This window comes from Streptomyces sp. NPDC037273, assembly GCF_055603625.1.
Genome location: NZ_JBVJVO010000002.1, coordinates 1 through 55,477, shown reverse-complemented (window position 1 = coordinate 55,477; position 55,477 = coordinate 1). Strand labels below are relative to the sequence as shown.

54 protein-coding genes are annotated in these 55,477 nt (G+C 72.2%); 27 read left to right on the top strand and 27 right to left on the bottom strand.

What is annotated here, in order from left to right; all coding sequences use genetic code 11:
* Nucleotides 1–819 (top strand): MerR family transcriptional regulator, encoded by an 819-nt coding sequence (locus ACZ7G1_RS05445; protein ID WP_470877733.1) that lies wholly within the window; start codon nt 1–3, stop codon nt 817–819.
* Between the two features lie 19 nt (nt 820–838).
* Here the strand turns inward: ACZ7G1_RS05445 and ACZ7G1_RS05440 are convergent, their stop codons facing one another.
* Entirely contained in the window at nt 839–2,155 is a 1,317-nt protein-coding gene (locus ACZ7G1_RS05440) for a polysialyltransferase family glycosyltransferase (protein WP_470877734.1), read from the bottom strand.
* Nucleotides 2,152–3,198: a glycosyltransferase family 2 protein gene (locus ACZ7G1_RS05435; RefSeq protein ID WP_470877735.1), complete on the bottom strand. Its 1,047-nt coding sequence runs from the start codon at nt 3,196–3,198 to the stop codon at nt 2,152–2,154. The genes ACZ7G1_RS05440 and ACZ7G1_RS05435 overlap by 4 nt, the downstream gene beginning before the upstream one ends.
* Before the next feature lie 219 nt (nt 3,199–3,417).
* Between ACZ7G1_RS05435 and ACZ7G1_RS05430 the strand changes: the two genes are divergently transcribed.
* The 11 genes from ACZ7G1_RS05430 (at nt 3,418) to ACZ7G1_RS05380 (ending at nt 16,600) form a co-directional block, all read left to right on the top strand.
* The gene (locus ACZ7G1_RS05430) at nt 3,418–4,707 is read left to right on the top strand and encodes a DUF6716 putative glycosyltransferase (RefSeq protein WP_470877736.1); all 1,290 of its coding nucleotides are present in this window, start codon (nt 3,418–3,420) and stop codon (nt 4,705–4,707) included.
* Complete coding sequence (locus tag ACZ7G1_RS05425; protein WP_470877737.1) at nt 4,707–5,927, top strand: cytidylyltransferase domain-containing protein; 1,221 nt, start codon at nt 4,707–4,709, stop codon at nt 5,925–5,927. The genes ACZ7G1_RS05430 and ACZ7G1_RS05425 overlap by 1 nt, the downstream gene beginning before the upstream one ends.
* Nucleotides 5,928–5,938: 11 nt before the next feature.
* The gene (locus ACZ7G1_RS05420; RefSeq protein WP_470877738.1) at nt 5,939–6,832 is read left to right on the top strand and encodes an N-acetylneuraminate synthase family protein; all 894 of its coding nucleotides are present in this window, start codon (nt 5,939–5,941) and stop codon (nt 6,830–6,832) included.
* Nucleotides 6,829–7,908, top strand: coding sequence for a hypothetical protein (locus ACZ7G1_RS05415; RefSeq protein WP_470877739.1), 1,080 nt, complete (start codon nt 6,829–6,831; stop codon nt 7,906–7,908). The genes ACZ7G1_RS05420 and ACZ7G1_RS05415 overlap by 4 nt, the downstream gene beginning before the upstream one ends.
* A gap of 116 nt (nt 7,909–8,024) precedes the next feature.
* Nucleotides 8,025–9,239 (top strand): amidohydrolase, encoded by a 1,215-nt coding sequence (locus ACZ7G1_RS05410; RefSeq protein ID WP_470877740.1) that lies wholly within the window; start codon nt 8,025–8,027, stop codon nt 9,237–9,239.
* Between the two features lie 345 nt (nt 9,240–9,584).
* Entirely contained in the window at nt 9,585–10,637 is a 1,053-nt protein-coding gene (locus ACZ7G1_RS05405; protein ID WP_470877741.1) for a BMP family lipoprotein, read from the top strand.
* A gap of 117 nt (nt 10,638–10,754) precedes the next feature.
* Nucleotides 10,755–12,464, top strand: coding sequence for an ABC transporter ATP-binding protein (locus tag ACZ7G1_RS05400; protein ID WP_470877742.1), 1,710 nt, complete (start codon nt 10,755–10,757; stop codon nt 12,462–12,464).
* Complete coding sequence (locus ACZ7G1_RS05395; RefSeq protein WP_376442820.1) at nt 12,461–13,585, top strand: ABC transporter permease; 1,125 nt, start codon at nt 12,461–12,463, stop codon at nt 13,583–13,585. The genes ACZ7G1_RS05400 and ACZ7G1_RS05395 overlap by 4 nt, the downstream gene beginning before the upstream one ends.
* The gene (locus ACZ7G1_RS05390; protein ID WP_470877743.1) at nt 13,582–14,844 is read left to right on the top strand and encodes an ABC transporter permease; all 1,263 of its coding nucleotides are present in this window, start codon (nt 13,582–13,584) and stop codon (nt 14,842–14,844) included. Before ACZ7G1_RS05395 ends, ACZ7G1_RS05390 begins: the two co-directional genes overlap by 4 nt.
* Nucleotides 14,841–15,236, top strand: coding sequence for a cytidine deaminase (locus ACZ7G1_RS05385; protein ID WP_470877744.1), 396 nt, complete (start codon nt 14,841–14,843; stop codon nt 15,234–15,236). Before ACZ7G1_RS05390 ends, ACZ7G1_RS05385 begins: the two co-directional genes overlap by 4 nt.
* Nucleotides 15,237–15,322: 86 nt before the next feature.
* Nucleotides 15,323–16,600: a thymidine phosphorylase gene (locus ACZ7G1_RS05380; RefSeq protein WP_470877745.1), complete on the top strand. Its 1,278-nt coding sequence runs from the start codon at nt 15,323–15,325 to the stop codon at nt 16,598–16,600.
* Between the two features lie 44 nt (nt 16,601–16,644).
* Here the strand turns inward: ACZ7G1_RS05380 and ACZ7G1_RS05375 are convergent, their stop codons facing one another.
* Complete coding sequence (locus ACZ7G1_RS05375) at nt 16,645–17,301, bottom strand: HAD family hydrolase (RefSeq protein WP_470877746.1); 657 nt, start codon at nt 17,299–17,301, stop codon at nt 16,645–16,647.
* Nucleotides 17,302–17,351: 50 nt separating this feature from the next.
* Between ACZ7G1_RS05375 and ACZ7G1_RS05370 the strand changes: the two genes are divergently transcribed.
* The gene (locus ACZ7G1_RS05370; RefSeq protein WP_470877747.1) at nt 17,352–17,627 is read left to right on the top strand and encodes an STAS domain-containing protein; all 276 of its coding nucleotides are present in this window, start codon (nt 17,352–17,354) and stop codon (nt 17,625–17,627) included.
* 27 nt (nt 17,628–17,654) lie between these two features.
* Here ACZ7G1_RS05370 and ACZ7G1_RS05365 read toward each other — a convergent pair whose 3' ends face one another.
* The 3 genes from ACZ7G1_RS05365 to ACZ7G1_RS05355 form a co-directional block, all read right to left on the bottom strand.
* On the bottom strand, nt 17,655–18,626 hold the full coding sequence (locus ACZ7G1_RS05365) for a sigma-70 family RNA polymerase sigma factor (RefSeq protein WP_470877748.1): 972 nt from the start codon (nt 18,624–18,626) through the stop codon (nt 17,655–17,657).
* A gap of 36 nt (nt 18,627–18,662) precedes the next feature.
* Nucleotides 18,663–19,370: a L,D-transpeptidase family protein gene (locus tag ACZ7G1_RS05360; protein WP_470877749.1), complete on the bottom strand. Its 708-nt coding sequence runs from the start codon at nt 19,368–19,370 to the stop codon at nt 18,663–18,665.
* Between the two features lie 103 nt (nt 19,371–19,473).
* Entirely contained in the window at nt 19,474–20,733 is a 1,260-nt protein-coding gene (locus ACZ7G1_RS05355; protein WP_470877750.1) for an MFS transporter, read from the bottom strand.
* Between the two features lie 62 nt (nt 20,734–20,795).
* On the opposite strand from ACZ7G1_RS05355, the gene ACZ7G1_RS05350 reads away from it, so the two are divergent.
* The gene (locus tag ACZ7G1_RS05350; RefSeq protein ID WP_470877751.1) at nt 20,796–21,767 is read left to right on the top strand and encodes a LysR family transcriptional regulator; all 972 of its coding nucleotides are present in this window, start codon (nt 20,796–20,798) and stop codon (nt 21,765–21,767) included.
* 3 nt (nt 21,768–21,770) lie between these two features.
* On the opposite strand, the gene ACZ7G1_RS05345 is transcribed toward ACZ7G1_RS05350, so the two are convergent.
* Nucleotides 21,771–22,547, bottom strand: coding sequence for an alpha/beta hydrolase (locus ACZ7G1_RS05345; RefSeq protein WP_470877752.1), 777 nt, complete (start codon nt 22,545–22,547; stop codon nt 21,771–21,773).
* Nucleotides 22,548–22,760: 213 nt separating this feature from the next.
* On the opposite strand from ACZ7G1_RS05345, the gene ACZ7G1_RS05340 reads away from it, so the two are divergent.
* Nucleotides 22,761–23,915: an adenosine deaminase gene (locus ACZ7G1_RS05340; protein WP_470877753.1), complete on the top strand. Its 1,155-nt coding sequence runs from the start codon at nt 22,761–22,763 to the stop codon at nt 23,913–23,915.
* A gap of 172 nt (nt 23,916–24,087) precedes the next feature.
* Nucleotides 24,088–24,453, top strand: coding sequence for a hypothetical protein (locus ACZ7G1_RS05335; protein WP_470877754.1), 366 nt, complete (start codon nt 24,088–24,090; stop codon nt 24,451–24,453).
* Between the two features lie 78 nt (nt 24,454–24,531).
* On the opposite strand, the gene ACZ7G1_RS05330 is transcribed toward ACZ7G1_RS05335, so the two are convergent.
* The 5 genes from ACZ7G1_RS05330 to afsQ1 form a co-directional block, all read right to left on the bottom strand.
* Nucleotides 24,532–24,732: a PspC domain-containing protein gene (locus ACZ7G1_RS05330; RefSeq protein ID WP_470877755.1), complete on the bottom strand. Its 201-nt coding sequence runs from the start codon at nt 24,730–24,732 to the stop codon at nt 24,532–24,534.
* Between the two features lie 90 nt (nt 24,733–24,822).
* Nucleotides 24,823–25,404: a VanZ family protein gene (locus ACZ7G1_RS05325; RefSeq protein ID WP_470877756.1), complete on the bottom strand. Its 582-nt coding sequence runs from the start codon at nt 25,402–25,404 to the stop codon at nt 24,823–24,825.
* 69 nt (nt 25,405–25,473) lie between these two features.
* Complete coding sequence (locus ACZ7G1_RS05320; RefSeq protein WP_470877757.1) at nt 25,474–26,091, bottom strand: hypothetical protein; 618 nt, start codon at nt 26,089–26,091, stop codon at nt 25,474–25,476.
* Nucleotides 26,088–27,620 carry an ATP-binding protein gene (locus ACZ7G1_RS05315; protein WP_470877758.1) on the bottom strand — a complete coding sequence of 511 codons (1,533 nt, stop codon included), beginning with the start codon at nt 27,618–27,620 and terminating at the stop codon, nt 26,088–26,090. Before ACZ7G1_RS05315 ends, ACZ7G1_RS05320 begins: the two co-directional genes overlap by 4 nt.
* Nucleotides 27,617–28,294: a two-component system response regulator AfsQ1 gene (gene afsQ1, locus ACZ7G1_RS05310; protein WP_017239746.1), complete on the bottom strand. Its 678-nt coding sequence runs from the start codon at nt 28,292–28,294 to the stop codon at nt 27,617–27,619. Before afsQ1 ends, ACZ7G1_RS05315 begins: the two co-directional genes overlap by 4 nt.
* Before the next feature lie 169 nt (nt 28,295–28,463).
* On the opposite strand from afsQ1, the gene ACZ7G1_RS05305 reads away from it, so the two are divergent.
* Nucleotides 28,464–29,225 carry a SigE family RNA polymerase sigma factor gene (locus tag ACZ7G1_RS05305; protein WP_470877759.1) on the top strand — a complete coding sequence of 254 codons (762 nt, stop codon included), beginning with the start codon at nt 28,464–28,466 and terminating at the stop codon, nt 29,223–29,225.
* Between the two features lie 178 nt (nt 29,226–29,403).
* On the opposite strand, the gene ACZ7G1_RS05300 is transcribed toward ACZ7G1_RS05305, so the two are convergent.
* A complete protein-coding gene (locus tag ACZ7G1_RS05300) occupies nt 29,404–30,099 on the bottom strand; it encodes a uridine kinase family protein (RefSeq protein ID WP_470877760.1) in 696 nt (231 codons plus the stop codon).
* A gap of 52 nt (nt 30,100–30,151) precedes the next feature.
* Here ACZ7G1_RS05300 and ACZ7G1_RS05295 point away from each other — a divergent pair, with 52 nt between their 5' ends.
* The gene (locus tag ACZ7G1_RS05295) at nt 30,152–30,550 is read left to right on the top strand and encodes a hypothetical protein (RefSeq protein ID WP_470877761.1); all 399 of its coding nucleotides are present in this window, start codon (nt 30,152–30,154) and stop codon (nt 30,548–30,550) included.
* Between the two features lie 6 nt (nt 30,551–30,556).
* Here the strand turns inward: ACZ7G1_RS05295 and ACZ7G1_RS05290 are convergent, their stop codons facing one another.
* The 4 genes from ACZ7G1_RS05290 to deoC all read right to left on the bottom strand — a co-directional run bounded on the left by ACZ7G1_RS05290 (nt 30,557) and on the right by deoC (nt 35,247).
* Nucleotides 30,557–31,876 carry a TerD family protein gene (locus tag ACZ7G1_RS05290; RefSeq protein ID WP_470877762.1) on the bottom strand — a complete coding sequence of 440 codons (1,320 nt, stop codon included), beginning with the start codon at nt 31,874–31,876 and terminating at the stop codon, nt 30,557–30,559.
* 77 nt (nt 31,877–31,953) lie between these two features.
* Nucleotides 31,954–32,853: an aldehyde dehydrogenase family protein gene (locus ACZ7G1_RS05285; RefSeq protein ID WP_470877763.1), complete on the bottom strand. Its 900-nt coding sequence runs from the start codon at nt 32,851–32,853 to the stop codon at nt 31,954–31,956.
* Entirely contained in the window at nt 32,846–34,282 is a 1,437-nt protein-coding gene (locus ACZ7G1_RS05280; protein ID WP_470877764.1) for an aldehyde dehydrogenase family protein, read from the bottom strand. Before ACZ7G1_RS05280 ends, ACZ7G1_RS05285 begins: the two co-directional genes overlap by 8 nt.
* Before the next feature lie 5 nt (nt 34,283–34,287).
* Entirely contained in the window at nt 34,288–35,247 is a 960-nt protein-coding gene (deoC, locus tag ACZ7G1_RS05275; protein WP_470877890.1) for a deoxyribose-phosphate aldolase, read from the bottom strand.
* Nucleotides 35,248–35,500: 253 nt separating this feature from the next.
* Between deoC and ACZ7G1_RS05270 the strand changes: the two genes are divergently transcribed.
* The 3 genes from ACZ7G1_RS05270 (at nt 35,501) to ACZ7G1_RS05260 (ending at nt 38,597) form a co-directional block, all read left to right on the top strand.
* The gene (locus ACZ7G1_RS05270; RefSeq protein WP_470877765.1) at nt 35,501–37,060 is read left to right on the top strand and encodes a hypothetical protein; all 1,560 of its coding nucleotides are present in this window, start codon (nt 35,501–35,503) and stop codon (nt 37,058–37,060) included.
* A 190-nt stretch (nt 37,061–37,250) separates the two neighbouring features.
* Complete coding sequence (locus tag ACZ7G1_RS05265; protein WP_470877766.1) at nt 37,251–37,892, top strand: class F sortase; 642 nt, start codon at nt 37,251–37,253, stop codon at nt 37,890–37,892.
* A 33-nt stretch (nt 37,893–37,925) separates the two neighbouring features.
* Complete coding sequence (locus ACZ7G1_RS05260; RefSeq protein WP_470877767.1) at nt 37,926–38,597, top strand: PH domain-containing protein; 672 nt, start codon at nt 37,926–37,928, stop codon at nt 38,595–38,597.
* A 98-nt stretch (nt 38,598–38,695) separates the two neighbouring features.
* On the opposite strand, the gene ACZ7G1_RS05255 is transcribed toward ACZ7G1_RS05260, so the two are convergent.
* The 3 genes from ACZ7G1_RS05255 to ACZ7G1_RS05245 all read right to left on the bottom strand — a co-directional run bounded on the left by ACZ7G1_RS05255 (nt 38,696) and on the right by ACZ7G1_RS05245 (nt 42,082).
* Nucleotides 38,696–40,348 (bottom strand): phospho-sugar mutase, encoded by a 1,653-nt coding sequence (locus tag ACZ7G1_RS05255; protein WP_470877768.1) that lies wholly within the window; start codon nt 40,346–40,348, stop codon nt 38,696–38,698.
* A gap of 289 nt (nt 40,349–40,637) precedes the next feature.
* Complete coding sequence (locus tag ACZ7G1_RS05250; RefSeq protein WP_360808701.1) at nt 40,638–41,441, bottom strand: purine-nucleoside phosphorylase; 804 nt, start codon at nt 41,439–41,441, stop codon at nt 40,638–40,640.
* Between the two features lie 203 nt (nt 41,442–41,644).
* Entirely contained in the window at nt 41,645–42,082 is a 438-nt protein-coding gene (locus ACZ7G1_RS05245) for a gamma-glutamylcyclotransferase family protein (protein WP_017239758.1), read from the bottom strand.
* A 239-nt stretch (nt 42,083–42,321) separates the two neighbouring features.
* On the opposite strand from ACZ7G1_RS05245, the gene ACZ7G1_RS05240 reads away from it, so the two are divergent.
* On the top strand, nt 42,322–43,761 hold the full coding sequence (locus tag ACZ7G1_RS05240) for an NAD(P)H-quinone dehydrogenase (RefSeq protein WP_470877769.1): 1,440 nt from the start codon (nt 42,322–42,324) through the stop codon (nt 43,759–43,761).
* Nucleotides 43,762–43,986: 225 nt separating this feature from the next.
* Nucleotides 43,987–44,907 (top strand): DeoR/GlpR family DNA-binding transcription regulator, encoded by a 921-nt coding sequence (locus ACZ7G1_RS05235; protein WP_470877891.1) that lies wholly within the window; start codon nt 43,987–43,989, stop codon nt 44,905–44,907.
* Nucleotides 44,908–44,972: 65 nt separating this feature from the next.
* On the opposite strand, the gene ACZ7G1_RS05230 is transcribed toward ACZ7G1_RS05235, so the two are convergent.
* A complete protein-coding gene (locus ACZ7G1_RS05230) occupies nt 44,973–45,518 on the bottom strand; it encodes a TetR/AcrR family transcriptional regulator (RefSeq protein ID WP_470877770.1) in 546 nt (181 codons plus the stop codon).
* Nucleotides 45,519–45,628: 110 nt separating this feature from the next.
* Nucleotides 45,629–47,386, bottom strand: coding sequence for an acetyl/propionyl/methylcrotonyl-CoA carboxylase subunit alpha (locus ACZ7G1_RS05225; protein WP_470877771.1), 1,758 nt, complete (start codon nt 47,384–47,386; stop codon nt 45,629–45,631).
* 372 nt (nt 47,387–47,758) lie between these two features.
* Between ACZ7G1_RS05225 and ACZ7G1_RS05220 the strand changes: the two genes are divergently transcribed.
* Entirely contained in the window at nt 47,759–48,208 is a 450-nt protein-coding gene (locus ACZ7G1_RS05220) for a hypothetical protein (RefSeq protein ID WP_470877772.1), read from the top strand.
* A gap of 3 nt (nt 48,209–48,211) precedes the next feature.
* Here the strand turns inward: ACZ7G1_RS05220 and ACZ7G1_RS05215 are convergent, their stop codons facing one another.
* The 3 genes from ACZ7G1_RS05215 to ACZ7G1_RS05205 form a co-directional block, all read right to left on the bottom strand.
* The gene (locus ACZ7G1_RS05215) at nt 48,212–48,817 is read right to left on the bottom strand and encodes a nucleoside triphosphate pyrophosphatase (protein WP_470877773.1); all 606 of its coding nucleotides are present in this window, start codon (nt 48,815–48,817) and stop codon (nt 48,212–48,214) included.
* 46 nt (nt 48,818–48,863) lie between these two features.
* On the bottom strand, nt 48,864–48,992 hold the full coding sequence (gene mmpB / locus ACZ7G1_RS05210) for a morphogenic membrane protein MmpB (protein WP_470877774.1): 129 nt from the start codon (nt 48,990–48,992) through the stop codon (nt 48,864–48,866).
* Between the two features lie 69 nt (nt 48,993–49,061).
* Nucleotides 49,062–49,697 (bottom strand): TetR/AcrR family transcriptional regulator, encoded by a 636-nt coding sequence (locus tag ACZ7G1_RS05205; protein ID WP_470877775.1) that lies wholly within the window; start codon nt 49,695–49,697, stop codon nt 49,062–49,064.
* Between the two features lie 70 nt (nt 49,698–49,767).
* On the opposite strand from ACZ7G1_RS05205, the gene ACZ7G1_RS05200 reads away from it, so the two are divergent.
* Complete coding sequence (locus tag ACZ7G1_RS05200) at nt 49,768–51,174, top strand: MFS transporter (RefSeq protein ID WP_470877776.1); 1,407 nt, start codon at nt 49,768–49,770, stop codon at nt 51,172–51,174.
* Between the two features lie 68 nt (nt 51,175–51,242).
* On the opposite strand, the gene ACZ7G1_RS05195 is transcribed toward ACZ7G1_RS05200, so the two are convergent.
* The gene (locus tag ACZ7G1_RS05195; protein ID WP_470877777.1) at nt 51,243–51,455 is read right to left on the bottom strand and encodes an acyl-CoA carboxylase epsilon subunit; all 213 of its coding nucleotides are present in this window, start codon (nt 51,453–51,455) and stop codon (nt 51,243–51,245) included.
* Nucleotides 51,456–51,494: 39 nt separating this feature from the next.
* Nucleotides 51,495–53,099, bottom strand: coding sequence for an acyl-CoA carboxylase subunit beta (locus tag ACZ7G1_RS05190; RefSeq protein ID WP_470877778.1), 1,605 nt, complete (start codon nt 53,097–53,099; stop codon nt 51,495–51,497).
* Between the two features lie 134 nt (nt 53,100–53,233).
* On the opposite strand from ACZ7G1_RS05190, the gene ACZ7G1_RS05185 reads away from it, so the two are divergent.
* Together ACZ7G1_RS05185 and ACZ7G1_RS05180 are read left to right on the top strand one after the other, a co-directional pair.
* On the top strand, nt 53,234–54,079 hold the full coding sequence (locus ACZ7G1_RS05185; RefSeq protein ID WP_470877779.1) for a biotin--[acetyl-CoA-carboxylase] ligase: 846 nt from the start codon (nt 53,234–53,236) through the stop codon (nt 54,077–54,079).
* Between the two features lie 159 nt (nt 54,080–54,238).
* Nucleotides 54,239–55,378 carry an adenylate/guanylate cyclase domain-containing protein gene (locus ACZ7G1_RS05180; protein WP_470877780.1) on the top strand — a complete coding sequence of 380 codons (1,140 nt, stop codon included), beginning with the start codon at nt 54,239–54,241 and terminating at the stop codon, nt 55,376–55,378.
* Nucleotides 55,379–55,477: the final 99 nt, after the last annotated feature.

The window sequence follows — 55,477 nt, the reverse complement described above, 5'->3', positions numbered from 1 at the left end:
ATGTTCACCATCGGAGACTTCGCCCGGCACGGGCGGGTGTCGGTCCGCATGCTGCGCCACTACGACGCCATCGGACTGCTGCGCCCGGCCCGGGTCGACCCGCACACGGGCTACCGCTTCTACACGGCGGACCAGCTCGCCCGGCTCAACCGCGTCATCGCCCTCAAGGACCTCGGCTTCACCCTCGAACAGGTGGGCGCCATCCTCGACGAGCGGCTCGACGCGGACGAGCTGCGGGGCATGCTGCGCCTGCGCCGGACCGAGCTCGAATCGGCCATGGCGGAGGCGCGGGCCCGGCTCGCCCAGGTCGGCGCGCGGCTCCGAGCCATCGAGAGCGAGGGACGCATGTCCACTCAGGACGTCGTCGTCAAGAAGATCCCCGCGGTCCGCGTCGCCGAGCTGAGCGCGGTCGCCGCGAGCTTCGGCCCCGACGACATCACCCCGGTCATCGGACCGCTGTACGACGAGTTGTGCCGCCGCCTGGAGGCCGCGGGCGTCAGCTTCGGCCCCGGCATCGCGTACTACGAGGACGCCGGCGAGGGCGACGGCTCGGTCGTCGTGCACGCCGGCATGACCGTCCCCGAGGGCACCGCCGCGGAGGGCGTCGACGTGCTCGTCCTGCCGGGCATCGAGGAGGCGGCCACCATCGTCCACCGCGGCTCCATGGACGAGATCCTGCCGACCTCGCAGGCCCTCGCCGCCTGGATCGACACCAACGGCTACGCCTCCACCGGGTACTCCCGCGAGCTGTACCTGGAGTGCCCCGAGGACCGGACCCGCTGGGTGACCGAACTCCAGGAGCCGATCGCGCGCGCCTGACCCCCCAAGGCGTTTCCCCCTAGCGCTTCAGCGCCTTGCGCAGCCGCAGGGCGCGCCGGGCGAGCCGGCGGACCTTCGGGTGGCGGGGGAGCGGGAGGCCGCCGGGGAGGTTGAGGACGGTGAGGCGGCGGCGGGTGAAGTGGTGCCGGGTGGCGGCGGCCAGCGGGCCCGACAGGTGCCGTACCGCCGCCTCCCGCAGCTCGGGCCTGATCTTCGGCTGCATGGCGAAGCCGACCGCCGCCACCAGGTCGTTCAGCTGCTCCGTACCGATCCCGGGCTCCTCGTCCGAGGCCTCAAGGGGCGGGACGACCGCGTCCACGACGGTCAGCGGGACGCGGTTGCTGTTCTGGTACGGGGTGAGGCGTTCGAGCAGGGCGCGGGTGCCGACCCGGGCGACCGGCAGGCCGTAGAAGGTGCGCGCCGTCAGGAGCGCGGTGGAGAAGCAGCCGACGACGAGGGCGGGCCGCAGTTCGCGGTAGAGCACCTCGGCGAGCACGGGCCGGTCCTCGACGGTCAGTTCGGCGCCCAGCGCCTCCGCCGCGCGCACCAGCGTCCGCGACCAGGCGTCCGGGGCCATCGGGTGCGGTTTGAAGACGAGCCGCCGGTGGCCGCGGGCGACCGCGCCCCTGACCATCCGCAGATGCAGCTCCTCCTCCTCGGCGGCGGTCAGCAGGTCGAGCGCGGCGAGGTACTGGCCGAGGAGCAGCGCAGGACCCTCGGCCTCCGCGGCCCCCGGTCCGCCGTCCGCCAGCTCCTCGACGCACCGGGTGAACGCCTCCGCCGGTACGTCCTCCGCCGTCGCCCCGAACTCGGCGAGCAGCAGCGGGGTGAGCCCCGGCACGAGGTCCAGGTGGAGCAGCCGGCGCACGCGTCCGCCGATCAGCGGGTCGATCTTGTTGCGGGTCGGCCCGTAGCTCATGAGGCCGTCCGCGTAGACGGTGATCGGTGCGTCGGGCAGCAGCTGGGCGATGGCGAGCGCGGGCGTCACCTGGAGGGATTCCAGGGCGAGTTCGATGCGGTCGTCGCCGAGCCCCCAGATCCGGCGCAGATGGCGCTGGAGGAGCGGGAGGTCGCTCGCGCGGGGCGTCCAGCCGCTCGGGTGCAGCGGGGAGATCGTCTCGTTCCAGGACAGTACGGCGTCGAAGCGGCCGCGCAGCCGGGCGAAGCCCTCCGCCTCGTCCAGGGCGGGGGTGGTCTCGGGGACGGGCGCGTTGTGGGTGACCAGGAGGATCCGCCGGTCGGCGGGCCCGAAGCGTCCGCTGTCGAGGGCGGCGGCCAGCGTCACCGCCCCGTAGAGGGTGGAGGCGCAGAAGATCTGGGTGGTCCGCCCGCTCATGCCGCCACCTCCGCGCGGGCCGCGTCGGCACCGGAGGTCGTACCGGCACCGGAGGTCGGCCCCGGTGTCGGGCCCGGCGGCGGGGCGGGGCGGCGCCTGCGGATCCGGCGCAGGGTGGCGGCGCGGTCCGGGCCCATCGCGGGCAGGACCTCGTCGAGGACGTCCTGCGGCATCCTGCGCAGCGCGCCCGCGCTCATCGCCTTGAGCTGCCGTGCGACCTCGGGCTCGAATCGTCCGATCGACCCGATGTGATGGGAAATCACCGCGCAATAGGTGCGGACGGCTTTCGGGAGAAGAAGATCGGCATCGCGGTCCCGTGCCGTTTCTTCGATCACCTGGTCGAATGCGCGGATGAAATCCAATTGTCTTACATCGCCGATCTGGGTGAGCGAGGTCGAAACGCCCCGCCGGTAGAAAACGCCGAGTCCGCTGATCGCCGCGAACGATTCCGCCTCGCGGTGCAGCCGCCAGATCCACGGCCGGTCCTCGGCCGTCCGCAGGCCGTGCGTGAAGTGCAGGAGCCCCCGGTCGAGGAGCCGCCGGTGGTAGATCCCCGCCCAGGCGTACGGGTAGTCGACGGAGGTCGTGCGGTGCGCCGGCAGGATCGCGTCCCGGGGGGCCAGGACCTCGCCGCGGCGCGGGACCGGCGCCTGCCGCACCGCGCGGTCCCGCCCGGTGACCGAGACGTGGTCGGTGCGGACGAAGTCGCAGCCCAGTTCCTCGGCGGCGGCCACCAGGCGCCCGTAATGGCCGGGGGCCAGCCAGTCGTCGCCGTCGAGGAAGGCGACGTACTCGCCGCGGGCCGCGTCGAGGCCGGTGTTGCGCGCCGTGGCGAGGCCCTCGTTCCGCTCGTGCCTGATCAGGACGGCACCCGGCAGCTCGCGCGCGGCGCGTTCGAGGAGCTCCGGGGTCCCGTCCGAAGAGCAGTCGTCGACCAGCAGGAACTCGAAGTCCTCCCGCGCGTTGGCCCGCAGGCTCGTGAGGGTGTCGGGGGCATATGTCTGCACGTTGAAGAACGGCACGACGACGGAGAGCTTGACCACCCGGCCGACGTTAGGGGCCGACCCGGCATTCCCACCGACCGGCGGGGGGATGTTCGGTGAACGCCGAGAGGCGGGCGGATTAACCACCTTTACCGGCAGGGAAATCAGGCCTCAAGACGTCCGGAAATCGGGCCGCTTCAGAAGTCGGAGAGGCTCTGTTCACCCTTTGTTGCGGCCCAGTTGGGACGGAAAGCGGAATGCCCTTCTAGCGTCCTCGGCGTGCAAGGAAGCAACAGCGAAGCGGTACGGACCGCCGTACTCGCCGACTCCGACACCCGGTGGAAATGGGGCGCCCTCACCGCGCGCCGCATCACCACGGCGACCGCCGAACCCGCCGGATTCGTCCTGCGCGGACGGGCCACGCCCACCACCCGCCAGCTCGCCGAGACCGGCGTGTCCGAGACCGCCCCGCGCGAGGTCACGGGCGCGGAGTTCCTGCGCGCGGTACGGGACGCGGAAGCGCGCGGCGAGGGATACGACGTCCTCGTCCTCGCCCTCGTCGGCGGCACCGTACGGGCCGTCCTCCAGGGCCTGGCCGACCTCGGCCTGAAGCGGCGCCCGGTCATCGTCACCGGCTACGTCGGCGTCGTCTACGAGAAGCTGACCGACGGCCTCCTGCTGCGCCACGGCGCCGACGTCGTCCTCGCCAACTCCCGGCACGACGCCGAACGCTTCCGCGCCGTTTACGCGGGCGTCGGCGCCGGCACCGAGTCGGTCGTCGAGGCCGCCCTGCCCTTCCTCGGCGGAGCCCCGTACACCCCCCGGAGCGGCCGCGACACCCTGGTCTTCGCCGCCCAGCCGTCCGTCCCCGCCACCCGCGCCGAACGCGCCTACGTACTAAGGCGGTTGATCGAGCACGCCCGGCTCCACCCCGGCCGCGAGGTACTGCTCAAGCTCCGCTCCAAGCCCGGCGAACACACCACGCACCTGGAGGAGTTCCCCTTCCAGAAGCTGGTCCGCGAACTCGAACCGCCCGCCAACTTCCGTCTCGTGTACGGACACATGGGCGAAGTCCTCGACCGCACCGACCTCCTGGTCACCGTCTCCTCCACCGCCGCGCTCGAAGCCCTGCACCGCCGCATCCCCACCGCGATCCTCACCGACCTCGGGGTCCGCGAGGCGCTCGGCAACCACCACTTCGTCGGCTCCGGCCTGCTGACCTCCTTCGACCGGCTCGACAAGGGGCCCGCCCCGGCACCCGACGACACCTGGCTCGCCCGGCAGGGCGTCGCCTCCGACAGCCCGTACGAAACGGCCTTCGACGCCGCCCGCGCACGGGTCGCCGCACTCCTCGCGCTCCCCGCCCTGCCCCCCGTCACCCCCTACTACACGGCGGAGACGGCCCCCGGCTACCTGCCCGGCATCCTCGCCCGCCACCGCCTCGACATCACCGCGCCGGAGCCCCGCGAGAGCGGCCTGCGCCGGATCGTCCGGGAGGCCGCGCGGGGCGCGTACCGCCACGGCGTCCAGCGCGTCGCCCCCGTCATCCGCCGCCTGGGAGAACTCTGATGACACCGCACGCCACCCCGCCCACCGTGCTCGCCGTCATCCCCGCCCGGGGCGGCTCCAAGGGCGTCCCCGCCAAGAACCTCGCCCCGGTGGCCGGCGTCCCGCTCGTCGCCCGCGCCGTCCACGCCTGCCTCGGCGCCCGCCCGGTCACCCACGTCCTGGTCTCCACCGACGACCCCGCCATCGCCGCGGCCGCCCGCACCGCCGGCGCCGAGGCCGTGCACCGGCCCGCCGCGATCGCCGGCGACACCGCCACCAGCGAGGCGGCCGTCCTGCACGCCATGGACGCCTTCGAGGCCACCCACGGCCGCCCGGCCGACGTCGTCCTCCTCGTCCAGTGCACCAGCCCCTTCCTGACCTCCGCCGAAGTCGCCGAGACCGCCGAGCGGATCACCACGGGCGCCGCCGACACCGCCTTCACCGCCGCCCCCTCGCACGGCTTCCTCTGGCGCGACCCCGAGGACAGCCCGACCGGAGCCACCGGCGTCAACCACGACAAGGCGCACCGCCCCCGCCGCCAGGACCGCGCACCCGAGTACCTGGAGACCGGCGCCGTCTACGCCATGGACGCGACCGGCTTCCGTACCCACGGACACCGCTTCTTCGGCCGCACCGCGCTCGTCGTCACCGACCCCGCCCGGGTCCTGGAGATCGACGACCCGCACGACCTCGCCCGCGCCAAGGCCCTCGCCCCGCTCCTCGACGAACCCGCCACCCCCGGCTTCGCCGACATCGACGCGGTCGTCCTCGACTTCGACGGCACCCAGACCGACGACCGGGTCCACCTTGACGCCGAGGGCCGCGAGTTCGTCTCCGCACACCGCGGCGACGGCCTCGGCATCGCTGCCCTGCGCCGCGCCGGCCTCCCCGTCCTCATCCTCTCCACCGAACAGAACGCCGTCGTCGCCGCCCGCGCCCGCAAGCTCAGGATCCCCGTCCTGCACGGCATCGACCGCAAGGACCGGGCCCTCAAGGAGTGGTGCGACGCCGAGGGCATCGACCCCCAGCGCGTCCTCTACGCCGGCAACGACGTCAACGACCTGCCCTGCTTCCACCTCGTCGGCTGGCCCGTCGCCGTGAGCAGCGCCCACGACTCCGTACGGGCCGCCGCCCGCGCGGTCACCGTCACCCCCGGCGGCGCAGGAGCGATCCGCGAGATCGCCGCCTGGCTCCTCGGACCCGAGCTCGACACCCCCGCACGCACCACCACCGACTCGTAAGGAACGGCACCATGAACACCCGTCTGCGCACCTTCGGCGAGAAGACCGCCGGCCCCGGCCGCCCCGTCTACATCACCGGCGAGATCGGCATCAACCACAACGGCGAGCTCGACAACGCCCTCGCGCTCATCGACGTCGCCGCCGAGGCCGGCTGCGACGCCGTCAAGTTCCAGAAGCGCACCCCGGAGATCTGCACCCCGCGCGACCAGTGGGACATCGAACGCGACACCCCCTGGGGCCGCATGACGTACATCGACTACCGCCACCGCGTGGAGTTCGGCGAGGACGAGTACCGCGCCATCGACGAGCACTGCAGGAAGCGCGGCATCGACTGGTTCGCCTCCCCGTGGGACACCGAGGCCGTCGCCTTCCTGGAGAAGTTCGACGTCCCCGCCCACAAGGTCGCCTCCGCCTCCCTCACCGACGACGAGCTGCTCCGCGAGCTGCGCGCCACCGGCCGCACGGTCATCCTCTCCACCGGCATGTCCACCCCGAAGCAGATCCGGCACGCCGTTGAGGTCCTCGGCTCGGACAACATCCTGCTCTGTCACGCCACCTCGACCTACCCGGCCAAGGCCGAGGAGCTCAACCTCCGCGTCATCCAGACGCTCCAGGAGGAGTACCCGAACGTCCCGATCGGCTACTCCGGCCACGAGACCGGCCTCCAGACCACCCTCGCCGCCGTCGCCCTCGGCGCCGCCTTCGTCGAGCGCCACATCACCCTCGACCGCGCCATGTGGGGCTCCGACCAGGCCGCCTCCGTCGAGCCGCAGGGCCTCCAGCGCCTCGTCCGCGACATCCGCACCATCGAGACCGCGCTCGGCGACGGCATCAAGAAGGTCTACGAGTCCGAGCTCGGCCCCATGAAGAAGCTCCGCCGGGTCCAGGGGCTCGTCGCCGCATGACCGGGCAGCTGGCGTTCGTCGAGAGCCCCGTCCAGCTCCTCAACGTCCTGGAATGGGCGCACGCCCAGACGCCCGCCGGCGACCCCGCCGCCCAGGCGCCCCTCACGGTCGTCGTCCTCTCGCCGACCGACCCCATGTCCCGCGGCCAGCTGCGCCGGATGGCACAGCTGGCCCGCGACGAGGGCCTCACCGTCCGGTGGCAGGAGGCCCGCGGCGGCCGGGGGGCGCTGGTGCGCACCCTGCGCGGGCTCTCCGGCCCGCTGCGGTCGGCGGAGCGGGTGATCATCGGAGACCCCTTCTCGCGGTACGTCCAGCTGCTCCTGTCCCTCTTCGCCCCCCGCCATCTGACGGTGGTCGACGACGGCACCGCCACCATGGAGTTCGCCGCCCAGCTCGGCCGCGGCGAGCGCCTGGTGCGCTGGCACCGCAAGGGGAACCTGGGCCCGCGCGAGCTGGTGCTCTTCCCGGTGACCTCGCTGGCCCGTCGCAGGCTCGCCCCGGCCCGCGGCCGCAGCGTCGAGGTCTTCACCTCGCTGCCCGTCGACGCCCCGGCGGGCCTGACGGTCACCGAGAACTCCTTCGCCTGGACCCGGAGCCGCTTCGGCCCGCCGCGGCTCACCAAGGGCGCCGACCTGGTCGGCACCTCGCTGGTCGAGACGGGCGTGGTCGACGCCGACCACTACGCCCGGGTGGTGGGCGAGCTGGCCGGTACCCACGGCGCCACCCGCTACTTCGCGCACCGCAGGGAGAGCGCCGAGAAGCTGCACCGGATCGCCGTCGACACCGGCCTCCAGGTGGTCAGGCCCGACCTGCCGCTGGAGCTGATCGCCCGGCGCGGCCCGATCGGGCGCACCGTGGTCAGCTTCCCCTCCACGGTCGTGCACACCCTGCCGCTGGCCCTCGCCGGTACGGGCGTGAAGGTGGCCGTCTGCGAGATCGCGCCCGAGTGGCTGCGGGAGAGCGCCTCACCCCGCGCCCAGGGCTTCCTGTCCGTCGTGACGGGCACGGCCGCCCACGAGGTCGACCGGCTGACCACCCGCGCGGCCTCGCCCGCCGACCGGCTCGAATTCGGCTGAGCGTACCCACATGGAAGGGCCTTCATGCCGGGCAAACCGAGATTCTTTCCCCTAACGGGCTGAACTTTTCGTGATCAACGGGCAGTTGACCTCTCCACGGGCCTACCCTTCAAAGGGTGAACCAGTTGAAGTCCCGTGAGCCAGGCTCCGTCACCCTGCCCGGAACGCTGTCCGCAACCCTGCGCGCCGAACTGATCGCCTTCCGCAGGGACTTGCACATGCACCCCGAGCTCGGGAACCAGGAGTTCCGTACGACCGCCGCGCTCAAGGCCCGTCTGGAGGCGGCCGGTCTCGCGCCGAAGGTCCTCCCGACCGGCACCGGGCTCATCTGTGACATCGGCAGCCGCCGCCGCGACCACCCCATGCTCGCGATCCGCGCCGACCTCGACGCGCTGCCCATCCCCGACGTGAAGACCGTCGCCTACCGCTCCACCGTGGCCAACCGCGCCCACGCCTGCGGACACGACGTCCACACCACCACGGTCCTCGGCGCCGGCCTCGTCCTCGCCGAGCTCGACCGGCAGGGCGCGCTGCCCAACGCCGTGCGGCTGATCTTCCAGCCCGCCGAGGAAGTCCTGCCCGGCGGCGCGGCCGACGCGGTCGAGGCCGGGGTCCTGGACGGCGTGGGCCGGATCATCGCCGTGCACTGCGACCCCCGGGTGGACGCCGGGAAGATCGGGCTCCGGGTCGGCCCGATCACCTCCGCCTGCGACCGCCTCGAAGTCACCCTCGACGGCCCCGGCGGCCACACCGCCCGCCCGCACCTCACCACCGACCTCGTGACCGCCGCCGCCCGGGTCGCCACCGACGTCCCCGCCGTCCTGGCCCGCCGCGTCGACGCCCGCTCCGGGCTCTCGGTCACCTGGGGCCGCATCGAATCCGGCCACGCCCCCAACGTCATCCCGCAGCACGCGGAGCTCTCCGGCACCGTCCGCTGCCTCGACCTGCCCACCTGGCGCGAGGCGCCCGACCTGGTCCACGCCGCCATCGACGAGATCGCGACCCTGCACCGGGCCAAGTCCACCGTCACCTACGTGCGGGGCGTCCCCCCGGTCGTCAACGACGCGGGCGTCACCGAACTGCTGCACGACGCCATGGCCGCCCGCCGGGGCCCCCACTCCGTCGAGGACACCGAGCAGAGCCTCGGCGGCGAGGACTTCTCCTGGTACCTGGAGCACGTCCCCGGCGCCATGGCCCGCCTCGGCGTCCGCACCCCCGGCGACACCCGCGTCCGCGACCTCCACGCCGGCGACTTCGACGTCGACGAGCGCTGCATCGACGCCGGCGTCGAACTCTTCACCGCCGCCGCCCTCCTCCACCCCACCCACTGACCCGCCCGGCCCCCGGCGTCACCCCGCCGGGGGCCGGTGATCAATGCCACGCCCGCGCGGTGATCAACGCCACGCCGGAGGCGTTGAAATCCGGCCGGACGCCGCACTCAGCCGTCCGGCCCAGAGTGCGGCGTGTCTCGGTTCCGGGGTCTCCCCAACGCGCCTACCGGGCTGTATAACCGGCGGTACCGGGCCGAACGCCCCCGGTCGCCTCGACTGGCCGGTTCGCGACGATCCGATAACGACTCATGAACGGGTCTTTAACTGACATCTACGCGCGTTACGATCGCCGCGAAACCAGCGCCGGAAGAGGCGCTTTCGGTCAGTCTTGAAGGGACCCTCCTCTTGCGCCGGATCACCAGGATCACGACCGTGGGCATCGCCTCCGCGGCGCTCGCGCTTTCCGCCACCGCCTGTGGCAAGTCGTCCAACGACTCGGGCTCCGGCTCGGACTCGAAGGCGACGAAGGCCGCCATCGCGTACGACATCGGCGGCCGCGGCGACCAGTCCTTCAACGACGCCGCCTACGCGGGTCTGAAGAAGGCCGAGGACGAGCTGGGCGTCAAGGGCGCCGAGGCCGAGCCGTCGGCCGGCGAGGGTGACGCCGACAAGGTGCAGCGCCTCACCGCGCTCGCCCGCGCCGGCAACAACCCGGTCATCGGTGTCGGCTTCGCCTACGCCCCGGCGATCGAGAAGGTCGCGAAGGCGTACCCGAAGACCACCTTCGGCATCATCGACGACACCTCGAAGACCGGCCCGAACATCGCCAACCTGGTCTTCAACGAGGAGCAGGGCTCCTACCTGGCCGGCGTCGCCGCCGCCAAGGCCTCCAAGACCGGCACCGTCGGCTTCATCGGTGGCGTCGAGGTCCCGCTGATCAAGAAGTTCGAGGCGGGCTTCGCGCAGGGCGTCAAGGACACCAACCCCAAGGCGAAGGTGCTCGTCCAGTACCTGACCCAGCCGCCGAACTTCGACGGTTTCGCCAAGCCCGACCTGGGCAAGGCCGCCGCGCAGGGCCAGCTCGACAAGGGCGCCGACGTGATCTACGCCGCCGCCGGTCTCGCCGGCTCCGGCGCGATCGAGGCCGCCTCCACCGCGGGCAAGTGGGCCATCGGCGTCGACTCCGACCAGTACAACCAGGCGGGTCTGGCCAAGTACAAGAACCAGATCCTGACCTCGGTCACCAAGGACGTCTCCGACTCCGTCTTCAACCTGATCAAGTCGGTCAAGGACGGCAAGCCGCAGTCCGGTGAGGTCCGCTACGGCCTCGCGACGGACGGCGTCGGCCTGGCCGACTCCAACCCGGCGTACGTCAAGATGACCGACGTCACCGCCGCTGTGGCGAAGGCGAAGAAGGACATCGTCGACGGCAAGATCACGGTCAAGACCGCTCCGTAAGGACCGCAGGTCACGACCTGAACCCGGGCCCGGCGTCCGGTGGCACCGTCCACCGGGCCCGGGCCTGGGTCCCATTCCCGTACGGGTTTTCACTTTTCGGCAGCGCTACGCGTGTAGATGTCTCCCTGGCACGATAACTTCGCCCCGCCCTGCCTCCCCGCTCCCACTCCTTCCGGCCAAGGAGAGTGCGTCATCAACGCGTCCAGCCCCCCTGCCGTAGAACTTCACGGCATCACCAAGCGGTTCCCCGGCGTCGTCGCCAACAAGGACATCGCGATCACGGTCCGCAAGGGCACCGTGCACGCCCTCATCGGCGAGAACGGTGCCGGCAAGTCGACCCTCATGAAGATCCTCTACGGCATGCAGAAGCCGGACGAGGGCACCATCGCCATCGACGGCGAGCAGGTCACCTTCTCCAGCCCCGGTGACGCCATCGCGCGCGGCATCGGCATGGTGCACCAGCACTTCATGCTCGCCGACAACCTCACCGTCCTGGAGAACGTCGTCCTCGGCGGCGAGAAGCTCTACGGCATCGGCGCCAAGGCGCGGAAGAAGATCCTGGAGATCTCCGACCAGTACGGCCTCGGGGTCCGCCCCGACGCCCTCGTCGAGGACCTCGGAGTCGCCGACCGCCAGCGCGTGGAGATCCTCAAGGTCCTCTACCGCGGCGCCCGCATCCTCATCCTCGACGAGCCGACCGCCGTCCTCGTCCCGCAGGAGGTCGACGCGCTCTTCGACAACCTGCGCGAGCTCAAGTCCGAGGGCCTGACCGTCATCTTCATCTCGCACAAGCTGGGCGAGGTCCTGAAGGTCGCCGACGACATCACCGTCATCCGCCGGGGCACCACGGTCGGCACCGCCGACCCGAAGACCGCCACCACCAAGCAGCTCGCCGAGCTGATGGTCGGCAGCGAGCTGCCCTCGCCGGAGACCCGCGAGTCGACCGTCACCGACGTGCCGATGCTCCAGGTCGCGAACCTGACCCTGGTCGAGAGCGGCGCCACCGGCGCCCCGCTGACCACGGCCGCCCCCGCCGACCCGTCGAAGGCCGTCACGGTCCACGAGGAGGTCACGGCCGGCCGCAAGCTCCTCGACGACATCTCGCTCACCATCCACAAGGGCGAGATCCTCGGCATCGCCGGCGTCGAGGGCAACGGCCAGACCGAGCTCATCGAGGCCCTGATGGGCATGTGCACCCCGGACGCGGGTGTCATCAGCCTCGACGGCCAGGACATCTCCAAGGTCTCGGTGCGCAAGCGCCGCGAGGGCGGCATCGGCTACATCCCCGAGGACCGCCACCGCCACGGCCTGCTCCTCGAAGCCCCGCTCTGGGAGAACCGCATCCTCGGTCACGTCACCGAGCAGCCCAACTCCAAGCGCGGCATCCTCGACCCGAAGGCCGCCCGCAAGGACACCGAGCGGATCGTCCGCGAGTACGACGTCCGGACCCCCGGCATCGACGTCACCGCGGCCTCCCTCTCCGGCGGCAACCAGCAGAAGCTGATCGTCGGCCGCGAGATGAGCCACGCCCCGAAGTTCCTGATCGCCGCCCACCCCACCCGCGGTGTGGACGTCGGCGCGCAGGCGCAGATCTGGGACGCGATCCGGGACGCCCGCCGCGAGGGCCTGGCGGTCCTGCTGATCTCCGCCGACCTCGACGAGCTGATCGGCCTCTCCGACACCCTCCGGGTCATGTACCGCGGCAAGCTCGTCGCGGACGCCGACCCCGCCACCATCACGCCCGAGGAGCTGGGATCCGCCATGACCGGCGCGGCCACCGGCCACCTCGAAGGCACCGAGCAGTCCGAAGACGGTGACGCCCGATGATGAAATTCGACAAGGACAAGCTGATCATCGGGGCCGCCGGCCCGGTGCTCGCGCTCGTCTCCTCGTTCGTCCTCACCGTCCTGGTGCTGCTCGCGACGGGTCTCGACCCGATCGAGCCGATCCGGCTGATGATCGAGAACGCCGAGTACACGGACATCCAGGTACTGATCGTCAACCAGACGGGCATCTACTACCTGGCCGCCCTGGCCGTCGCCATCGGCTTCCGGATGAACCTCTTCAACATCGGCGTCGACGGTCAGTACCGTCTCGCGGCGATGGTCTCGGCCCTCGTCGGCGCCTCCGTCGAGCTCCCCGGCCCGCTGCACATCCTGCTCATCGTGCTCGTCGCGATGCTGACGGGTGCCTTCTGGTCCGGCATCGCCGGTCTCCTCAAGACCACCCGGGGCGTCTCCGAGGTCGTCTCGACGATCATGCTGAACGCCATCGCGACCTCCCTGGTCGCCTGGCTGATCCTGCCGAAGAACTTCGGCGTCCAGCCCGAGGGCTCGAACAACCTCACCACCGGTGAGATCTCCGAGTCCGGCTGGTTCCCCGGCATCGACATGGGCGAGGGCAACGGAGTCATCTACGGCTTCACGTTCGTCGCGCTCGCCCTCGGCGTCGTCTACTGGTTCGTCCTCAACCGCACCCGCTTCGGCTTCGACCTGCGCGCCACCGGCGCCAGCGAGTCCGCCGCGCAGGCCAGCGGCGTCGACGCCAAGCGGATGATCCTCACCTCGATGCTGCTCTCGGGCGCGCTGGCCGGCCTCTCCGGCATGCCGACGCTGCTCGGCGAGTCCCACACGTACAGCCTCGACTTCCCGGTCGGTGTCGGCTTCACCGCCATCACGATCGCCCTGCTCGGCCGTAACCACCCGGTCGGCATCCTCTTCGCGGCCCTGCTCTTCGCGTTCCTCGACAAGGCGTCCTCGTCGCTGGACACCGCGGGTTACCCGAAGGAAATCACCCAGATCATGCAGGGCATCATCGTGATCGCGGTCGTCGTCTCGTACGAGCTCGTCCGCCGTTACGGCCTCCGCCGCCAGCAGCAGAAGGTCGGCGAGGAACTCGCCGCCGGCGGCGCCATCAAGACCGAAGCCGACAAGGAGGTCTCGGCATGAGCACCGGCACTGCCACCAAGCCGAGCGCCGCGCCCAAGGGCGGCGGACGCCAGAAGCTCACCCTGCCGTGGATCATGCTGATCGTCGCGGCCGGTCTCGTCCTCTTCTCGCTGGTCCGGGTCGTCTCCGGCGCGAACGACCTCACCTCCGTCGGTCAGGTCTCCGGCGCGCTCCAGCTCGCCGTCCCGATCGGCCTCGCCGGCCTCGGCGGCCTGTGGGCCGAGCGCGCGGGCGTCGTCAACATCGGCCTCGAAGGCATGATGATCCTCGGCACCTGGTTCGGTGCCTGGGCGGGTTACCAGTGGGGCCCCTGGGTGGGCGTCCTCTTCGGTCTCATCGGCGGCGCGCTCGGCGGCCTGCTGCACGCGATCATCACCGTCACGTTCAACGTGAACCACATCGTCTCCGGTGTGGCGGTCAACATCCTCGCGGTCGGCTTCACGCAGTACCTGTCGAACTTCACCTTCGCCGAGGCCGAGGGCGGCTCCTCGAAGCAGTCCCCGCGCATCGACGAGATCACCCAGATCACGATCCCGGGCTTGTCCGACTGGCTCCAGGACCTCCAGCAGAAGCACTGGTTCCTGATCTCGGACATCGCCGGCATCCTCGGCGGCCTGGTCACCAACCTGTCGCTGCTGACCGTCGTCGCCATCCTGCTCATCCCGGCGACCTGGTGGATCCTGTGGCGCACCGCCTTCGGCCTGCGCCTGCGCTCCTGCGGTGAGAACCCGGTCGCGGCCGAGTCCCTCGGCGTGAACGTCTACAAGTACAAGTACATCGCCGTCGCCACCTCCGGCGCCCTCGCCGGCCTCGGCGGCGCGTTCCTCGCGATCGTCTCCACCGGCATCTACCAGGAGGGCCAGACCGGCGGCCGCGGTTACATCGGTCTCGCCGCGATGATCTTCGGCAACTGGATGCCCGGCGGCATGGCGATGGGCGCGGGCCTCTTCGGCTTCACCGACAGCCTCAAGCTGCGCGGCGGCGCCGAGAACGTCCACGCGCTGCTGCTGCTCGTCGCGGTGCTCCTGGTGATCGCGGCCCTCTGGCAGCTGTACAAGAAGAAGTACGTGGTCGCGGTGGTCTCCGCCGCCTTCTCGGCCGCGTTCTTCCTCTGGTACGCGCTGACCGACGAGGTCCCGAGCCAGTTCGTCGACGCGGCCCCGTACATCACCACCCTGCTCGTGCTGGCCCTCTCGGCTCAGCGCCTGCGGATGCCCAAGGCGGACGGCCTGCCGTACCGGAAGGGCCAGGGCAAGTGACGGCGGCGCCCGACTGGGAGCTGCTCAGGGAGACCGCCCGCGCGGCGATGTCCCGTGCGTACGCCCCGTACTCCGGCTTCCCGGTCGGCGCGGCGGCCCTCGTCGAGGACGGGCGGGTGGTCTCCGGCTGCAACGTGGAGAACGCCTCGTTCGGACTCGGCCTGTGTGCCGAGTGCGGGCTGGTCTCCCAGCTCCAGGCGACCGGCGGCGGCCGTCTGACGCACTTCGTGTGCGTGGACGGCCGGGGCGAGTCCCTCGTCCCGTGCGGCCGCTGCCGGCAGCTCCTGTACGAGTTCGGAGGCGCCGAACTCGTCCTGGAGACGCCCGCCGGGTTCCTGACCCTGGGGGAGATGCTCCCGCAGGCGTTCGGCCCCGAGCACCTCGCCAAGTAAGGCCTCGGAGCGGCCCTTCCGGCACGATGGGAAGGGTCGCTCTCCTTTCCCCTCCCCTCTATGCGCGTAGAAAGAGGAACCACCTCATGGACGTCATTTCCGTCATCCGTACGAAGCGGGACAAGGGCGAGCTGAGCCCGGAGCAGATCGACTGGGTCATCGACGCCTACACCCGCGGTGTGGTCGCCGACGAGCAGATGTCCGCCCTGGCCATGGCGATCCTGCTCAACGGCATGAACCGCACGGAGATCGCCCGCTGGACCGCCGCGATGATCGCCTCCGGCGAGCGCATGAACTTCGACGCGCTCTCCCGCCCGACCGCCGACAAGCACTCCACCGGCGGCGTCGGCGACAAGATCACCCTCCCGCTCGCCCCGCTCGTCGCCGCCTGCGGCGCCGCCGTGCCGCAGCTCTCCGGCCGCGGCCTCGGCCACACCGGCGGCACCCTCGACAAGCTGGAGTCCATCCCCGGCTGGCGCGCGCTGCTCTCCAACGAGGAGATGCTGCACGTCCTCGACACCACCGGCGCGGTCATCTGCGCGGCCGGCGACGGCCTGGCCCCCGCGGACAAGAAGCTGTACGCGCTCCGCGACGTCACCGGCACCGTCGAGGCGATCCCGCTGATCGCCTCCTCGATCATGTCCAAGAAGATCGCCGAGGGCACCGGCTCCCTGGTCCTGGACGTCAAGGTCGGCACCGGCGCCTTCATGAAGACCATCGAGGACGCCCGCGAGCTCGCCTCCACCATGGTCCAGCTCGGCACCGACAGCGGCGTGAAGACGGTCGCGCTCCTCACCGACATGTCGACCCCGCTCGGCCTCACCGCGGGCAACGCCCTGGAGGTCCGCGAGTCCGTCGAGGTCCTCGCCGGCGGCGGCCCGAAGGACGTCGTCGACCTCACGATCGCCCTGGCGGCCGAGATGCTCGACGCGGCCGGCATCAAGGACGCCGACCCGGCCAAGGCCCTCAAGGACGGCTCGGCGATGGACGTCTGGCGCCGGATGATCTCCGCGCAGGGCGGCGACCCGGACGCCACCCTCCCCGTCGCCCGCGAGCAGCACGTCGTCACCGCCCCGTCCTCCGGTGTCCTCACCCGCCTCGACGCCTACGACATCGGCATCGCCGCCTGGCGTCTGGGCGCGGGCCGCGCCCGCAAGGAGGACCCGGTGCAGGCCGGCGCGGGCGTCGAGCTGCACGCCAAGCCCGGCAACACGGTCACGGCGGGCCAGCCCCTCATGACCCTCCACACGGACACCCCGGAGAAGTTCGACTACGCCCTCGGCTCCCTCGGGGCCGCCTGGGACATCGCCCCGGAGGGCACGTCCTTCACGGCGAACCCGATCGTCCTGGACCGCATCGCCTGAGACCGGCGCTCGGGCCCGGCGCGCGACGGGAGCCGGTGCGAGGACTACACCGGCTCCCCGAGCAGCGCCGGCAGCTCGCGCATGTGGTCGAAGACCACCGTGCGCGGGCCCATCAGGCGGTCCGCGCGGGTCAGGCCGCCGCAGTAGCCGAAGGCCCGCATCCCGGCCGCACGGGCGGCCTGGACGCCGTACGGGCTGTCCTCGACGACCGCGCAGCGCTCGGGCGGGACGCCCATGGCGGCCGCCGCGTGCAGGAACAGGTCGGGGGCGGGCTTGCCCCTGGCGACGTCACGGGCGCTGAACATCCGGCCCTCGAAGCGGTCGAGCAGCCCGACGCGGCCGAGGTTCTTGCGGATGCCGGCGTGGCTGCCGTTGGACGCGAGGCAGTACGGGACGGCCAGGGCGTCCAGGACGTCGGCGACGCCCTCCACGGCCGTCAGCTCGGCGTCCAGCGCGTCCTCGTACCGCTGCTTGAACGGAGCCTGCCAGCCGGGCCCGAGCGGGCTGCCCCGGCGCTCCTCCACGATCGCGGTGAGCATCTCGTGCGAGGAGCCGACGAAGTGCTCGACCACCTCCGCCTCGGTGAAGTCGGCGCCGAGGGAGGCGAACACCTCCCGGTCCACCCGGCAGTAGATCCGCTCGCTGTCCACCAGAACGCCATCGCAGTCGAAGATCACCAGTTCGACAGGTTCATGAGTCATGATCGAAACCCTAGCGATGAGTTCTCGGCCGCCCCGCGGTCTCAAGGGACGTGGAGACCAGTCGACCGCTCGTCGTGACCCTGTCCGCCCGTCCCGCAGGGGACGAGGTGGCGCGCCTGTGTGCCCAGCTCGGCGCCGCCCCGCCCGGTGACGTCGTCTGCGAGGTCGGCGCGCTCGCCCGCGCCGACCTCGCGGCCGTCGACGCCCTGGCCCGCCTCAAGCTGGCCGCCGCGCGCCGGGGCCACCGCATCCGCTTCCACGGAGCGGGGCCCGAGCTGCGGGCCCTGCTCCGGCTGACGGGACTCGACGGGACGCTGGGTGTCTAGGCGTCCAGCGCCCAGGTGTCCAGGCGTCTACGCGTCCAGGCGGGCGGGCAGGTCGAAGAGCGGGAACCAGCGCTCGGTGTCGAGGAAGAAGTCCATTCCGGCGACCTTGCCGTCGCGCAGCTCCAGGACGATGAGGGCCCAGGGGCTGAACCCGCCGGCCGGGTCCGGGTGGTACTGGGCGAAGGCCGGGGAGCCGTTCGCCACGGTCGGGACGAGCCTGGAGCCCGAGCAGACCTCGCCGACGCCCAGCATCCAGCCGACGATGTCGTCGTGGCCCTGGAGCCACAGGTCGTACGGCGGCATGGACATGGTCGCGTCCTCGTGGAGGAGCGCGGTGAGGGCCTTCATGTCGTAGCCCTCGAAGGCCGCCACGTACCGCTCCAGGAGCGCCTTCTGCTCCTCGTCCAGCGGGTTCGCCGGGTCGGAGGCGGCGGGCGCCTGCTCGGCGAGGGTCGCGCGGGCCCGCTGGAGGGCGCTGTTGACCGAGGCGACGGAGGTGTCGAGGAGCTCGGAGACCTCGCTCGCCTTCCAGGCGAGCACCTCGCGCAGGATCAGCACCGCGCGCTGCTTCGGCGGCAGGTGCTGGAGCGCGGCCACGAACGCGAGCCGTACGGTCTCCCGGTTCACGGCCGCCTCCGCCGGGTCGGCGACCGAGGGCAGTACCCGCCCGTCCGGGACCGGCTCAAGCCAGGTGATCTCCGGCTGCTTGACGAGCTGCGCCTGCGCCACCGGCGTCGGGGAGGTGAGGTCCATCGGCCGCGCCCTCTTGTTGCCCGCGTTCAGCGCGTCCAGGCAGACGTTGGTCGCGATCCGGTACAGCCAGGACCGCAGCGAGGAGCGGCCCTCGAAGGAGCCGATCGCCTTCCAGGCCCTGACCATGGTGTCCTGCACCGCGTCCTCGGCCTCGAAGGAGGATCCGAGCATCCGGTAGCAGTAACCGGTCAGCTCCCTGCGGTAGCTGTCGAGTTCGTCCGTCGTCACCGTCTCGGTCGTGGTCACGAAATCGAAGCTACCGCAGGGGACTGACAGCCGGGGTCAGGTTCCCGGCTTGCGGCCGTAGACGAAGACGTCGTCGCCGTTCCTGAGGAGGTTCCAGTACGCCTTCGCGTCGGCCGGGCGCATGTTGACGCAGCCGCCCGAACCCGGCGGGTTCCACATGGACTTGGTGGTCGAGTGGAAGGCCTGGCCGCCGTCGAAGAACTGCGAGTACGGCATGGAGACGTGGTACAGCGTCGACCAGTGGTTGATGTTCCGCCAGTAGATCTTCTTGGAGCCGGTACGGGTCTCGGCGCCGTCGCGGCCGGTGCGCACCGGCACCGGGCCGTACTTGAGCCGCGCCCCGTCCTGGATCCAGCTGAGCTGGCGCGTCAGGTCGACGCAGGCGATCCGGCCCCGGTTGGTCGGGCAGGCGCCCGAGCGGTTGGGGTTGGTGCCGGCGGCCTTCTGCTGGAGCATGGTGTTCATCGTGCGCCAGGTGAGCGGGCCCGCGTACCCCATGGTCGGGGTGATGCCGTGCTTGCGCTGGAAGGCCTGGATGGCCTGACAGTCGCCGAGCGACTGGCGCCCGTCGACCGTCCGCCCGAGGAACTTCTCCACCTGCTTCTGGTACGGCCCCGTCGTCACGTTGCAGGACGCCGCCTGCGCCGGGGCCGCACCGAGCGCGATCGTCATCGGCACCACGAGCGACGTGATCCCGGCGGCGATGCCCGCCCTTCTGCCTATCTGCCGAGCGACTGTTTTCATGATCGTCAACTCCCCCTTGAGTCCCTGTACTTGAGGACGTAGGGGGAAGTCTGACGGTTGCAGGGCGGTACGGGGAGTCCCGCGCACCCCGCGACAGGACGGGCTAGGCGGCCGAGGGGCGCAGGCGCCGGGACTCGACGCGGGCGCTGTGCGAGCCGTACAGCGTCACCGAGACGACGCCGAGGACGGCGACCAGGCCGATCAGGACCGTGCCCGCCCAGCCGCCCGCGTGGAAGGCGACCGCGCCGAGCGTGCCGCCCGCACTGCTGCCGAGGTAGTAGGCCGACTGGTAGAGCGCCGAGGCCTGCGCGCGGCCCGTCTTCGCCGTACGGCTCACCGAGGAGGAGGCGACCGCGTGGCCGGCGAAGAAACCGGCCGTGATCAGGACCAGGCCCGCGAGGACCGCGGCGAGGGAGTCGGCGAGCGAGAGCAGCAGGCCCGCGGCGGTGGTGGAGACCGCCAGGTAGAGCGCCCCGCGCCGGCCGAGCCGTCCGACCAGCTTGCCGGCGGCGGCCGAGGAGACCGTACCGACCAGGTAGACCAGGAAGATCGAGCCGATGACGCCCTGGGGGAGCGAGAAGGGCGCCTCGACGAGCCGGTAGCCGATCACCGTGTACACCGCGCCGAAGACCGTCATGAACAGCGCGCCGATCACGTACAGGCGCACGAGCAGCGGGTCGGCCAGGTGCCCGCGGACGGTCCGCGCCAGCGCCTTCGGGTTCAGCGTGCCCGGCGTGAAGTGCCGCGCCTTCGGGAGCAGCGCCCGGAAGGCGATCGCGCAGAGCAGCGAGGTCAGGCCGACGGCGGCCAGACCCGCCCGCCAGCCCCACAGCTGGGCGACCCAGCCGGTCACCAGACGGCCGCTCATGCCGCCGATCGAGTTGCCCGCCACGAACAGGCCGATCGCGGCGACCAGCGCCCTGGGCCGCACCTCCTCGGCGAGGTACGCCATCGCGGAGGCCGGGAGCCCGGCGAGCGCCGCGCCCTGGAGGGCGCGGAGCGCGACGAGGGACTCCAGGTTCGGGGCGAGCGGCACCAGGAGCGCGACGGCGACCGCGACCGTCAGGGAGGCGGTCATCATCGTGCGCCGGCCGAAGCGCTCGGAGAGGGCGCTGAGCGGGAGGACACACAGGGCCAGGGCGCCGGTGGCGGCGGAGACCGTCCAGGAGGCGGCGGACGCGGTGGCGCCGAACTCGGCCGAGATGGCCGGGAGGAGGGCCTGCGTGGAGTAGAGGAGGGCGAAGGTGGCCAGTCCGGCGGCGAACAGCGCGAGGCTCAGGCGGCGGTAGCCGGGGGCGCCGGGGGAGAGGCGGGTGTCGGCGGACGCGCTGGTGGCGGCCGCCTTGGTACTGGCAGGAGGCATGTCACGAACGTAGGACGCTCCGGTTCATGCGTCCAATGCACGGAACTGCTGTAATCGTTCCCATGGTGCATGAGTACAGGTCACAGCTTCGCCTGTCACCGAACAGTAACGAAGAAGACATGGGACACCTGCTCGCGCCGCGGCTCGCGTACTTCGCCGCCGTCGCCCGGCACGAGCACGTGACCCGCGCCGCGGCCGAGATGGGCGTGCCGCAGTCGACGCTCTCGCGGGCCATGGTCCGGCTCGAACAGGACCTCGGCGTCTCGCTCTTCGCCCGCCGCGGCCGCACGGTCTCGCTGACCCCGGCGGGCCGCCGCTTCCTGACCGCCGCCGAGCGGGCCCTCGCCGAGGTGGAGCGGGCCGCCGACACCGTACGGGCCGACGCCGACCCCACCGCCGGGCGGGTCGCCTTCGGCTTCCTGCACACGATGGGCTCCGAGACCGTCCCCGGACTCATCCGCGCCTTCCGCGTCGACCACCCGCGGATCCGCTTCACCCTCGTCCAGAACTACGGCGAGGCGATGATCGAGCGGCTCAGGGCCGGCGACCTCGACCTCTGTCTGACCTCCCCGGTGCCGGACGCCCCCGACCTGGTGGCCCGGCGCCTCGACGAACAGCGGCTGCGGCTCGTCGTCCCCGACGACCACCGGCTCGCCGGCCGCCGCCGCGTCCGCCTCGCCGAGGCCGCCGACGAGACCTTCGTGACCCTCGAACCCGGTTACGGGCTCCGCCGCATCACCGACGACCTGTGCGCGGAGGCCGGCTTCAAGCCCCGCGTCGCGTTCGAGGGCGAGGAGGCCGAGACCCTGCGCGGCCTGGTCGCCGCGGGCCTCGGCGTCGCCCTGCTGCCGCCGCCCGCCGTCCCGCGCCCCGGCGTCGTCGAACTCGCCGTCACCGCCCCCCGCGCGGTCCGCGAGATCGGCGTCGCCTGGCTCGACGGCCACCCGGACACCGCCCCGGTGGCCGCCTTCAAGAAGTTCCTCCTCGGCCGCCGCGGCCACCTGCTCCCGAAGGAACCGTCACCACCGGCCTGAGGCTCAGCGCCGCGCCGAGCTCCCGAAGCCCGCGGCCAGCGGCATGCGCAGGCCGAGCGGCGGCGGCGCCGCCATGGCGTCCGTGACCGGGCGGGCGAAGGGGCGGGCGAAGAGGGTGCCGAGGAGGAAGTCGGCGGCGAGGTTGCGGACCTCGGAGGCGTACTGGCGCAGTGCGTGGCCGTCGGCGTGGACCTCGAACCGGCAGGTGTCGCGGTTGGCCTTCTTCGCCCGCTCGGCGAAGCGGAACGACAGCTCCGGGTCCCGCCGGGCGTCGTTCGTGCCGTGCACCAGCAGCACCCGGCGCCCCACCAGCTGCCGCACCGGCTCCGGCTCCGCGGCCACGTCGTCCTCCGGCAGCCACGGGGCGAGCGCAAGGACCGCGCCCACCGCCTCGTGTCCGCCCGCGCGCAGTGCCGCGCGCCCCCCGAGCCCGTGCCCGACCAGGCCGACCGGGACGTCGCCGTACCGTCGTACGGCCTCCTCGACGGCCCAGGACGCGTCCGCCGCGAGCTCCGCGTCGGCGCCGTTCCAGCCGCGCCCCCGGTAGCGCACCACGTGCGCCACCAGGCCTTCCGTCCGCCCGGCCCGTACCAGCTCGCGGCCCAGTGGCAGCATCGCGGCGTGCGCCCGCGCGGAGGCCCGGCGTCTCGACACCGCCTCGCCGTCCGGCAGGAGCAGCACCACACCCCCCACCGGGGTCGCCGTCCGGGAACCTCCAACAGGCCGCCCGAGCCGGGGTCTCCGGGTCTCGGGCGGTCCCACGAGTGCGAAGTGCGCCATGGCAGAACAGTCTCAGAAGCGGAGGTGTACACCAGTGGTACGCGCGATCTCTGTTACGTATCGTCCGCAGTCCGAACACCCTTTGCCCCTATACCCGTTCGAACCGGACAGCCGCACGGGGCCGCTCCACCGGAGGAGGGCCGTTCCGTCGGCGCCGGGAGAAATCCGGCGCCACGACCGCCGTTCTACGCGCGTAGGGGCTAGAGTGCGAAAATGACGAGCCAGACCCCCAACGTCCCTACCGCGGACCAGATCCGCCGTGCGCCGAAGGTGCTGCTCCACGACCACCTCGACGGCGGGCTGCGCCCCGGCACGATCATCGAACTCGCCCGGGAGCAGGGCTACGACCAGCTCCCCGAGACGGAACCCGACAAGCTCGGCATCTGGTTCCGCGAGGCCGCCGACTCCGGCTCCCTCGAGCGGTACCTGGAGACCTTCGCGCACACCTGCGCCGTCATGCAGACCCGCGAGGCCCTCGTCCGCGTCGCCGCCGAATGCGCGGTCGACCTCGCCGAGGACGGCGTGGTCTACGCGGAGGTGCGCTACGCCCCCGAGCAGCACCTGGAAGGCGGCCTGACCCTCGAAGAGGTCGTCGAGGCCGTCAACGAGGGCTTCCGCGAGGGCGAGCGGCGGGCCAGGGCCGACGGGTACCGCATCCGGATCGGCGCGCTGCTCACCGCCATGCGGCACGCGGCCCGCGCCCTGGAGATCGCCGAACTCGCCAACCGCTACCGCGACTCCGGCGTCGTCGGTTTCGACATCGCGGGCGCCGAGGCCGGCTTCCCGCCCACCCGCCACCTCGACGCCTTCGAGTACCTCAAGCGGGAGAACAACCACTTCACCATCCACGCCGGCGAGGCCTTCGGGCTCCCCTCCATCTGGCAGGCGCTCCAGTGGTGCGGCGCCGACCGGCTCGGCCACGGCGTCCGGATCATCGACGACATCGAGGTCGCCGAGGACGGCTCGGTGCGCCTCGGCCGCCTCGCCGCCTACGTCCGCGACAAGCGCGTCCCGCTGGAGATGTGCCCCTCGTCCAACCTCCAGACCGGCGCGGCCGCCTCGATCGCCGAGCACCCCATCGGCCTGCTCCGCACCCTGCACTTCCGCGCCACGGTCAACACCGACAACCGCCTGATGAGCGGGACGACCATGAGCCGGGAATTCGAGCTGCTGACCGAGGCATTCGATTACACGCTCGACGACATGCAGTGGTTCACGGTCAATGCGATGAAATCAGCGTTCATTCCTTTCGATGAACGCCTCGCCATGATCAATGAAGTCATCAAGCCCGGATATGCCGAGCTCAAGTCCGAATGGCTGTTCCAGCAGACCGCCACGACCAGCGGATCTTCCCCGGCAGCGGGCTGAGCAGCGCCCCGTCCGGGGACCTGAGGCGGCCGGGTCGGCGCGACACCCGGCCGCTTTCCGGTGTTTGCGGAGCGGTCGATCGCTGGTTAGGTTGCAGAGCCGCTCTGCATTCCCAGGATTTCCCCTCCCGGCTTTCCCGGAAGCCCCCGGATTCCCCAAGGAAGATTTTCAGATGAAGCAGTCTGCCGCCAAGAAGCTCGGTGTCGCCGCTCTCGGTGCCGCTTTCGCCGCTGCCGCCGCCGGCACGGCCTCCGCAGCGCCGTCCCTGCCGCTCGACGCCGACGCGCTGGGCACGGTGACCAAGGCCGTTCCGCTGGGTGACGGCCTCACCACGCTCCCCGACGGCGCCGCCGAGTCCCTCGGAGCCGGTCAGGGCGCCCTCGGCCAGGGCCTCGACCAGGGTGTGAAGACCCTCCCGGCCGCCGCCGGCCAGGCCACCCAGAACCTCCCGCTCGACGCCGCGGCCGGCGGCCTCGGCGCCACCCCGCTCGGCGGCCTCCTCGGCGGCCTCCCGGTCGGCGCCCTTCCGCTCGGCTGACACCCGCCGCACACGCCGAAGGGGCGCGCACCCGGACACCGGGTACGCGCCCCTTCGGCGTGCGTCAGGCCCCGTCGACTACCAGGCCGAGCTCGCCGTCTTCTCCGCCGGCAGGAAGATCCAGAGCGCCAGGTACAGCAGGAACTGCGGACCCGGCAGCAGACACGAGACCAGGAAGATCAGGCGCATCGTCCAGGCGGAGATGCCGAAGCGCCGTGCCAGCGCCGCGCACACTCCGCCGATCACGCGTCCGTCACGGGGGCGGATGATCGCGGCCATGGTGGGCTCCTTCGAGGTAGGTCCGGGAGCCGCTCTTCCGCGTTCCCGATGACTCCATACTGCCGCCGGGGGATGCCCCCGGGCGTCGGTCTACCGGGCGATCGGGACCCTGGGAATCGTCGGGGTCGAACCCTGAGCCGTCTCGTTCCGCAGCAGGGGAGAACCCCTACCCGGACCGCGCCTCCCGGATGACACCCGCGGCACCGCCTCCGACCTGCGGCGCAGCCACCCCCGGCCGGCGGGGACGAACAGCAGATGCGCCAGCGCCACGCCCACCGTGTTCAGGAGCACCGAGTCGACGTCGACGACCTGCCCCGGCACGGCGGTCTGCAGCAGCTCGACGGCCAGCGACACCAGGGCGCCCGCGGCCGTCGTCCGCGCGAACGAGGCCCACCGCGACACGTCGAGCCGCCCGTCCGCCATCGGCAGCAGCACCCCCAGCGGGGCGAGCAGCAACAGCCCCTCGCCGAACAGCCGCGCCGCCTCCGCGGCCCCCAGCGCCAGATCGGCCCTCAGGCCGTGCAGCGGAATCGTGTTCGGCGCCGTCACCCACGCCACGTCACGCGGCCGCAGACTGACCCACGCCACGAACAGCAGATGCGCGAGCAGGAGTACGAATCCCACCCCGCGCACGACCCCCGCGGCCCCAGCACCCGAACGTTCACGTTCCACGCCCCCCAAGACGCCCCCGGCAGCGGAATCGGTTCCCCCGCTCCCGCCGCCACCTGGTGACGGCGGGTGTCAGCCGGCGGAAGGGGTCGCCGTCGGAGGCGCCGACTCGGGGCGGTCGCGGAGGTCGGCGGTGCACAGATAGCGCTTCGGCGGATACGGGCCGGGCCCGCCGAGGAGGGTGGAGTGGCCGCCGGCACCGGCGGAGCTCTCGGCGAAGGTGCAGACGATCTGGGAGAGGGCGAGCGGAGCCAGGTCCTCCGGCTGACGGCTCAGCCGGAGCGTCCCGGCCGGATCGCCGGCCCGCGGGCCCCTGACCGCGAGCGGGCTGCGCACCGCCGTGGTGAAACCGGCCTGCCGCTCGCTGTCCGACGGCTCGGCGAGCAGCTGCGCGAGCAGCCCCGCCGCGATGCGCACCGGGTCACCGCCCGCCTTCTCCTCCGGCAGCGGCGAACGGCGGTCGACCGCGTCCAACTGCGAACCGCAGACCAGATAGACCCGGACCGGCATGCCCTGCCCGGCCGCCGACGTGGTCTCGTCGGTCAGACTGCACGGGACGCGCGACGGGGCGGCGCCCGCGTCCACCGGCACGGACGTGGTCCTGATCCCGCAGCCGGTGACCAGCACCGTCAGCGCGGCGGCGAGCAGGACGCCCGCTCCCGTCGTACGCCCGAAGACGCGGCGCCTCACGCTTCCTCCACCTCGCCCTGACTGCTGCGGGTCTGCACCTCGCGGGTGATCCCCGAGGCGTCCAGGGGCAGCCGCAGCACGAACACCGCGCCGTCCACCGCCCCGTCCTCGCCGACCGAGTTGGAGGCCGTGATCGAGCCGCCGTGGATCAGCGCGTTCTCCATGGCGATCGACAGGCCGAGACCGCTGCCGTCGGAGCGCGGCCGGGACGCGCTCGCCTTGTAGAAGCGGTCGAAGACGTGCGGCAGCACCTCCTCGGGGATGCCGGGCCCGTGGTCGCGCACCGCGATGACCAGCTCGTCGTCCTCGGTGCGCACGGAGACCCGGACCGGCGAGCCGCCGTGCTTCAGCGCGTTGCCGATCAGGTTCGCCAGGATCACGTCGAGGCGGCGCGGGTCGAGCGGCGCCACGATCCCGCGCTCGGCGTCGAGATCGACCGCGTCCAGCCACGCGCGCGCGTCGATGCAGGCGGTGATCTGGTCGGCGATGTCGACCTCGTCGAGGACGAGCCGGGCGGTGCCCGCGTCGAAGCGGGTCACCTCCATCAGGTTCTCCACCAGGTCGTTCAGGCGCCGCGTCTCGCTCACCACGAGCGCCACCGCCGGGGCGATCATCGGGTCCAGGGTGTCCTGCTCGTCCTCCAGGACCTCGGTGACGGCCGTCAGGGCGGTCAGCGGGGTGCGCAGCTCGTGCGACATGTCGGCCACGAACCGCCGCGAGGACTCCTCGCGCGCGCTCATGTCCGCGACCTTCTTCTGCAGCGACTCCGCCGCGCTGTTGAACGTACGGGAGAGGTCGGCCAGTTCGTCCGCCCCGCTGACCCGCAGCCGGGTGTCGAGCTTGCCCTCGCCGAGCTGCCGGGCCGCCTCGCCGAGCCGGTGCACCGGGCGCAGCACGGTCGTCGCCGCGACCTGCGCGAGCAGCACGGAACCGGCGACCGCGAGCGCGGTCGCGATCCCCAGCGACCAGGCCAGCGAGTTCAGGTCCGCCTTCTCCGCGGCCAGCGACTTGAACATGTAACCGGCCGGCCCGCCGCCGTCGATCCGCGTCCCCGCCACCAGGTACGGCGTCCCGTTCCGCTCGGTCCGCTGCCAGAACAGGTGGTACGGGTACGGGTTCGCCTCCGTCACCTGACGCTTCGTGTCCACCGCGTCCCGCAGCGACCGCGGCACGTCCGTCAGCGTGAAGTCGTCCGGGTCGGACGCCCCCACGATCGGCTTGCCCGCGTCCCGCTCGCCGAGCAGCAGCACCTGGTAGTCGGCGGCGCTGCCGCTCGCCATCTGCTCGGCGGTCCGCCGCAGGTCGTCCTGGGTCGGCCGGAGCGGCAGCGTGGCCGCCCGGTTCTGCATCTCCTGCCGGAAGTCGTTGAGCGCCCCGTCCTGGGTACGCGTCAGCACCGCCTCGCGGTTCAGCCAGTACGCGATGCCGGAGGCGGCGACGGCCGCGGTGAGCGCGACCAGGGCGAAGACGACGACGAGCCGCAGCCGCAGGCTGGACAGCCGCGGCCGCGCGAGGATCCCCTTGCTCACGCAGGAACGTCCAGCCGGTAACCGACACCCCGGACGGTACGGATCAGCGTCGGCGAGGACGGCACGTCCTCCACCTTGGCGCGCAGCCGCTGCACACAGGCGTCGACGAGCCGCGAGTCGCCCAGGTAGTCGTGCTCCCACACGAGTCGCAGCAACTGCTGCCGGGACAGCGCCTGTCCGGGCCGCCGGCTCAGTTCGAGCAGCAGCCGCAGCTCGGTCGGGGTGAGCTGGAGGTCCTCGCCGTTCTTCGTGACGGTCATCGCCGACCGGTCGATGACGAGGGACCCGTACGTCGCCGAGTCCGTCGACTCCCGCTCACCGCGCCGCAGTACGGCCCTGATGCGGGCGTCGAGCACCCGGCCCTGCACCGGCTTCACGACGTAGTCGTCGGCGCCCGACTCCAGGCCCACCACCACGTCGATGTCGTCGCTGCGCGCGGTCAGCAGGATGATCGGCAGCTGGTCGGTGCGGCGGATGCGCCGGCACACCTCGAAGCCGTCGATGCCGGGCAGCATGACGTCGAGCACGACGAGGTCCGGCCGCTGCTCACGGAGCAGCTGCAGGCCGTCCTCGCCCGTCGCGGCGGTGGCCACCCGGTGGCCCTGCCGTGACAGGGAAAGTTCGAGGGCCGTGCGGATGGCGTCGTCGTCCTCGATCAGCAACAGAAAAGGCACGCCGTCATTCTGTCCCATTGGGCCGTCCGAGATCGACCGCTCGGCGACTCGCATCCGTCCCGTCCCCTGTGACACGGCTGTGACAGTCGGCGGACACCGCCATGAAGTCCCGAGGGCAAGCTTCTTGGCACACGGACCGAATCTCACTCCGAACGACGGGGGGCGCACGATGAACGCACTGCACAGCACCACCTCAAGCGCAGTTGTCACGCGCCTCCACGACGTCACGCGGAGCGCCGAGAAGTCCGGCGGAAATGGGGGCACCTCCCTGCTCGAGCGAAGCCGAGAGCTTGGGGGAGGGCGGGGGTGCGTTCGGACCGTCGGGCGTCAGCGCAAGGCGCCTTACATGGTGGCCATTGCTGACGGGGGAGCGGCGTACGGGGAGAGCACGGGGGAACGCGCCGGCTGTTCGGAGGCCGAGTTCACGGCCTACGTCCAGGAGCGTCGTGCCTCCCTGTACGCCACCGCCTACCACCTCACCGGTGACCGTTTCGAGGCCGAGGACCTCCTCCAGAGCGCGCTGTTCTCCACGTACCGCGCCTGGGACCGCATCAGCGACAAGGCCGCCGTCGGCGGTTACCTGCGTCGCACCATGACGAACCTGCACATCAGCGCCTGGCGCCGCCGCAAGCTCAACGAGTACCCGACCGAGGAGCTGCCGGAGACGGTCGGCGAGACGGACGCGATGCGGGGTACGGAGCTGCGCGCGGTCCTGTGGCAGGCCCTGGCCCGGCTGCCCGAGCTCCAGCGCACGATGCTGGTGCTGCGCTACTACGAGGGCCGGACCGACCCGGAGATCGCGGAGATCCTGGACATCAGTGTCGGCACGGTGAAGTCGAGCATCTGGCGCTCGCTGCGGCGCATGCGCGAGGACGAGGCGCTCAGCTTCGGCCGTGACGAGGAGGAGTCCTTCGGCGAGCTGGTGGCCTGAAGGTCGGGGGGAACGACCCCGCGAGAGCCCACGGGGGAAACGGGGGCTCTCGGGGGACGGGGGAAACACGGGGGGACCGTACGGGGGTACGGGGGAAAGAACGAAGCGGGTCGTACGAGTCCGGGGGGTCTCGTACGACCCGCTTCGTGCGTTCCCGCGGGGTGCGGGGCGCGGCGGGTCAGCGCGGGGTCGGGGTGCGGTGGCGGCCAGCCGCGGCGGCGGCCATGCGGCCGAGGGCCTCGTCCTTGGCACAGGGGTGGGCGCCGAGCGCCGCCTGGCGGGCCACGATGGCGCGCTCGGAGCGCATCAGGCGCCAGCCGCGGCGGAGCAGGAACGGCACGGACTTGCGGCCCTCGCGCAGGTCGCGGGCGAGCCGGCGGCGGAAGGTCGTCGAGGGGCGGCCGCGCAGGCAGAGCGCGTCGGCGAGGACGTCGAGCTCGCGGCAGCGGGTCACGATCTCGGCCGCGAAGATGCCCTCGGCCACGAACAGCGGGGTCCGCGCGATGTCGAGGCGCTCGCGGTCGACCCGGGAGCTGGTGGCGATGTCGTACACGGGGACGTCGGTCCGTCCCGTACGGCACAGCTCGACGATGGCGGAGACGGCCGCGTCGGCGTCCCAGGAGGCCGGGGAGTCCCAGTCGATGTCCGAGCTGCCCTCGACGAGTGGCAGCGAGGGGTCGTCGGCCTCCTTGTAGAAGTCGTCGAGGCGCAGCACCGGGAGGCCGGTGACGGCGGCGAGGGACGACTTGCCGGAGCCGGAGGGGCCCGCGAGCAGGACGACACGGGTCGGGATCGGTTGGGAACTCACGGGACACCAGTGTGAACCATTCCCCCGGTCAGGGGACCCCCGAGGAAGCCCGTTGGTATCGAGCATCACACCTCCACTACTGTCGGTGGCCGCCCGGTCACCCCCTGGAAGGATCACGATGGCGCGTCACGCAGAACCCCGGACCCCCCGCCGCAGCGCCCTGCTGAAGGCCGGTCTCACCGTCACGGCGGCCGGTGCCGCGCTGGTCGGCGCGGGTGCCGCCGCGCAGGCCGCCGCCCCGGTGCCGCTGCCCGTCGACTCGCTCACCAGGACGGACGCCGGCGCGGCCGGGGCGGGCGCCCTGGAGGGCGTCACCCACGGCGTGGGTCCGCTCACCCGCCTCCAGCTCGACCCGCTGGCCAAGACCGGCGTCGACCCGCTCGACAACGGCCTCGGCACCCAGGTCGCCGACTTCAAGCCGGTCGGCACCAACCTCGTCACCGACCACCTCACGAAGGGCGGCGCGGTCGCCGACCTGCCGGTGGCCGGTCCGCTGACGCAGCGCCTGCTTCCGTAGGTCCTCTCAGTCGCGGACCCGGCGCAGCCAGGCCACGGCCGCGCTCGGCTGCTTCAGCCGCGCGCGCCACGCGCCGTCCGCCCGCTGGACGTGGACGAGGATCGTTCCCCCGGGGATCGGCAGGGCCTCACGACGCCTGCCGATCTCGTTGATGTACGGGAACCGGGAGCTCGGGAGCTCGACCGGGTCCTCGTGCTTCGTCAGGTCGTACGAGTCGACGATGAAGTTGCTGTCGCCCCGGTAGTGGAAGGCGACGTCGATCGGCTCGCCCGTGTGCAGCAGGACCTCGGGCCCCCAGGACTCCAGGGTGTCCTCCGTCAGGCGGCGGGCCGCCGCGAGCGGCAGGACGTGTGCCTGCCAGGGCCCGGCGGCCGTCAGCTTCAGGCGCAGCCGGCCGTCGAGGGGGACGACGGCGAGGAGGCGGCCCCGCCAGTCCTTCTTCGTGCTGTTGACGAGGAGGTCCGTCTCCTTGCCGGCCGCCGTGAGGGTCCAGACGGCCGTGTGCCCTTCGGTCCGGACGGCGAGGTCGACCAGGACGGGGCCCGGCGGGAGGCCCTCGACGGAGAGGACGTCGCTGCCGGAGCCTTCGAGCGTGTGCGGCTCGAAGACGTTTTCCGCGTACGGCCAGTCCGGCGCGAAGGGGGCCGGGGCGGGCGCCGGGATGTGCGCCGGGAGCTGTGCAGGGGGCGCCGTCGTCTTGGAGGCCGCCGGCAGGGCTACGGGCGCCGGGGGTGCCGTGGGCACGGCCTCGGGCTCCGGAAGGGCGTCCTCCGGCTCCGGGAGGGCGTCCTCCGGCTCCGGGAGGGCGTCCTCCGGCTCCGGGAGGGCCTCGGTGGGGGCTTCCACCCCGTGGTCGACGGCCAGGCCGGTCAGCCCGTCGACGTACCCCTGGCCCACCGCCCGGAACTTCCAGCCGCCGGAGCGGCGGTAGAGCTCCGCGAGGACCATCGCGGTCTCGGGGCCCGGGTCGGTCACCTCGTACGCGACGACCGCCGCGCCGTCGGGGCCGGTGACCTCGACGGAGAGGCCGCGCGCGTCCTTGAGGGAGCCCTCGTCCGTGGACGCGACGAGGAGGAGGCGGTCGATCGCCTCCTCGACGCCCGCGAGGTCGGCGTCCAGCAGGGCCGTGCCGTCCTCGTTCTCGGTGAGCCGTACCGCGCCGGACGCGTGGACGGGTGCGCCGGGGAAGACGATGTCGGCGTCACCCCGGACCCGGCCCCGGTCGGTGACGAGCAGCGCCGCCACGTCGATGCCCGTGCCGACGGCGACGCGCAGCGCGGCCGTCGGGACGAAGGCGTTGTCCCCCTTGATCAATCCCCTGAGCATGAAAGGATCTTGTGGTCCGGGAGCGGGCATGCGCAAGGCCCCCGGGTGCGGACATCCGGGGGCCTCGCGGGGTGGGGCTAGTACGAGGAGCCGCTCGCACCCAGCGAACCCGTGGGGTGCCAGACGGTCTTGGTCTCCAGGAAGGCGGTCATGCGGTCCGTGCCGGGGGACGCGGCGAAGTCCTCGGTGCGGGGGCGCAGGACGCGCTTCAGGTTGTCGGCGGCGGCGATCTCCAGGTCGCGGGCGAGGTCGCCCTCGGTGCCGGTGAGGTCGATCGCGTTGACGTCCTGGTGGGCCGCGAGGTGCGGGCCCATCTCGGAGGCCTTGCCGGAGAGGATGTTGACGACACCGCCCGGCAGGTCGGAGGTGGCCAGGACCTCGCCCAAGGAGAGGGCGGGGAGCGGGGACTTCTCCGAGGCGATGACGACGGCCGTGTTGCCGGTGGCGATGACCGGGGCGATCACCGAGACCAGGCCGAGGAAGGACGACTCCTGGGGCGCGACGACGGTGACGACGCCGGTCGGCTCGGGGCTCGACAGGTTGAAGTACGGGCCGGCGACCGGGTTGGCGCCGCCGACGACCTGGGCGATCTTGTCGGTCCAGCCCGCGTACCAGACCCAGCGGTCGATGGCCGCGTCGACGACCGCGGCCGCCTTCGACTTCGACAGGCCCTCGGCGTCCGCGACCTCGCGGACGAACTGGTCCCGGCGGCCCTCCAGCATCTCGGCGACGCGGTAGAGGATCTGGCCGCGGTTGTACGCGGTCGCGCCGGCCCAGCCGCCGAAGGCCTTGCGGGCGGCGACGACCGCGTCACGGGCGTCCTTGCGGGAGGAGAGCGGCGCGTTCGCCAGCCACTTGCCCTTCGAGTCGCTCACCTCGTACACCCGGCCGCTCTCGGAGCGGGGGAACTTGCCCCCGACGTACAGCTTGTAGGTCTTGAAGACGCTCAGACGCGTCACGGAAGAAGACTCAGACATCGAGGTACGCCTCCAGGCCGTGGCGACCGCCCTCGCGGCCGAAGCCCGACTCCTTGTAGCCGCCGAAGGGCGAGGTCGGGTCGAACTTGTTGAACGTGTTGGCCCAGACGACACCGGCGCGGAGCTTGGAGGCGACCGCCAGGATGCGGGAGCCCTTCTCCGTCCAGATGCCGGCGGACAGGCCGTACTGGCTGTTGTTGGCCTTCGCGACGGCCTCGTCGGGGGTACGGAAGGTCAGCACCGACAGGACCGGGCCGAAGATCTCGTCGCGGGCGATCCGGTGCGCCTGCGTGACGTTCGTGAAGAGCGTCGGGGCGAACCAGTAGCCGGCCGACGGGATCTCGCAGGAGGCGGTCCAGCGCTCGGCGCCCTCCGCCTCGCCCTGGTCCACCAGCGAGGTGATGCGGGCCAGCTGCTCCGAGGAGTTGATGGCGCCGATGTCGGTGTTCTTGTCGAGCGGGTCGCCCAGGCGCAGGGTGTTCAGGCGGCGCTTGAGCGAGTCGAGCAGCTCGTCCTGGATCGACTCCTGCACCAGGAGGCGCGAGCCCGCGCAGCAGACCTGGCCCTGGTTGAAGAAGATGCCGTTGACGATGCCCTCGACGGCCTGGTCGATGGGGGCGTCGTCGAAGACGATGTTGGCGCCCTTGCCGCCCAGCTCCAGGGTCACCTTCTTGTCGGTGCCGGCGACCGAGCGCGCGATGGCCTTGCCGACGGCGGTCGAGCCGGTGAAGGCGACCTTGTTCACGTCCGGGTGCTCGACGAGCGCGGCGCCCGTCTCCCCGTAACCGGGAAGGATGTTGACGACGCCCTTCGGCAGCCCGGCCTGGCGGCAGATGTCCGCGAAGAACAGGGCGGAGAGCGGGGTCGTCTCGGCGGGCTTGAGGACGACCGTGTTGCCGGTCGCCAGCGCCGGGGCGATCTTCCACGCCAGCATGAGCAGCGGGAAGTTCCACGGGATGACCTGGCCGGCCACGCCGAGCGGGCGCGGGTTCGCGCCGTAGCCCGCGTGGTCGAGCTTGTCGGCCCAGCCCGCGTAGTAGAAGAAGTGTGCGGCGACCAGCGGGAGGTCCGCGTCGCGGGTCTCCTTGATCGGCTTGCCGTTGTCCAGGGTCTCCAGGACGGCCAGCTCGCGGCTGCGCTCCTGGATGATCCGGGCGATCCGGAAGAGGTACTTGGCGCGCTCGGAGCCGGGCAGCGCCGACCACTTCTCGAAGGCCCTGCGGGCGGCCTTCACGGCGCGGTCGACGTCCTCGGCGCCCGCCTGGGCGACCTCGGACAGGACCTCCTCGGTGGACGGGGAGACGGTCTTGAAGACCTTGCCGTCGGCCGCGTCGACGAACTCGCCGTCGATGAAGAGGCCGTAGTTCGGCGCGATGTCGACGACGGACCGGGACTCGGGCGCCGGTGCGTACTCGAATGCAGATGCCATGTTGATCAGTCCACCGTCACGTAATCGGGGCCGGAGTAACGGCCGGTCGCCAGCTTCTGGCGCTGCATCAGCAGGTCGTTGAGCAGGCTGGAAGCGCCGAAGCGGAACCAGTGGTTGTCCAGCCAGTCCTCGCCCACGGTCTCGTTGACGAGCACCAGGAACTTGATCGCTTCCTTGGTGTTGCGGATGCCGCCGGCCGGCTTCACGCCGATCTGGACGCCGGTCTGCGCGCGGAAGTCGCGGACCGCCTCCAGCATGAGGAGGGTGTTCGCCGGGGTGGCGTTGACCGCGACCTTGCCGGTCGAGGTCTTGATGAAGTCCGCGCCGGCCATCATGCCGAGCCAGGAGGCGCGGCGGATGTTGTCGTACGTGGAGAGCTCGCCGGTCTCGAAGATCACCTTGAGCCGGGCGCGGTCGCCGCACTCGGCCTTGATCGCGGCGATCTGCTCGTAGACCTTCAGGTAGTGGCCGGCGAGGAAGGCGCCACGGTCGATGACCATGTCGATCTCGTCGGCGCCCGCGGCGATGGCGTCGGCGGTGTCGGCCAGCTTCACGGGGAGCGCGGCGCGGCCGGCCGGGAAGGCGGTGGCGACGGAGGCGACCTTGACGTCCGTGCCCGCGACGGCGGCCTTGGCGGTGGCCACCATGTCGGGGTAGACGCAGACGGCGGCGGTCGTCGGCGTCGTGCGGTCGGTCGGATCGGGGTTGACGGCCTTGGCGGCGAGCGCCCGGACCTTGCCCGGGGTGTCCGCGCCTTCGAGCGTCGTCAGGTCGATCATGGAAATGGCCAGGTCGATGGCGTACGCCTTGGCCGTGGTCTTGATCGAGCGGGTGCCGAGAGATGCGGCGCGCGCCTCCAGGCCGACGGCGTCGACGCCGGGGAGCCCGTGGAGGAAGCGGCGCAGCGCACTGTCGGACGCGGTCACGTCGGCGAATGCGGATGCTGCAGATGCAGTGGTGGGCATGGTCACCAGTCGAGCATATCTACGCGCGTAGCGACCTGTACAGGGGAGCCCCTCGGCCGAGCCGGAGGTCACATCAGGAGCTATCGGCACAGTGACGGCTGTCACACGTCCGTGACATGGAACAGACAGGTCCCGCATACAAGATCAATAGATTCTTATCAGCAGCCAGCCAGACCTCACCGGAAACAGTCGGACCGAGAAAAAGCGGCATGCGACTCACCTCGACCACCCACCTGAATGCACAGGAGTCGTTATGCGCACCGCCCTTCGCACCGTCCTCGCCACCGCCCTCGTCGCGGGCGTCGTCGCCGCCCCGGCCCTCGCGGCCGGCAGCGCCTTCGCCGCCGGCACGACCCAGGCCGCCGCGTCGCAGGACGCCCCGGTCCGCACCGTCCAGCTGTCCGGCGGGCTGACGGCCAAGGTGTACGCGAAGGGCGACCAGCACCCCTACTTCACCGCCACCGTCGAGAAGGACGGCACCGTGCTCGGCGAGCTGAAGGCGGGCGCGGGCTACCCGCAGCAGGACTCCAAGGTCTTCGTCGGCCAACTGGTGACCCTGGACGCCGAGGGCAAGGTGACCGCCGTCGCCGTCGACGCCGCGAACGGCACCCTCGTCCGCACCGTCCAGCTCTCCGGCGGGCTGACGGCCAAGGTGTACGCGAAGGGCGACCAGCACCCCTACTTCACCGCCACCGTCCTGAAGGACGGCAAGGCGCTCGGTGAGCTGAAGGCCGGAGCCGGCTACGGCGGCAAGGACACCGAGGTCTTCGCCGGCTACTCGGTGACCCTGACCTCCGAGGGCGAGGTGACCGCGACCGCCGGTGCCCAGGGCACCCTGGTCCGCACCGAGACCCTCATGAGCGGGACCGTCGCCAAGATCTACAAGGTCAAGGACCTGCACTACCGCGCCGAGCTGTTCCACCAGGGCAACCCGGTCGGCGTCCTCGACGCCGTCACCCGCCCGGTTGCCGGCAACGACAACGGCGAGTTCTTCGTCCTCTTCGAGGACGGCCACACCCTCAACTGGCAGCGCAACTACGTCCCCGGCGCCGAGCCCGGCACGTACAAGCTCGCCGACGGCACCGTCCTGGAGCTCGCCCGGAAGGACGGCCGCTACGGCCTCCAGCTGATCGAGAACGGCAAGGGCCGCGGCTTCACCTACCTGAACGGCACCCGCCAGGTCTGGACGTACGGCAAGGCGGTCGTCGTCCTGGAGCAGGACGGTGGCTTCGCCGCCTACATCCCGGGCCAGGCCAAGCAGGCCGCCCCGCAGCGCGTGACCACCACGGGCGGCAAGGACCCGCTCGGCCCCTGCACGGTCAGCACCACGGTCAGCATCGGCGCGGGCACCTCGGCCGAACTGTTCATGACCCGGCAGGGCCCGGTGGCCGAGTTCAGCGCCGCCGGCGAGGACAGGGTCTTCGCGATGATCGACCGGGCGCACCCCACGCTGCCGCAGAGCGTCGGCTTCGAGGCCCGCATCATCGACCCGAAGAGCGCCACGCCGTCGCTCTACACCAAGGTCGAGGGCGGCACCGCCAAGGGCTCCACGCACGCCTTCCCGAAGCTGCCGAAGGGCTGCTCGTTCGAGGTGCCGATCGAGAACGGCGCCAAGGGCACGGGCACCGGCACCGGCACCACGACCGGCGGGCAGACGTCCGTCGTCCCGCAGGGCGGTGTCGCGGCCGGCGCCGAGCCCGCCGCCGGGGGCGACTCGACCGCGCTGATCGCCGTCGGCGCGGGTGCCGCCTCGCTGGCCGCCGCCGGCCTCGGCTTCGTCGTCGTGCGCCGTCGCGCCGGCGCCGGCGCCTGAACCGTCCGTCGCGCGTGATCCGGAAGGCCTCGGGCCCTCCGGATCACGCCAGGGGCTGCCGTCCGCTCCGACCGGACGCCACCCCGCAGTACGATCCCCGCTCCTCGACCCTGACCCGAGCCAGGAGCATCCACCCCAGGGACCGGTCGCCGCGCGCGGCGACCGGTCGTACCGCGTCCGGAGCCGTCCCGTGAACCGCCGCCTCGCCCGTACCCGTACCGCTTCCCTTGTTCTCGTGGCCGCGATGGCCGTGCTCGCCGGCTGTTCGGCGGGCGAGGGGAAGAGCGCCACTCCGCCCGCGCACGTCGTCGAGGCGACCGCGCCGGCGCCGACCGCGAGTGCCGCGCCCGTGAGCCCGCTGGGGCGGTCCGTGCCGGTGCGGGTGAGGGTGCCCGCGGCCGGCGTGGACACCGGGGCCGCCGGGAAGGTCCTGGAACTGGGGCTGAACGCGGACGGGAGCGTCGAGGTGCCGTCGGTGGAGGAGGCGGACCGGATCGGGTGGTACGGGAAGGGCGTGACCCCCGGCGAGACCGGACCGGCCGTGCTGATCGGGCACTTCGACACCGCGCGGGGACCCGCCGTCCTGAAGGACGTGTCGAAGGTGAGGATCGGCGACGAGATCACCGTGGACCGGGCCGACGGGAAGGCCGCGGTGTTCCGGGTGCGGGAGTTGGAGCAGGTCGACAAGGACGCGTTCCCGACGGCCAAGGTGTACGGGAACACCCGGCGGCCCGAGCTGCGGATCGTGACCTGCGGCGGCGAGCTGGTGGACGGCCACCGGCCCGACAACATCATTCTGTACGCGGAACTGGTGGCCACGCGGGCCGCCTGAGCCGACTCCGGCCCGCTGAGGCAGAATCGCGGCATGACGACCCCCGAGCCGACCCCCGAGCCGGGTCACGAGCCCAGCCGCGAGTCGACCCCCGCCCAGCCGTCCGCCGACCGCGTCTTCCGGTCGCCCCTCGGTATCGCGAGCGGGGTGTTCCTGCTGCTGCTCGCGGCCCTCTTCGCGGTCGACGCGGTGATCCGGGGCGAGGGACGGACGGCGTGGGTCGCGCTCGCGGGCCTGATCCTGGCCGTCCCGCTGATCGTCGCGTTCACGATCAGGCCGGCGGTGTACGCCAACGAGGACCGGCTCCGGATCCGCAACCCGTTCCGGTCGATCACGCTGCCCTGGGCCTCGGTCGCCGACATCCGCGCCGGCTACTCCAGCGAGGTCTTCACCCAGGACGGCGCCAAGTACCAGCTGTGGGCCGTCCCGATCTCGCTGCGCCAGCGCAAGCGCGCCGCCCGGCGGGCCGCCCGCGCCTCCCAGGACGATCCGCACGGCCGCACCTCCGTCAGCGCCGACGTCAGCGACTCCACCGCCCGCTTCGCCGCCGGCGACCAGACCGTCGCCGACCTCCGCGAACTCGCCGAAGCCCGCGCCGCCGGCCCGGGCGCCCAGGGCGAGCCGCAGGTGCGCTGGGCGTACGAGATCGTCGGACCCGCCGTGGCAGGGCTCGTCCTCCTGGTGATCCTCCTCGCGATCGGCTAGCCACCGCCTGGCCGCGCGCGTCCGCGCGGCACACGGGGCAACGCCCGGGGGCCGGTACGGAAGTGATTCCGTACCGGCCCCCGGGGAGACGCGACCGCTTACAGGCCCGCGGCGGCGGACAGGTCCCGCTTGATCGTGGCGAGGATGTCCGCGCCGGTGGCGCGGGCGGGGGCGAGTTCGCTGGCGTCGGCGACCGGGACGACGACCTCCAGGTAGCACTTGAGCTTGGGCTCGGTGCCGCTCGGGCGGACGATCACGCGGGCCTTGTAGGCGCCTTCCAGGTGGTAGCGCAGGCCGTCCGTCGGCGGCAGGGACTCCGTGCCCTTCGTCAGGTCCTCCGCCGAGACGACGGTGAGCCCGGCGAGCGAGACCGGCGGGCGCTCGCGCAGCGCGGCCATCGCGTTCGCGATGACGCTCAGGTCCTCGACCCGCACCGACAGCTGGTCCGTGGCGTGCAGTCCGTGGGCCACCGCCAGGTCGTCCAGGAGGTCGGTCAGCGTCCGGTCCTGCTCCTTCAGGACCGAGGCAAGCTCGGTCACGAGCAGCGCGGCCGTGATGCCGTCCTTGTCGCGGACGCCCTCGGGGTCGACGCAGTAGCCGAGCGCCTCCTCGTAGCCGTACCGCAGCCCCTCGACGCGGGCGATCCACTTGAAGCCGGTCAGCGTCTCCTCGTACCCGACGCCCGCCGCCTCGGCGATCCGGCCGAGCAGCGAGGAGGACACGATCGACTCGGCGAAGACGCCCCTGGCGCCCTTGTGCACCAGGTGCGCGGCGAGCAGCGCGCCCACCTCGTCGCCGCGCAGCATCCGCCAGCCTCCCTCGGCGGAGGCGTCGGGCACGGCCACCGCGCAGCGGTCCGCGTCCGGGTCGTTCGCGATCACGATGTCGGGGTCCACGGCCCTGGCCGCCTCGAAGGCCAGGTCCATCGCACCCGGCTCCTCCGGGTTGGGGAACGCGACCGTCGGGAACGCCGGGTCCGGGTCCGCCTGCTCGGCCACCAGCGCCGGCGGCGGGAAGCCCGCCCGGGCGAAGGCGGCCGTCAGGACCTCCTTGCCGACGCCGTGCATGGCCGTGTACACGGTCCGGGCGGTACGGGGGGAACCGGGCGTCAGGACCGCGTCCGTACGCTCCAGGTACGCCTGCAGGACCTCGTCGCCGAGGGTCTCCCAGCCGTCCGCCGGGCGCGGCACGTCGTGCAGCGACCGCACCGCGGCGATCTCGGCCGCGATCTCCGCGTCGGCCGGCGGCACGATCTGCGAGCCGTCGCCCAGGTACACCTTGTAGCCGTTGTCGCGCGGCGGGTTGTGGCTCGCGGTCACCTCGACGCCCGCGACGGCGCCCAGATGCCTTATGGCGTACGCGAGGACGGGCGTCGGCAGCGGCCGGGGGAGCAGCGCGGCGCGCAGCCCCGCGCCGGTCATCACGGCCGCGGTGTCCCGCGCGAAGTCCTCCGACTTGTAGCGCGCGTCGTAGCCGATGACGACGAGCCCGCCGTCCTGGCCCTTCGCCTTCAGGTACGCGGCCAGGCCCGCGGCCGCGCGGATGACGACCGAGCGGTTCATCCGCATCGGCCCGGCGCCGATCTCGCCGCGGAGGCCCGCGGTGCCGAACTGGAGGGTCCCGCCGAAGCGGGCGGCGAGCTCGTCGGTCGCGCCGGCGTCGATGAGCGCGGCGAGCTCCTCGCGCGTCTCTGCGTCGGGGTCCTCGGCGAGCCAGGCCTTGGCCCGGGTGAGGAGGTCGTCCTGCGTCACGGTGTGCCTTTCGGGGAGCGGGGCGCCGGGTGCGCGGCGGGCGGTGCGGGGTGGGCCGCTGCGCGGGGCCTGTTCCCCACCCCGCCCCTTCCCGAAACCGGGGCTCCGCCCCGGACCCCGCGCCTCAAACGCCGGCGAGGCCGGGTTTTCCCTTGCGGGCGGAAATCCAGCCCGCCCGGCGTTTGAGGGCACGGCCGTAGGCCGTACGGGGTCGGGGGCTTGCCCCGGGGTTTCCGGAAGGGGCGTCGGGGGGTGAGGGCTCCGCGCAGCGGCCCCCGAGCCGGGAGGCTCAGATCTTGTCGAGGACGCTCGTCAGGAGCTCGCCCATGCGCGCGGCCGAGTCCTTGCCCGCCTGGAGGACCTCTTCGTGGTTGAGCGGCTCGCCGGAGAGACCGGCGGCGAGGTTGGTGACGAGCGAAATGCCCAGGACCTCGGCGCCCGCCTCGCGCGCGGCGATGGCCTCCAGGACGGTGGACATGCCGACGAGGTCGCCGCCCATGACGCGGACCATGTTGATCTCGGCCGGGGTCTCGTAGTGCGGGCCGGGGAACTGGACGTAGACGCCCTCTTCCAGGGTCTCGTCGACCTCCTTGCACAGGGCGCGGAGCCGCGGCGAGTAGAGGTCGGTGAGGTCGACGAAGTTCGCGCCGACGATCGGGGAGGCGGCCGTCAGGTTGAGGTGGTCGCTGATGAGGACCGGCTGGCCGGGGCGCATGCCCTCGCGGAGGCCGCCGCAGCCGTTGGTGAGGACGACGGTCTTGCAGCCGGCGGCGACGGCGGTGCGGACGCCGTGGACGACGGAGGCGACGCCGCGGCCCTCGTAGTAGTGGGTGCGGCCGAGGAAGACGAGGGCGCGCTTCTCACCGATCTTGTACGAGCGGACCTTGCCGCCGTGGCCCTCGACGGCGGGCGGCGGGAAGCCGGGGAGCTCGGTGACGGGGAACTCGGCCTCGGGGGCGCCGAGGGCGTCGACGGCGGGGGCCCAGCCGGAACCCATGACCAGGACGACGTCGTGGTTCTCGACGCCGGTCAGTTCGCGAAGACGGGCGGCAGCGGCCTCGGCGGCCTCGTACGGGGTGGCAGTTGCGTTCACTGACTCTCTCGCCTCGGGGAGGGGGGTCCGAGGGGAGCCCCGGACGGATTTGGTACCCGAAGAAGCCTAGCCGGAGAATCCCTACGCGCGTAGATGACGATGCTGACGGACATGCGATCGTTGTCTTGTCGTTTCCGACGAACGGCGCAACCGATTGCCACGGACGGATCAGCCGGAAGCCCTGACCGCCCGCCGGCCGGGCCTCAGCAGGGGCGCTTGCGGAGCTCCATCACGTAGTCGTGCGGGGCGCCCGCGGACTCGGCGGCGTCGGCGACCTCGCCGAGGTAGCGGGCGGAGGGGAGGCCGCCCTCGTAGGCGTTGAGGACGTAGACCCAGGCCGGTTCCTCGCCGTCGAGGGTGTGGACCCGTACGCGCATCCGGCGGTAGATGTCGAGGCCCACGCCCTCCCAGCGGTCCATGGAGTCCTCGTCCATCGGCGCGATGTCGTACAGCGCCACGAAGACCTGGGAGCGGGGGGCCTCCACGATGGTGGCGAGCGCTCCCTCCCAGCCCATCTGCTCTCCGCCGAAGGTGAGCCGCCAGCCGTTGAGCCAGCCGGTGCCGCGCAGCGGGGAGTGCGGTGCGCGGCGGCTCATCAGCCGCGCGTCGAGGTTGCCGGCGAAAGCGGCGTAGAGCGACATGGCACCGAGGGTACGGGAGGGGGTGGGGTGTCCGCCGAACTCCGAGGTGGCAGGCGCGGGAAGGGCCGGCGAAGGCCCCGGGAAGCCCCGTCGGCGCGTCTACCGAGCCCCGACGTGAGGCCGCGCCGGGCGTGCGGGAGAATGGGGTACGCACTTGAAGCGTGCGGGACAATGGCGTACGCACTGCACCCCAGCGGGGGGACCCCCCGGCAGAACGAGAGCGCGAGGCGTAGATCCCAGTGACCCGGATCGTGATCATCGGCGGCGGACCCGGCGGATACGAGGCGGCCCTGGTGGGCGCCCAACTCGGCGCGGAGGTGACCGTCGTCGACTGCGACGGCCTCGGCGGCGCGTCCGTCCTGACCGACTGCGTCCCCTCCAAGACCCTGATCGCCACCGCCGAGGTGATGACCACCTTCGACTCCTCGTACGAGGAGCTCGGCATCATCGTCGCGGACGACACCCCGCACGTCGAGCAGGCCGCCCGCGTGGTCGGCGTGGACCTGGGCAAGGTCAACCGACGCGTGAAGCGCCTCGCGCTGGCCCAGTCGCACGACATCACCGCCTCCGTCACCCGGGCCGGCGCCCGGGTGCTGCGCGGCCGCGGCCGGCTGTCCGGCCGGCAGGCCGTGGACGGCTCCCGCCAGGTGATCGTCACCGCCGCCGACGGCAGCGAGGAGACGCTGACCGCGGACGCCGTGCTGATCGCGACCGGCGCCCACCCGCGCGAGGTGCCGGACGCCAAGCCGGACGGCGAGCGCATCCTGAACTGGACCCAGGTCTACGACCTGAAGGAGCTCCCCGAGGAGCTCATCGTGGTCGGTTCCGGCGTCACCGGCGCCGAGTTCGCCGGCGCCTACCAGGCGCTCGGCTCCCGGGTCACCCTGGTCTCCTCCCGTGACCGGGTCCTCCCCGGCGAGGACCCGGACGCGGCCGCGGTCCTGGAGGACGTCTTCCGGCGCCGGGGCATGAACGTCATGGCCCGCTCCCGCGCCGAGTCCGCCAAGCGGGTCGGCGACCGGGTCGAGGTCACCCTCGCGGACGGCCGGGTCATCTCCGGCACGCACTGCCTCATGGCGGTCGGCGCGATCCCGAACTCGGCCGGAATGGGCCTGGAGGAGGCCGGGATCAGGCTGAAGGACTCCGGTCACATCTGGACCGACCGGGTCTCCCGTACCAGCGCCCCCGGTGTGTACGCGGCCGGTGACGTCACCGGTGTCTTCGCGCTGGCCTCGGTCGCCGCCATGCAGGGCCGCATCGCGATGTACCACTTCCTCGGCGACGCGGTGGCCCCGCTGAACCTGAAGACGGTCTCGTCGAACGTCTTCACCGACCCCGAGATCGCCACCGTCGGCTACACCCAGGCCGACGTGGACGCGGGCAAGATCGACGCCAAGGTCGTCAAGCTGCCGCTGCTGCGCAACCCGCGCGCCAAGATGCAGGGCATCCGGGACGGCTTCGTGAAGATCTTCTGCCGCCCCGGCACCGGCATCGTGGTCGGCGGCTGTGTCGTCGCCCCGAAGGCGAGCGAACTGATTCACCCGATCTCGATCGCGGTCGACAACAATCTGACGGTCGAACAGATCGCAAATGCTTTCACCGTGTACCCCTCCCTGTCGGGCTCGATCGCCGAAGTGGCACGGCAGTTGCACACCCGAAAGTCGGCGGGCGAGGCGTAGCACCTCCGTCCGGCCCCGCTCCCAACTGCGGGAACGGTTCGCCGACTCGGACAACCCCCGGCAAGGCGGGGCATAAAACGATCAACGGCGGGGCCTCCCATACCACTTGGAGGCCCCGTCCGTGCGCATCTTCTGCAATTCGGCGCATAGTGCTGAAAACTATCGGCCGCTCACGTTACTGTCAGTTTCGTGTTCGCTGCAGAACGTCGCCAGTTGATCCTCGAAATGGTGCGAGCCAATGGGGCCGTGTCGCTCCGCGAGCTCGCCCGCGTCGTCCAGACCTCGGAAGTGACCGTACGGCGAGACGTACGGGCCCTTGAGGCAGAAGGACTCCTCGACCGCCGCCACGGCGGTGCGGTGTTGCCGGGCGGATTCACGCGAGAATCCGGCTTCCCGCAGAAATCCCATCTCGCGACCGCGGAGAAGACGGCCATCGCCGATGTCGCCGCGAGCCTCGTCGAAGAAGGCGAGGCCATCGTCGTCGGCGCCGGGACGACCACGCAGGAGCTGGCCCGCCGGCTCGCCCGCGTGCCCGGTCTGACCGTGGTCACCAACTCCCTGCTCGTCGCCCAGGCCCTCGCCCACGCCAACCGGGTCGAGGTCGTCATGACCGGCGGCACCCTGCGCGGCTCCAACTACGCGCTGGTGGGCAGCGGGGCCGAGCAGTCCCTCCAGGGGCTGCGGGTCTCCCGGGCCTTCCTCTCCGGAAGCGGGCTCACCGCCGAGCGCGGGCTCTCCACGTCCAACATGCTCTCCGCGAGCGTGGACCGGGCCCTCGTGCAGGCGGCGGCGGAGGTCGTGGTCCTCGCCGACCACACCAAACTCGGCTCCGACACCATGTTCCAGACGGTCCCCACCGACGTCATCACCCGCCTCGTCACCGACGAACCCCCCGCCCACGACGACCGGGCGGCCACCGAGCTCCAGGCCCTCGCCGACCAGGGCGTCCAGATCGCCGTGGCCGGTACGGGACAGGGCGCGGGCGGCGGTGACCAGCACCCTCCGGGCGCCCGGCCCCGCCGCGACATGCCGCTCCCCGTCCAGCGCGGCCGGATGGCGGCGGGGCAGTACCGGGGGCCCGGCAGCGGCATGGCCGCCGAGACGATGGAGCGCACGGCGCGCGTCGCCGACATGCGCCGGCGTTAGGAAGGGGCCCGCGGGACCCTCCCCCAGGGGTCCCAGGCCACCCGTACGACGTCAGCAAGACCTGCTCAGTCCTTGAGGCCGCGCAGCGTCAGGGCGAGCAGACGGTCCGCCAGGAGCGCGTCCTCCGGGCACTGTTCGGCCGCCAGCGCGATCGCGTTGGTCAGCTGCATCAGATCGCCGATCGACACGTCGGCACGGACCTGCTTCGCCTCCTGGGCGCGCGAGAGGAGCCGCTCACCGGCCGCGCGCAGCGGGTCGCTGCACCGGGCGAGCGCCGAACTCCGGTCGTACGAGGCGGACATCAGCGCGTGCGCGAGTCCCCGGTACTCCACCGCGTGGGTGATCAGCGCCCGCAGCCAGTCCACCAGGGCGTGGCACGGCGCATCCGCCTCCGCCAGCTCCCGTGAGCGGTCGAGGAGTTCCGCCAGGGCCTCCTGGAAGACCGCGTTGAGGAGTTCGGCCCGGGTGGGGAAGTGGCGGTAGAGCGTGCCGATGCCTACCCCCGCGCGCCGCGCGATCTCCTCCAGGGGCGCGTCGGTGCCCTGCTGGGCGAAGGCGGCGCGGGCTTCGGTGAGCAGCCGCTCGTGGTTACGGCGCGCGTCGGCTCGCATGGCTTGAGGGCCCTCCCCTGATCCTGCCCCGTCCTCTCGCGCACACCGCGTGCGCGAAGGGCCCGCAGGCTGCTGCCTGCGGGCCCTTCGTACCGTACTGGGTGCGACGGTCAGTCCTTGATGTCGCAGATGGAGGCGCCGGAGGTGACGGACGCGCCGACCTCGGCGGTCAGGCCCTTGACGGTGCCGGAGCGGTGCGCGTTGAGCGGCTGCTCCATCTTCATGGCCTCCAGGACGACGATGAGGTCGCCCTCCTTGACCTCCTGGCCCTCCTCGACCGCGACCTTGACGATCGTGCCCTGCATCGGGGAGGCGAGGGTGTCGCCGGAGGCGGTCGGGCCGGACTTCTTGGCCGCGCGCCGCTTCGGCTTGGCGCCGGCCGCGATGCCCTGGCGGGCCAGCGACATGCCGAGCGAGGACGGCAGGGAGACCTCGAGGCGCTTGCCGCCGACCTCGACGACGATCGTCTCGCGGTTGCCCTCGTCCTCCTCGGCCTCGCCGCCGCCGGCGGGGGCGAAGGGCTTGATCTCGTTGACGAACTCCGTCTCGATCCACCGGGTGTGGACGCGGAACGGGTCGGCGGTGAAGTCAGGGTCGACCACGGCGGCCTGGTGGAACGGGATGGCCGTGGCCATGCCCTCGACCTTGAACTCGGCCAGGGCGCGGGCGGCGCGCTGGAGCGCCTGCTCGCGGGTCGCGCCGGTGACGATCAGCTTGGCGAGGAGCGAGTCCCACGCCGGGCCGATGACCGAGCCGGACTCGACGCCCGCGTCCAGGCGGACACCGGGGCCGGTCGGCGGCTGGAAGAGGGTCACGGTGCCGGGGGCGGGCAGGAAGTTGCGGCCCGGGTCCTCGCCGTTGATGCGGAACTCGAAGGAGTGACCGCGGACGGCGGGGTCGCCGTAGCCGAGCTCCTCGCCGTCGGCGATGCGGAACATCTCGCGGACCAGGTCGATGCCGGTGACCTCTTCGGTGACCGGGTGCTCGACCTGGAGGCGGGTGTTGACCTCCAGGAAGGAGATCGTGCCGTCGGTGCCGACGAGGAACTCGACCGTGCCGGCGCCGACGTAGCCGGCCTCCTTCAGGATCGCCTTCGAGGCGGCGTACAGCTCCGCGTTCTGCTCGGCCGTCAGGAACGGCGCGGGCGCCTCCTCGACGAGCTTCTGGTGGCGGCGCTGGAGCGAGCAGTCACGGGTGGACACGACGACCACGTTGCCGTGGGAGTCGGCCAGGCACTGGGTCTCGACGTGCCGCGGCTTGTCGAGGTAGCGCTCGACGAAGCACTCGCCGCGGCCGAAGGCGGCGACGGCCTCGCGGACGGCGGAGTCGTACAGCTCCGGGACCTCTTCGAGGGTGCGGGCGACCTTCAGGCCGCGACCGCCGCCACCGAAGGCGGCCTTGATCGCGATCGGCAGGCCGTGCTCCTCGGCGAAGGCGACGACCTCGTCGGCGCCCGACACCGGGTCGGGGGTGCCGGCCACGAGGGGCGCGCCGGCGCGCTGCGCGATGTGACGCGCCGCCACCTTGTCGCCGAGGTCGCGGATGGCCTGCGGCGGCGGGCCGATCCAGATCAGACCGGCGTCCAGGACGGCCTGGGCGAACTCGGCGTTCTCGGAGAGGAAGCCGTAGCCCGGGTGGACGGCGTCCGCGCCGGAGTCCTTGGCGGCCTGCAACACCTTGGCCATGTCCAGGTAACTGGTCGCCGGAGTGTCACCGCCCAGAGCGAACGCCTCGTCGGCCGCCCGGACGTGCAGAGCGTCCCGGTCCGGATCGGCGTACACGGCCACGCTGCCGATTCCCGCGTCCCGGCAGGCCCGGGCCACACGGACAGCGATTTCGCCACGGTTGGCGATGAGCACCTTGCGCACGATGGCTCCCTCCTTGAAACAAGCTGAGTTTAGGGACTGCCGACACGGCCTTTCGACCCGTCCCCAGTGGTGAGCTTGCCCACACGGAGCGTGACCCCGGGCCTGCTCGGGTCGTGAATTCCCTTGTCGCACCACGGTACGCAGGGTTCCTTTACGGCACAGTAGCTCCGAGGTGTGGCGCAGGTCTCTGTTCATGAGACCAGTCGCCAATCGGGTTTCTTTGTGGAGTCCCTACGAATGGCTCAACGATTCTTTGCCGGGCCTTCCCGGCTGTCCGTTCGTGTGCGAACTCTTGTCCGGGGGTTTACCGGCCAGTAGCCTTCGCGCTGTCGATCGTACTGTCGGTAACAGCGAACGCAGGGGGTGGCCGAGGTGGCCCGCAGACCGATAGCCCTCGTGACGGCGGCGGTGCTCCTCCTCGAAGCGCCCGGCATCGTCGCGATCAACGCCGTGATGGCACGGTTCGTCGAGGTGCAGGCGATGTCCCTCGACGGCATGGACCCCGACGCGATGGTCACCGGCACCTGGGCCCTCGGCATCGGCTCCGGCGCCGCCCTCGTCCTCTGTGGCCTCGTCGCCCTCCTCGCCGGCATCCGCGACCGGGCCCCCGGCCGGTTCGGCCGGGGACTGCTCATCGGCTGCGCGATCGTGCACGGACTCCTCGGCGCGATCGCCGTCGGCCTCCTCGGCTGGAAGGCCTTCACCTTCCTGATGGTCGTCCTCGGCCTGCTCGTCCTCACCCTCGTGGCGTACGGCAAGGAGACCCCGGCCGCCGAACCGACGGCGGAGCCGGAGCCCGAGCCGGAGCCGGCCGCCTCCTAGGCCTCAGGTCCAGAGGTCGGTGATCTCGACGTCGAGCTTGCGCAGGAGCCTGCGGAGCAGTGGCAGCGACAGGCCGATCACGTTGCCCGGGTCGCCGTCGATGCCGTCGATGAACGGCGCCGAGCGGCCGTCGAGCGTGAACGCGCCCGCCACGTGCAGCGGTTCGCCGCTGGCCACGTACGCGGCGATCTCCGCGTCCGTCGGCTCGCCGAAGCGCACCACGGTGGAGGCGGTCGCCGACTCGTACCGCTTGGCGGCCGTGTCGTACACACAGTGACCCGTCTGCAGGATGCCGACCCGGCCGCGCATCGCCTTCCAGCGCGCGGTCGCCTCCTCGGCGTCGGCCGGCTTGCCCAGGGCCTGCTTGTCGAGCTCGAGGACCGAGTCGCAGCCGATGACCAGCGCGCCGAACACCTCGGGCCTGGCGGCCACATGGGAGGCCTTCGCCTCGGCGAGCGCGAGCGCCAGCTCGGCCGGGGTCGGGGCGTGGACCTTGTCCTCGTCCACACCGCTGACGATCACCTCGGGCGAGAGACCGGCCTGGCGGAGCAGCCCCAGGCGGGCGGGCGAGGCGGAGGCGAGGACGACACGGCGCGGGTCAGCAGTCATGGGGGCAGCGTAGCCAGTACGGCGCGCCCCTCACCCGCTCACCCGCTCAGCGCGCGCTGACGGCGAGCATCGCCACGACGATGGCCAGCGCCAGGAGGACGCCGCTGCGGCGGATCATCGCCTGCATGTCGCGCAGGAACTTCGGCGGCTGGTTCTTCGGGTCGGACCACAGCATGCCCCGATCCTCCGGCCGGGACGGCCGGGGCGCCTGAGTACGGATACTCAGGTGCCCCGTCCCGAAGGACTATTCGCGGACGAACACGCCCTCGCGCGCGGCCGTGAGCGCGGCTGTCGCGGCCCGTCCGGCCACGTCCGGGGTGATCTCCTCGTGGGTGACCGCGAAGCGGTAGTAGAGCGGCGCGGAGACGGCCCGGAGCAGCTCGACGGGGTCCGTGCCGGCCGGGACCTCGCCCCGGGCGGCGCCCCTGGTGACGGCCGGGGTCCATTCGGCGAGCCGGGTCCGGTAGAAGCCGGCGAGGGCGCGGGCGCACTCCTCGTCGCAGGCCGCGGCGGCGATGACGGCGCGGAAGACGGCGCCCATCCGGGGGTCGGTGAGGGTGGCCCGGACGAGTTCGGCGTTGGCCCGGAGGTCGCCCGCGAGGGTGCCGGTGTCGGCGGCGGGCAGCGACTGTTCCGCCATGTCGTGCAGGAGGTCGCCGACCAGGCCGGTGGGGGAGGTCCAGCGGCGGTAGACGGTGGTCTTGCCGACGCCGGCGCTGGCGGCGATCCGGTCCATGTTCAGGGCGTGGAAGCCGGCGTCGGCGAGGGCTTCGAGGGTGGCGTCGAGGACGGCCCTCCGGACCTTCGCGGTACGGCCGCCGGGGCGCAGGGTGCCGGGGGAGGCCGGCCGGCTCTCGTTCAAATGGGTCTCCAGTTCCATTAACGCCATCGACTCTGCTACGGTACGGGACATCTTAACGGAACCATCCTCCCATTAAGGGGTCGTACGCATGGTTGCCCTGGATCTCCCCGCGCCCACCGAGCCCACCACGCGCCCCGCGCCGGACCGCATGACCGGACGGATGCGGCTCGTCCTCCTCGTCCTCCTCCTCGCCCAGTTCATGCTGGCCGTGGACTTCTCGATCCTGAACGTCGCCCTGCCCGTCATCGGCCAGGGGCTCGGCTTCACCCTCGGCGGCCTCCAGTGGATCGCCACCGCCTTCGCCCTCGCCGCCGCCGGCTTCACCCTGCTCTTCGGGCGCGTCGCCGACCTGATCGGCCGCCGCCGCCTCTTCCTCGGCGGCATGGCGCTCCTCGGCCTCTCCTCGCTCGCCGGCGGCCTCGCCACCGGCCCCGAGGTCCTCATGGCCGCCCGGGTCGCCCAGGGCCTCGCCACCGCCGCCGTCACCCCCGCGGCCCTCTCCCTGCTCACCGCCTCCTTCCCCGAGGGCCCGCTGCGGGCCAGGGCGCTCGGCCTCAACGGCGCCCTGATGTCCGCGGGCTTCACCACCGGCGCGATCCTCGGCGGCGTCCTCACCGACCTGCTCTCCTGGCGCTGGGCCTTCCTCGTCAACGTGCCGGTCGCCCTCGCCGTCCTCCTCGTCGCCCCCGCCGTCATCCGGGAGAGCCGCCCGGCGGTCCGCCCCCGCCTCGACGTGCCCGGCGCGATCACCGTCACCGGCGGGCTCCTCGCCCTCGTCTACGGCCTGACGGCCGCCGGCGAGCACGGCTGGAGCGACACCGGAGCCCTGCTCGCCCTCGCCGCCGGAGCCGTCCTCCTCGCCGCCTTCGGCCTCGTCGAGCGCCGCGCCGCCTCGCCCCTGGTCCCGCTCGGCGTCCTGCGCCGCCGCACCGTCGTCTGGGGCAACGCCGCCGGGCTCGTCGCCTTCGTCACCGAGACCTCGCTGGTCTTCCTGATGACGCTCTACCTCCAGGACGTCCTGGGCTTCTCACCGCTCGCCGCCGGGCTCTCCTTCGGCGTCCTCGGCGCCGGCACGATCCTCGGCGGGGTCACCGCGTCCCGGTTCATCGGCCGCTTCGGGACCCGTACCGCCCTCGTCTCCGGCGGACTCCTCCAGGCCGTCGCGACCCTCGCGCTGTACGGACTCGGCGACGACCGGGGCGGCCTGTGGCTGCTGCTCGCCGCGACCTTCGCCGGCGGCGTGGGCAACATGCTCGCCATCGTCGGCTTCATGGTCACCGCCACCTCCGGCATCCCCGACGGCGAGCAGGGCATGGCGACCGGCCTCGCGACGATGACCCAGCAGATCGGCATCACTCTGGGCACGCCGGTCATGAGCGCCGTCGTCGTCACCGCCCCCGTCCTCCTCGACGGCATCGGCCTCGCGGTCCTCGTCAACGCCGGCATCGCCGCCGCCGGAGCCGTACTCGCCGGCCTCTTCCTCCGCCGTACGTGACACGGGCGCGGAACGCGCGAGAGGCCGGACCCCCCGCACACGGGGTCCGGCCTCTCGTCAGGGGTCGGCTACACCGGCCAGTACGACCTGGCCCAGGCGCGCGGGCCCGGCCGGTGCCGTACCGAACGCGCGATACGGGAGGGGTCCGACCAGCCCTCCGGCACCGCCGGGCCGGCGCCCTCGGCGGACGCCGCCGCCGTGGCCGCGGCCCGGGCTTGAACGACCGCCAGTGCGGCGGCCAGCTCCTCGGGCGTCGGGTTTCCTCGTACGACCTTGATCACAACGGCTCCTTCGTGCTCGTACGTCTTCGTACGGGGGGCCTACAGCGGGATGTTGCCGTGCTTCTTCGGGGGAAGGGATTCCCGCTTCGTCCGCAGCTGACGCAGGCCCTTCACGATCTGCGGGCGGGTGTCCGATGGCAGGATCACGCCGTCGATGTAGCCGCGCTCGGCCGCGATGTACGGGTTGAGCAGCGCGTCCTCGTACTCCTGAATGAGCCGCGCCCGCTCCGCCTCGACGTCCTTGCCCGCGGCCTCGGCCTCGGCGATGGTGCGGCGGTGCAGGATGTTGACCGCGCCCTGCGCGCCCATGACCGCGATCTGCGCCGTCGGCCACGCCAGGTTCAGGTCGGCGCCCAGGTGCTTGGACCCCATGACGTCGTACGCGCCGCCGAAGGCCTTGCGGGTGATGACCGTGATCAGCGGGACGGTCGCCTCGGCGTACGCGTAGATCAGCTTCGCGCCGCGCCGGATGATGCCGCCGTACTCCTGGTCCACGCCCGGCAGGAAGCCCGGCACGTCCACGAAGGTCAGGACCGGGATGTTGAACGCGTCGCAGGTGCGGACGAACCGCGCGGCCTTCTCGGACGCGTTGATGTCGAGGCAACCCGCGAACTGCATCGGCTGGTTGGCGACCACACCGACCGGGAAGCCCTCGACCCGGCCGAAGCCCGTCACGATGTTCGGCGCGAACAGCGCCTGCGTCTCCAGGAACTCGCCGTCGTCCAGGACGTGCTCGATGACCTTGTGCATGTCGTACGGCTGGTTCGCCGAGTCCGGGATCAGCGTGTCGAGCTCCCGGTCCTCGTCCGTCACCTCGGTCTCCGCGACCTCGGGGAAGGCCGGCGGCTCGGAGAGGTTGTTCGACGGCAGGTACGACAGGAGCGACTTCACGTACTCGATCGCGTCCTTCTCGTCCCCCGACATGTGATGCGCCACGCCCGAGGTCGAGTTGTGCGTCCGGGCGCCGCCCAGCTCCTCGAAGCCCACGTCCTCGCCGGTCACCGTCTTGATGACGTCCGGACCCGTGATGAACATGTGCGAGGTCTGGTCCACCATCACCGTGAAGTCGGTGATCGCGGGGGAGTACACCGCGCCGCCCGCGCACGGGCCGACCACCAGCGAGATCTGCGGGATCACGCCCGACGCGTGGGTGTTGCGGCGGAAGATCTCGCCGTACATGCCCAGCGCGCTCACACCCTCCTGGATGCGCGCGCCGCCCGAGTCGTTGATGCCGACGACCGGGCAGCCCGTCTTCAGCGCGAAGTCCATCACCTTGATGATCTTCTGGCCGTACGTCTCGCCCAGCGCGCCGCCGAAGACGGTGAAGTCCTGCGAGAACACCGCCACCGGACGGCCGTCGACCGTGCCGTAGCCGGTGACGACGCCGTCGCCGTACGGCCGGTTCTTCTCCAGGCCGAAGTTGGTCGACCGGTGCCGGGCCAGCTCGTCGAGCTCGACGAACGAGCCCTCGTCGAGCAGCAGGGCGATCCGCTCGCGCGCGGTCAGCTTGCCCTTCGCGTGCTGCTTCTCCACCGCGCGCTCCGAGCCGGCGTGAGTGGCCTCGTCGATACGGCGCTTGAGGTCCGCGATCTTGCCTGCGGTCGTGTGAATGTCGATCTCGTACTGCTCTGCCGGCTCGGACATCGGGATGCGGCTCCCTGCCTGGTCACGGGGGGTTCGTTGACTACGAATGGGCTACTGCTGGCCTACTGACCCGTAGCGTATCGACGCCGATACGGTTCGGCACTGCGGTCTTTGCCACACCTACTCTGGCTTGCATGACGTCCTCCCAAGGCTCAGGCGGACCCTGGTCCGACCTCGACCGGCCCCCGCTGAACGCCCCCGCACTGCGCCGCGCGCTCGTCACGCCCGACAGTCCGTGGACCTCGCTCGACGTGGTCACCACCACCGGCTCCACCAACAGCGACCTCGCCGCCCGCGCCGACGAACTCCCCGAAGGAGCGATCCTCGTCGCCGAGGAGCAGACCTCGGGCCGCGGCCGCCTCGACCGCACCTGGACGGCGCCCGCCCGCTCCGGACTCTTCGTCTCCATCCTCCTCAAGCCCGAGGTGCCGCTCCACCGCTGGGGCTGGCTCCCGCTGCTCACCGGCGTCGCCGCCGCCACCGGCCTCGCCAAGGCCGCCGGCGTCGACATGTCCCTCAAGTGGCCCAACGACCTGCTGGTTTCCGTCGCGGGCGAGGAACGCAAGACCGGCGGCATCCTCGCCGAGCGGGCCGGCGCGGACGGCGTCGTCGTCGGCCTCGGCATCAACGTCACCCTCCGCGAGGACGAACTCCCCGTCCCCGCCGCCGGCTCCCTCCTCCTCGCCGGCGCCGTCTCCACCGACCGTGACACCCTCCTCCGGGCCGTCCTCCGCTCCTTCGCCCAGTGGTACGGCGACTGGGTCCGCGCCGACGGCGACCCCGTCGAGTCCGGCCTCCAGGCCGCCTACGCCGCCGGCTGCGCCACCCTCGGCCGCCGTGTCCGCGCCGACCTCCCGGGCGAACGCGTGCTCGAAGGCGAAGCCGTCGCCCTCGACGGCGACGGCCGCCTCGTCGTGGCCACCGAAGGCGGCGGCACGGAAGCGGTCGGCGCGGGCGACATCGTGCACCTGCGGACCTGAGCGGGGGCGGGTGCCCGCGTCGCGGCCCGAACCTCGGCCATGGGACGGAATGGCTCGCCGTTCAGGCGTGAGCCATTCCACACCTGCCGTATCGTGGAGCCGATCCAGCGCGACAGATCGGCAGGGCACGGTGGGCAGGGAACGGGCAGGAGGCGGCCGGTGACCGTCGACGACGACAACGAGGGCGGCGCGCCCGAGCCTCCCACGTACCCCACCCCTCACCACGAGGTCGACCACACGGCCGAGCCGACCGACGACCCCCTCGCCATCCGCCTCGAACAGCTCATCCTCGGCGCCGACCGCCGCTACACGCCGTTCCAGGCCGCCCGCACCGCCGGCGTCTCCATGGAGCTCGCCTCCCGCTTCTGGCGGGCCATGGGCTTCGCGGACATCGGCCAGGCGAAGGCGCTCACCGAGGCGGACGTGCTCGCGCTGCGCCGCCTCGCCGGCCTCGTCGAGGCGGGGCTGCTCAGCGAGCCGATGGCCGTCCAGGTCGCCCGCTCCACCGGGCAGACGACCGCGCGCCTCGCCGAGTGGCAGATCGACTCGTTCCTCGAGGGCCTGACCGAGCCGCCCGAGCCCGGCATGACCCGCACCGAGGTCACGTACCCCCTGGTCGAGCTGCTGCTGCCCGAGCTGGAGGAGTTCCTGATCTACGTGTGGCGCCGGCAGCTCGCCGCCGCCACCGGCCGGGTCGTGCAGGCCGCCGACGACGAGGAGATGGTCGACCGGCGGCTCGCGGTCGGCTTCGCGGACCTCGTCGGCTTCACCCGGCTCACCCGCCGCCTCGAGGAGGAGGAGCTCGGCGAGCTCGTCGAGGCCTTCGAGACGACCTGCGCCGACCTCGTCGCCGCGCACGGCGGCCGGCTCATCAAGACCCTCGGCGACGAGGTGCTGTACGCCGCCGACGACGCCGGCACGGCCGCCGAGATCGCGCTCCGCCTCATCGAGACCCTCAGCCACGACGAGACGATGCCCGCGCTGCGCGTCGGCATCGCTTTCGGCACCGTGACGACCCGGATGGGCGACGTCTTCGGCACGACCGTGAACCTCGCGAGCCGGCTCACCTCGATAGCGCCCAAGGACGCCGTCCTCGTCGACGGCGCGCTCGCCGAGGAGCTGTCCAGGACCCGCGAGGCGCCCGTCTCCGAGACGGAGGCCGCCGAGGAGGCGGCGCGGGCCGAGAAGGAGGGCCGCGAGCCCACCCGCTACCGCTTCGCCCTCCAGCCCATGTGGCAGCGCCCGGTCCGCGGCCTCGGCGTCATCGAACCCTGGCTCCTCACCCGCCGCCCGACCTAGGGCCTGGGGGGGGGGGGGGGGGGGGGGGGGGGGGGGGGGGGGGGGGGGGGGGGGGGGGGGGGGGGGGGGGGGGGGGGGGGGGGGGGGGGGGGGGGGGGG

Bases quoted from the DNA above. Each gene is read 5' to 3' on its own strand.
- ACZ7G1_RS05425 (WP_470877737.1), top strand. From the start codon at position 4,707: ATGACACCGCACGCCACCCCGCCCACCGTGCTCGCCGTCATCCCCGCC.
- ACZ7G1_RS05355 (WP_470877750.1), bottom strand. From the start codon at position 20,733: ATGCCTCCTGCCAGTACCAAGGCGGCCGCCACCAGCGCGTCCGCCGAC.
- ACZ7G1_RS05395 (WP_376442820.1), top strand. From the start codon at position 12,461: ATGATGAAATTCGACAAGGACAAGCTGATCATCGGGGCCGCCGGCCCG.
- ACZ7G1_RS05205 (WP_470877775.1), bottom strand. From the start codon at position 49,697: ATGGAACTGGAGACCCATTTGAACGAGAGCCGGCCGGCCTCCCCCGGC.
- ACZ7G1_RS05280 (WP_470877764.1), bottom strand. From the start codon at position 34,282: ATGGCATCTGCATTCGAGTACGCACCGGCGCCCGAGTCCCGGTCCGTC.
- ACZ7G1_RS05330 (WP_470877755.1), bottom strand. From the start codon at position 24,732: ATGGCCGCGATCATCCGCCCCCGTGACGGACGCGTGATCGGCGGAGTG.
- ACZ7G1_RS05350 (WP_470877751.1), top strand. From the start codon at position 20,796: ATGGTGCATGAGTACAGGTCACAGCTTCGCCTGTCACCGAACAGTAAC.
- ACZ7G1_RS05295 (WP_470877761.1), top strand. From the start codon at position 30,152: ATGGCGCGTCACGCAGAACCCCGGACCCCCCGCCGCAGCGCCCTGCTG.
- ACZ7G1_RS05285 (WP_470877763.1), bottom strand. From the start codon at position 32,853: ATGTCTGAGTCTTCTTCCGTGACGCGTCTGAGCGTCTTCAAGACCTAC.
- ACZ7G1_RS05290 (WP_470877762.1), bottom strand. From the start codon at position 31,876: ATGCTCAGGGGATTGATCAAGGGGGACAACGCCTTCGTCCCGACGGCC.
- ACZ7G1_RS05440 (WP_470877734.1), bottom strand. From the start codon at position 2,155: ATGAGCGGGCGGACCACCCAGATCTTCTGCGCCTCCACCCTCTACGGG.
- ACZ7G1_RS05335 (WP_470877754.1), top strand. From the start codon at position 24,088: ATGAAGCAGTCTGCCGCCAAGAAGCTCGGTGTCGCCGCTCTCGGTGCC.
- ACZ7G1_RS05445 (WP_470877733.1), top strand. From the start codon at position 1: ATGTTCACCATCGGAGACTTCGCCCGGCACGGGCGGGTGTCGGTCCGC.
- ACZ7G1_RS05380 (WP_470877745.1), top strand. From the start codon at position 15,323: ATGGACGTCATTTCCGTCATCCGTACGAAGCGGGACAAGGGCGAGCTG.
- ACZ7G1_RS05230 (WP_470877770.1), bottom strand. From the start codon at position 45,518: ATGCGAGCCGACGCGCGCCGTAACCACGAGCGGCTGCTCACCGAAGCC.
- ACZ7G1_RS05300 (WP_470877760.1), bottom strand. From the start codon at position 30,099: ATGCTCGATACCAACGGGCTTCCTCGGGGGTCCCCTGACCGGGGGAAT.
- ACZ7G1_RS05375 (WP_470877746.1), bottom strand. From the start codon at position 17,301: ATGACTCATGAACCTGTCGAACTGGTGATCTTCGACTGCGATGGCGTT.
- ACZ7G1_RS05420 (WP_470877738.1), top strand. From the start codon at position 5,939: ATGAACACCCGTCTGCGCACCTTCGGCGAGAAGACCGCCGGCCCCGGC.
- ACZ7G1_RS05260 (WP_470877767.1), top strand. From the start codon at position 37,926: ATGACGACCCCCGAGCCGACCCCCGAGCCGGGTCACGAGCCCAGCCGC.
- ACZ7G1_RS05270 (WP_470877765.1), top strand. From the start codon at position 35,501: ATGCGCACCGCCCTTCGCACCGTCCTCGCCACCGCCCTCGTCGCGGGC.
- ACZ7G1_RS05345 (WP_470877752.1), bottom strand. From the start codon at position 22,547: ATGGCGCACTTCGCACTCGTGGGACCGCCCGAGACCCGGAGACCCCGG.
- ACZ7G1_RS05415 (WP_470877739.1), top strand. From the start codon at position 6,829: ATGACCGGGCAGCTGGCGTTCGTCGAGAGCCCCGTCCAGCTCCTCAAC.
- ACZ7G1_RS05185 (WP_470877779.1), top strand. From the start codon at position 53,234: ATGACGTCCTCCCAAGGCTCAGGCGGACCCTGGTCCGACCTCGACCGG.
- ACZ7G1_RS05235 (WP_470877891.1), top strand. From the start codon at position 43,987: ATGGTGCGAGCCAATGGGGCCGTGTCGCTCCGCGAGCTCGCCCGCGTC.
- deoC (WP_470877890.1), bottom strand. From the start codon at position 35,247: ATGCCCACCACTGCATCTGCAGCATCCGCATTCGCCGACGTGACCGCG.
- ACZ7G1_RS05305 (WP_470877759.1), top strand. From the start codon at position 28,464: ATGAACGCACTGCACAGCACCACCTCAAGCGCAGTTGTCACGCGCCTC.
- ACZ7G1_RS05245 (WP_017239758.1), bottom strand. From the start codon at position 42,082: ATGTCGCTCTACGCCGCTTTCGCCGGCAACCTCGACGCGCGGCTGATG.
- ACZ7G1_RS05200 (WP_470877776.1), top strand. From the start codon at position 49,768: ATGGTTGCCCTGGATCTCCCCGCGCCCACCGAGCCCACCACGCGCCCC.
- ACZ7G1_RS05400 (WP_470877742.1), top strand. From the start codon at position 10,755: ATGTCTCCCTGGCACGATAACTTCGCCCCGCCCTGCCTCCCCGCTCCC.
- mmpB (WP_470877774.1), bottom strand. From the start codon at position 48,992: ATGCTGTGGTCCGACCCGAAGAACCAGCCGCCGAAGTTCCTGCGCGAC.
- ACZ7G1_RS05215 (WP_470877773.1), bottom strand. From the start codon at position 48,817: ATGACTGCTGACCCGCGCCGTGTCGTCCTCGCCTCCGCCTCGCCCGCC.
- ACZ7G1_RS05360 (WP_470877749.1), bottom strand. From the start codon at position 19,370: ATGAAAACAGTCGCTCGGCAGATAGGCAGAAGGGCGGGCATCGCCGCC.
- ACZ7G1_RS05190 (WP_470877778.1), bottom strand. From the start codon at position 53,099: ATGTCCGAGCCGGCAGAGCAGTACGAGATCGACATTCACACGACCGCA.
- ACZ7G1_RS05390 (WP_470877743.1), top strand. From the start codon at position 13,582: ATGAGCACCGGCACTGCCACCAAGCCGAGCGCCGCGCCCAAGGGCGGC.
- ACZ7G1_RS05340 (WP_470877753.1), top strand. From the start codon at position 22,761: ATGACGAGCCAGACCCCCAACGTCCCTACCGCGGACCAGATCCGCCGT.